Genomic DNA, 57,671 nt, shown 5'->3' on the forward strand with positions numbered 1-57,671 from the left:
CTCTCGAAAGAGCGGTAGCGGTCATACGACCCAATGTTGTCTGATATCCTAGCCTTAACTCAAAGTCGATCCTAAGATCAATCATTGAACGGTTTGTTGTTTTATTCTCATCTTCTCAAAGAACGTTTTGACTACCTGTGATTCGAAAGATTTAACTCATATACTCGATGGCTATTCTCTCTCATTTTATTGAATCACTCTGTCAATTGTTATAAAAATCTCGTTTGATCTTTACCAGTAAAAACCTGCCGCTTTTACTATTTAAAGCCGCTTTTGGCTCGCTTTCCGAACTCTCGTTCTAGAAGCGGATGCAAAAGTAAGAAGCTTTTTTCTTATCTGCAAACTAAAAATGAAAAAGTTTTTAACTCTTTTCAGGATCATTTTTCTAGCACTTTTAACTACTAGTTTCTCCCTTATCATTCGAAGTTTTCAGCACATTAATCCAGCAACCTTTTGTCGCTTTCTCTTCTTGTTTTGCCCCGTTGTTTTGTAACGGGATGCAAAAGTAAGAAAGTTATTTCTAATTCCAAGACTAAAGATGAAAAAGTTTTTAACTCTTTTCAAGATCATTTTTCTAGCACTTTTAACTACTAGTTTCTCCCTTATCACTCTACTCCTTTCACTAAACTAATCCAGCAACCTTTCGTCGCTTTCTCCCTAACGGGACGCAAAGATAAGAATAAACCCTCTCCAAATCCCAAAGAATATCGAAATTAATTTCTAAATAATTCCTAGCCCTTAGTAAGTAGCTAATTACCACCACCTAACACCAAAATTATATCGATACCTCACTAAAAAAATCCAGAAACCTTTCGCTCCCTTCCCCTTAACGGGACGCAAAGATAGAAAGATAGTAACCTAATTTCCTAGTACTTATTAAGAAGAAAAATCAGTAGCCCGCGCCAGATAATACAAACCACTAGTAAGCAATGAATTATACTCAAATTAATTTCTTGTTTCATATCCTAACCCTTCCCTATTCATGATATCAACAAGTCTAATGCTCATATATGGTATCAATATCATTTAGTATATTAGTGGAGCAGCACTAGGGATAGGATATGTTTCCTATTATAACCATATTAGATTTGCTGTATGAATAAGAAATGGATCATTCGAGAAAAGCCTTCAGAAGAACAGATCAACACCTTAAAAGAATCACTTGGTATAGATCATACTTTATGTTCCCTTTTGGTACAACGAGGTATTAATGATTTTGAGATAGCCAAAGCCTTTTTTCGTCCTTCTTTATCGACCAGTCATGATCCATTCGAAATGAAAAACATGTCGATAGCGATCGAACGTCTGACCAATGCCATATTCAATAATGAAAAAATCCTTATATATGGTGACTATGATGTGGACGGTAGTACGTCGGTTGCTTTGGTCTACAATTTCCTCAAATCCTTTAGTTCTAACTTATTCACCTATATACCCGATAGATATACCGAGGGCTATGGCGTATCTATGAAAGGGATTGAATGGGCTATAGATCATGGGGTGAACCTCATCATTACTTTGGACTGTGGTATACGTGCAGTTGATACTGTCCAGCGAGCAGCTGACAACCATATAGACACTATTATATGTGATCATCATCTACCGGGGACGATACTACCTCCTGCTATAGCAGTTTTAGATCCCAAACAGGCGGACTGTACTTATCCTTATAAGGAATTATCGGGATGTGGCATAGGTTACAAACTATTGGAGGCCTTTTCTATCCAGAATGGTGTGGATGAGAATCAACTACTACAATACCTTGATCTAGTAGCGGTGAGTATTGCCTGCGATATCGTCCCTATAACTGGAGAAAACAGAACGCTGGCTTACTTCGGATTGAGAAAATTGAATTCTGATGCTATACCTGGACTGAAAGCACTGATTAAGAAATCTGGGATGCAATTACCACTAAGTATCTCTAATGTAGTTTTTGGGTTAGGTCCCCGAATCAATGCGGCCGGCCGAATCAGTCACGCTGATGCAGCTTTGAATCTACTCACACAATCATCTGAAGAGGACGCCAAGGTATTCGCAGAAAAACTCAACCTTGAAAATGAAGAAAGAAAATCCTATGATGAGTCTATTACCAAAGAAGCACTAGCACTAATCCAAGAGGATAGTCTAAATAAAAACACTACCGTGCTATTCAAGAAAGACTGGCACAAAGGCATCATTGGGATCGTCGCGTCGAGGTGTATCGAACATCACTACAGGCCAACCATTATACTCACTGAGTCAAATCAAAAGGTTACGGGATCCGCGCGTTCGATAGAAGGATTCGATGTATATGCAGCAATCGAATCCTGTAGTTCGTATCTAGAACAATTCGGTGGGCACAAATATGCCGCTGGACTCACCATGCACAAATCAAATCTAGTAGCCTTTAAAGATCAGTTCGAAAAAGTGGTTAGTGCCGTCATCACCCCAGAGGACAAGGTTCTCAAAATAGTGATTGATGCAGAAATCAAACTAGATCAAATCACTACTAAGTTCTATAGCATACTCAACCAAATGGGTCCCTTTGGGCCAGGCAATATGCAACCTGTATTCATTAGTCGAAATATCCGCCTAAAGAGCGACGCCCGTCTGCTCAAAGAAAAACACCTTAAGCTGGCTGTTTATCAAGAAGATAGCCAAGTATTTGACGCTATTGGGTTTGGGATGAATGATCATCAGGATACTATCAGTCAATCCTTTGATATGGTTTATACGATAGAAGAAAATAATTTTAGAGGAAACACCTCTTTGCAACTGATGATCAAAGACCTTAGAGTTTATGATGAGAGCTCATTGATTTAAATTATTATGGTTAAAATTGCCAAAAAACGATCTAGCGTCAATTAGATACAAGCATGCAACTGAGAGCAGAAAATTTAATTAAGAAGTATAAAAGCCGAACGGTAGTCAAAGGGATTTCTGTCACCGTGAATCAAGGAGAGATCGTTGGTCTGCTGGGGCCCAATGGTGCTGGCAAAACCACGTCATTTTACATGATCACTGGTCTAGTCAAACCCAACGAAGGTCATATCTACCTAGATGACCGTGATATCACAGAGCTACCCATGTACAAACGCGCTAAGCTCGGGGTGGGTTATTTGGCTCAGGAAGCATCGGTGTTTCGGAAGCTGACCGTTGAAGAAAATATCATGTCCGTGTTAGAAATGCGGAACATCCCTAAAAAAGATCAGAAAGAAAAGGTAGAGTACTTACTAGAAGAATTCAGCTTAACCAAAGTGCGAAAGAACCTGGGGCAGTCACTATCAGGAGGAGAAAGACGCAGAACCGAAATCGCAAGAGCCTTGGCTATTGATCCTCATTTTGTATTACTCGATGAACCTTTTGCTGGAGTAGACCCAATTGCTGTTGAAGAGATACAAAGCATCGTGTCTCAATTGAAGAGCAAAGATATTGGGATTCTGATCACTGATCACAATGTGAATGAGACTTTATCTATCACAGATAGAGCCTACCTCATGTTCGAAGGAAACCTGCTAAAATCAGGAACCGCGGAAGACCTAGCTGCTGACGAACAAGTGCGTCGTGTATACCTTGGTAGGCATTTTGAACTCAAGAGAAAAATCTAAGACAGATTGGAAATACTAAATTCTATTATGACCTGGGTCATGAAGAAGCGCATTCATCAAATAGAGCTCTTCATGAAATACCCGCATGAAGTCCAAGAGGAGCGCTTAAGCAAGCTACTTCAAACCGCCAAAAAAACTGAATTTGGTAAAAAACATGGATTTGCAGACATACAAAATATAGAGCAGTACCGGGAACAAGTCTCAGTGCACACTTATGAAAAAATCTACCCCTACATCGAACGAAGAATGAAGGGAGAGGAAAAACTGCTTTGGCCCACAGATGTAAAGTGGTTTGCTAAATCGTCAGGTACTACAAACGCACGAAGCAAGTTCATCCCCGTGTCAGCCGAAGCGTTGGAAGACTGTCATTTCAAAGGAGGAAAAGACCTCATCTCTATCTATGTTAACAACTACCCAGATACCAAAATGTTTTCTGGGAAAGGACTGGCTCTAGGAGGCAGTCATCAACTCAACGAACTCGATCCCAAAGCCAACTCATATTATGGAGATGTCTCAGCGGTCATCATGAAGAATCTCCCCATGTGGGCACAGATCATCAGAACCCCGTCGCTCGAAATTGCCCTTATGGATAACTGGGAAGAAAAAATCGCAAAACTAGCAGAGACAACTATAGACGAAAATGTAACCAGTATATCTGGAGTGCCTACCTGGACTATTTTGCTACTCCAGCGATTAATGGAAATGAAAGGAGCCAAAGACATCACAGAGATCTGGCCCAACCTAGAAGTGTTCTTTCATGGAGCTGTCTCGTTCACTCCTTATAGAAACCTGTTCAAACAACTGATTCCTTCCAGTGGTATGCGCTATGTAGAAACTTACAATGCCTCTGAGGGTTTTTTTGGGATACAGGATCAAAAAGATTCGGAAGAACTCCTACTCATGCTAGACTATGGCATCTACTACGAATTCATCCCCTATCATGAGATACAAAAAGATGAGCCAAAAGCTATTAGTCTATCGGAGGTGAAATTAGGAGAAATCTACGCCATGCTCATCACGACCAACGCTGGACTATGGCGCTACAGCATCGGAGACACCATCAAATTCACATCTCTAGATCCCTACCGCATTAAAATCGCAGGGAGAACCAAACATTTCATCAACGCATTTGGTGAAGAACTAGTCGTAGAAAATGCTGAAACCGCTATCTCTGACGCATGTGAAAAAACTGGCGCTATGATAGACAACTTCACCGCTGCACCTATGTATTTCACAGACAAAAGTGAGGGTAGTCACGAATGGGTTATTGAGTTCAATAAAAAACCAGCAGATCTGGCGTACTTCACTGAAATCCTTGACCAGAAACTTCGAGAAGTCAACTCGGACTATGATGCCAAACGCTACAAAAACCTAGCACTTAAAATACCAGTTGTTCATATAGCTGAACCTGGCACATTCTATCAATGGATGAAAAAAAGAGGGAAACTGGGAGGACAAAACAAAGTGCCCAGACTAGCCAACAACCGAGAATACATCGACGACATCCTGGAGTTAATCAAAAGCAGCTAAAAATACCCCAGCTGTACTGATACCATTCCATAAAACCCTGATAAATCCTCATCTGTCAGGGTATCCAGTCTCGTACCGTTGACATATCTATAACCAACGCCTATCCCTAGCCTAAAAGCATGCGAGACATTGAGCTCCAACTGAGTCGCTCCATCTGCTACAAAAAAGTTCGATTGCTCAATCGAAAAATCAGTATCATCATCGTACCTAAAAAAATAGTTGGGATCTATGACCTGAACATTCCCTCCACCTAATAAAACGGGAAAGCTCACATGCACAATGGATTTTGGGAACAGCTTATATCCCAACAAAACCCCAGCATACCCACCATTCAACTCTAAATCATCCTGCCCCCCTCCTTCAAAGACACCACTAAAACTGGGTTTGACAGCCCATCCATAAGCTCCCGCTCCTAAAATAACATGCTTATCTATCAGCACTCCTCCATGTACTCCTATGAGCATGGCCATTTCATCTTTAGTCGTACCTGCCTTGAAATCCAAACTGCCAAACCCCGTCAAGTTACTATCACCCTTTCTAATCAGTGACTTGATTTCATCTTGACCGTTATCTATCCTTTGCTGACCATAGAGCTGCTGGCTAAGTAACCCAATACAAACTATTATAATTAATCTTTTCATCCTTCTTTAGAATATATACTTGATACCGAGGGATCCATCCCAAAAATCACCGTTCACCTTTGCAAATCCAACGTAAGTCAGATGCGGCATGATGTCCACGCTAATCGATAAGGGAATACTAAATATGCGCCACTCTATGCCTACCAAACCATCAATCCCTAACTCTACAAACTCATCTTCCTTGTAGTAATAGAATTCTGAATCTTGAGGGTCTCGCACTTTAGTGATATCACTATTCTTTTGATAACCAGCATGCCCACCTACACCAGCATAAAAATAGAAGTTTTCAAATGTGCCCAAAGACATTTGATGATGCTTGATATATAAACTCGTCAGTTGAACGCCATGATCTCGGCCACTCAACAAAAATTCAATCGCTTGCTCCTCTCCCAAAAATCTTTTGAAGGTCAAAGCAGATGTACTCCCTAGCCTGACTCCAGCAGAACGCTCATAATCTTGGCTTTGCGCCAGTGATGGAAAAACGAAAGACACCATTCCCAGCAGTAACCAACCAACTAATAGTCTACTCTTTAAACTCATACTATTCTATTTAACTCCCTTTTGATCTGATAGATAAACAAAAATATCCCCAGAATTGCTGGATAAATTGACAGAACTCTGCACGTCCTTTTTTAATCCAGCGGACCCAATCAAAGTAACTATTTTATCTTTTTCATCAATGACTGTTCTATCTAGTTGGAGCAAGTTCTTAGACAGGTATAGGTTATCTTGACTCCCAGTGATATTCATAGACACATACGCCCCAGGATCAAAAGTCACATTGATATCACCAGAATCAGACTGTATATCGAGATTAGAAAATGCAGACTGGACATTCGAAATAACTACCTCTCCATATTTGAGGTGGTAGTTAACAAAACCATCTAACCGTTCTATTTTCATGTCAGTAAAACTGGAAGTACCCCTCAGCATCTGAATATGATTGATGATCACCTTGTCATTTCGAGAGTCTAACTTCATGTTGTTTACCTCATTGATATTGACAACAGACGAACTACTAGTCAAGTCCAAATCACCAGTTGTTTGTAAAACCAAATCTGCACTACGCAGATTCAAAAATCCCTGATCAATTTGCTTAACATTAATCTTCCCAAAGCTCATATCCATCCTTGTCAAACCATCAAATACATGTGCCTTCAGATCTCCATGTGCCATGGATATGTTTGGACTAGACACACGACCACTGATGTAAACGTCTCCGAATTTATTCTCCAAGACCAGCGTAGAGCCTTCAGGAATGGTCACTTTATAATCTATCGAAATTTTGTTTTTGTTGGTGAGTGTCTTCGAATCATCCATCAGACTATTCCACCGCTCCTTGAGCAAACTAGAGTTCTTGTCCAAAATCGTTTTGACCGTCACAAAGCCTCCGAAATAGTGCACATCCACCATGACACGATCCATCAATTTACCGATGGCTTCATTACTCTTTTCGTATGCTGTAATAGTGACATTGACGACTACAGAATCTTCCTTCCATGTGGAAATCAATATTTGTCCATATTTATTAGACAAGTCTACTGTGGTATTTTTAGTCACAGCATAGGAGCTCGATACCGTTTTGGTCAATTGCTGTACTGGCTGAGCCCACGCCAGCAAACTAGGCGTCAGAATAATCGCCAACCATAAGGGCCAATATCGTAAATACCTAAGCATCGATTTTTTGTTTCTTCTCTTCCAACTCGTCGAGTATACGTTCCAAAATCTGAAGTTTGACCTGATAGGTAGAAATCATCGCGTTAATTACTTCCTCATTGTCCGCATTGTCTTTGAGGTCTTCCTTTAGCTCCATAAAAGATTGATCCAACAAATCAAGTCCTTCCAAAATTTGCTTGTCAGCTTCCAAGGCAGAGATCTTGGAAACCTTAATGTCAATTTTATTCTGATAGTAAGATTCTACTTCTGTCAGCTCTGTTCTTTCATAGTTGTTCGATGGCTCAGACAACCAGCCCAAGATTCCTGCCGAAGAAACCACTAATACCAATACTACGGCAACATACCTCCGTACACCACGCCATGACATAACACGGTGCTTTTGTTCTGCCTCTCCAAGTTTTCCTTCGATACCAGACCATAAATCCGTATCCAGCTCATGAACATCAAATGCTCCACGAGTCTCCTCTACAAAACGTTTCAAATCATCCCGTTCCATATTTCTGATCTTTAGCACTCATCAATATATTTCTAATTTTAGCCTTAGCCTTACAGTACTGAGACTTAGATGCCGACACTGAAATCTGTAGTATATCAGCAATCTCTTGATGATCATACCCATCAAAAAGATACAAATTGAATACTGTTCTAGCACCAGGTGCCAGGTTCTCTGCGGCATGTAAAATACTCTTGACATCATGCGCCATAACGTCCTGATCATATGTTTCCAAGACTTCCTCCGGCGGGTCGATACCTTCATCTAATGACATCACAAAAAGCCTTTTCTTTCTCAAAGCATTCAGACACTTATTAATAGTCACACGCTTGATCCAAGCACTAAAAAAATTGATATCGTTCAATTTTTTTATCTGACCAAACACCTCGATAAAAACCTCCTGTAATAGATCCTTCGCATCATCATCATCAGGAATCATCCTACGGCAGATATTATACATGGCATGTGAGTACAGGCGATACAATTCATATTGCGCTGCTCGATCCCCTTGTTGGCATTTGGCTATCACCTCCTTATGAATGTCTCTTTGCACTGACTTTTCTTACTTTTACACTCCATAGACACCTCTACATAGACAAGGTTTCCTTTTGGACAAAATAATGTAGGTTATTTGCTATAACAATGAAAACGGCTCAACCGTTATTTTCCTTGAAATAAGTCGCTGAAAAAATAAATCGTTGAAAAAAAAGCTTACTATTCTTCAGCACAAACCCATGATTAAGCAACTCTTGATGAATATCCTGTAACCTCCTACTTTGTAAATCAGCACATACTCTAAAGAAGATATGCATGCACCGTGTCATGATTTGATGGAAATAGTTACGTTTATAAATATGAAAATCTGTAACAAGTAACATTCCATCACTATAAAGCAAATCATAGATATTTCTAATCATGATTTTAAGATCTACCGGTGAAAACAAGTCCAGAAAATAACTAACAATTACCACATCGAACAATTGATCCGTCTTCGCATTAGGAAAAGTATCACAAACAAAATGAACTTTATTGCTCCCTAAATTTCGTTTTTGGGCGAGGTAAATCATCTTTGGTGACGATTCTATATAAGTGATTTTCAAATCAAGATGAAACAGACATAAGTCTTCAAGTACTTGACCCGAACCACCTCCTATGATCAACACATGGCTACCGACTGGAATAGTACCCAGCCATGTCCGAGCGGCGCGATTGATGTTCCCCCAAAAAACCAAACTAGCCAGTCTATCATATATGGGAGCGATCCGATCAAAATTATTCATAGCAGAAATATCAACACCGGAAAAAAGAAAACCGCATCACCAATCACCCGATAAGATTTATTTGCATGAAAGAAATCTCTTTTCCAGTAAAGCCAAGCTAAAAAAACTCCCATCGCACCAATAATTAGCTGAAAAGGAAGCCATCGCATATCATCACCCAACGTCAAGCCATAGCCCCAAACAATCGTCAAAGATAGCAATGCCAACTTCAAGATGGATCTGAGTTGGCTAGACCCAAAAATAGTCGCCCAAGAACTAAAGCCATCTTTGGCATCCTTCTCCTGCTCGTACATCGAAAACAACATCAAATTGATCAATGCCAACAGTGCCAGTTCAACAAAAACTATAGTTGGTCTCAGCTCCAACGACAACCCACTGGACAATGGGCCAATAAACACGCCAACAGCATACAGTACGGCAATCAGAAACTCCTTCGCAACAAACACCCTAAGCCACCAAGCCAACATAATATATACTCCCACCAGACCAGCAACCACTACCCCATACAACAAGGTCGTAGTAGGTAAGAAAAAAACGAGAAACAAGCTAAACACCGCGATGATAATCCAAGCCGAGAATATCCATGATGCATTCCTATAGTGAAATGCATGACGCTCCATACTTGGCTCTTTCTTGAGCTTTTTTGCGTCAAGCAAATGATCTAACGTATAAATCAACCATACACAAACGAACAAAGCAACAGATATAGAGCCATCCATATCTACTCCAAATAAGTAGGCAATGCTATTGGTCAACACTACTGCTCCTAATCCAATATCTATCGATAGCCATGTTAGCCATTTCAAAACCGCTATAAGTCTCCCCATCCCCTATCATTCATAAAAAGTATGGTACAAAAAAAGCCCTGATCTAACAATCAGGGCTTTGAATATATTCAATATTATTCGAATTAAGAATTGCTAGCGAGCGCTTCTGCCCCACCTACAATCTCTAAGATTTCCTTCGTAATAGCTGCTTGACGCGTTCTATTGTAGGTCAATTTCAGCTGTTTCAACAAATCACCAGCATTATCAGTAGCTTGTCCCATGGCTGTCATTCGCGCACCATGCTCTGAAGCATTCGACTCCAACACTGCCTTGTAAAACTGAATCTTGAGAGATTTAGGAATGAGTTCATTGACCACATACTGTGTCGATGGCTCGAATAAGTAATCAACATCCTTCTTTTTCGCTTCACCATCCTTAGGCACAACAGATTGTAACGGCAAAAACTCTTCCGTTCTCACGATTTGAGTGGCAACATTTTTGAACTCATTGAAGACCAGCTCCACTTTGTCATAATTCCCTTCTCTAAACTCCTCCATCGCAAACTCAGCAGCCTTCTTTACTTTGTCAAAAGTCAAATCTTGGAACATGTCATAGTAGTCGTCCACAACGCTATACTTACGCTTTGAGAAATATTCAAAGGCCTTCTTACCTATTGGTAAAATGTGTACACCATCATGCTTTTGCTCGTACGAATACTTATCATTGATCAAGTTGACCGCTGCTTTAAAGATGTTGTTGTTAAAAGCACCACACAACCCTCTGTCAGAAGAAACCACTACCAACAGTACGTTTTCTACCTCTCTGGTTTCACCAAAAGCATTTTCGATATCACCATCCAATGCCGAAGATACATTCTGTAGAATCCCTGTTAGCTTTTGAGAATAAGGTCTCATCTGCGTGATGCGATCTTGTGCACGTTTCAACTTAGCAGCTGCGACCATTTTCATGGCACTGGTGATCTGCTGCGTCGAGGTGACAGACTGAATCCTATTCTTTACTTCCTTCAAATTAGCCATTTCAGCTTATTTTTTTACTTCAAAATTTTTAGCTACTTCTGCTGCAACAGCACCTACTTTCTTAGTCAACTCGTCATCGAATTTACCAGCAGCCAGCTGAGCGATCAAATCACTGTGCTGACCTCTCATCAAGTTGATCAGTTCAGTTTGGTACTCTCTGGCTTTGTTTACAGGCACTTTGTCCATGAAACCTTTAGTAGAAGCATAGATAATCGCTACCTGCTCCCCTACTGGGATCGGAGAATACTGCGCTTGCTTCAAGATCTCTTGGTTCTTCTGACCTCTTTCGATCGTCAACTTAGTAGCAGCATCCAGATCAGACCCAAACTTGGCAAATGCCTCTAGTTCTCTAAACTGCGCTTGATCCAATTTCAAGGTACCCGCTACTTTCTTCATCGATTTGATCTGAGCAGATCCTCCTACACGAGATACAGAGATACCGACGTTAATCGCAGGTCTGATACCCGAGTTGAAAAGGTTTGTCTCCAAGAAGATCTGACCCTGGAGGTCTTCTTAGTAGAAGAGAAACCTCACGGTAAGCAACTGCTTGCTTAGACAAATCATCATATACTACCAAGGCTGGACGTCCCGTATCACGGAAGTACTCACCAATCGCTGCACCTGTAAATGGAGCAAAGAACTGCATCGGAGCTGGGTCAGCTGCAGAAGCAGAGACTACAACTGTGTAAGCCATTGCACCTGCTTTGTCCAGTGCACTCACGATACCCGCTACTGTAGATGCTTTCTGTCCGATCGCAACATATATACAGAATACAGGCTCGCCTTTTTCATAAAATTCTTTTTGGTTGATGATCGTATCGATCGCTACAGCTGTCTTACCTGTTTGACGGTCACCGATGATCAACTCTCTTTGTCCTCTACCGATCGGAATCATCGAGTCAATAGAAGTAATACCTGTCTGAAGTGGCTCATCTACTGGCTGTCTGTAGATTACTCCAGGAGCTTTTCGTTCGAGAGGCATTTCGAACAGTTCTCCTGATATAGGACCTTTACCATCGATAGGGTTACCCAGTGTATCCACTACTCTACCACATAGGCCATCTCCTGCTTTGATAGAGGCAATTTGCTTCGTTCTCTTCACAGTGTCACCTTCTCTTACACGAGAAGACTCACCAAGAAGTACAGCTCCTACATTGTCTTCTTCTAGGTTCAGAACCATGGCCTTGAGGCCATCTTCGAACTCTAAAAGCTCACCTGATTGTGCTTGGGTCAAGCCGTAGATACGAGCTACACCGTCACCGATCTGGAGTACAGTTCCAATTTCTTCGAGTTCAGCTTCTGTTCTGAAGTCTGAGAGTTGCTCTCTCAATATTGCTGATACTTCGTCTGGTCTTACATCTGCCATTGTATAATACGTTTACTTATTCTTCGATTATGGGCCTATATTAGGCTTGACTTACAAAATTTCTTTGGCTGAATTTCAATTTCAGCTCTCTTAATTTACTACTGACGCTATCGTCGATTTGTCTATCTGCAATTTTTAGCACAAAACCACCAATCAATGCTTCGTCAACATGCTCCACTAAGATGACTTCCTTTTTACTGGTGATCTTCTTCACGAGAGCCTTCACCTCTGTTCTGATATCTTCTGAAATAGCTGCTACCGTTGTAATACTAGATTCTACTATTCCTTTGTGTGCGTTATACTCTGCGGTAAACTCACGCGCGATTTCTGGGAGATGGTTTTCTCTTTTCTTTTTAGTCAATAACTTGAAAAAAGAGAGTGTCAAAACATTAACCTTTCCTTCAAAGATCTTATCTAAAATGGATAGTTTTTTGCCATGTGACACAATTGGATTTCTCATTAGCAAGAACAACTCTCTATTGGAGACACAGAGTTGTGCAAATTGTTCCATATCCTTTGCTACCTCTTCTAGCGTGCCCTTCTCTATCGAGAGATCGAGCAGAGACTTAGCATACCTTGAGGCTATCCTATGTTCTGACATATTAGCTTACTTTGATGTCTTTGATTAATTCTTTAACCAGCGACTCTTGCGCCTTTTTATCTTCTAGGCTTTTTCTCAGCACCTTTTCTGCGATATCTAAAGAGAGCGTAGCGACCAAATCCTTCACCTCAGTCAAGGCAGCGTTCTTTTCAGAAACAATCACTGCTTTAGCATCTGCGGTCATCTTAGCGGTGATCTTAGCGGTCTCTTCTTTAGCAGCCTCCTTGATTTGCTTAGCTGCTTCATTGGCCTGTGCCAAAATCTTATCTCTTTCGATGCGTGCTTCTTTGAGTAGGTATTCGTTATCCTCTTTTAGCTTGGCAATGTCCTTTTTGGCATTTTCCGCAGCATCTAGAGAGTCAGCGATGAACCCCTCACGTGCTCTCAAAGCATCTGTGATCGGTCTCCATACAAATGCTGCCAACAGACCCAACACGATTAAGAACGTAATCGTCTGCCAAAAAATCAACCCTATACCTGGAGTAACTAATTCCATTTCTTTATTATCTAATTTGATGAATATTAATTCACATGCTACACATGCGATAATTGCTGTTGACTCCCCTATACAGGGGCATCACATGAGAAAGATAAGTCTCTCCGACTAATTCAGAGAGACTTAAATTCGTTTTACTTGAACGATATTAGTAGACAAACTACCACACCGAAAAGTGCAACACCTTCGATAAGAGCCGCTGCAATAATCATTGCAGTTTGAATCTTACCACCAGCTTCTGGTTGCCTAGCGATTGATTCCATAGCAGAACCACCGATTTTACCGATACCTAATCCTGCGCCTATCGCAACAAGACCTGCACCGATACCAGCACCCATTATTGCAAAACTCATGTCCATTAACAAACTTGCTAACATAGTATTTATATTTATAAATTAAACATTCAAATTCTAGTGGTGAGCCTCTTCTACAGCCGATCCAAAATACATTGCACTCAGCAAGGTAAATACATAGGCCTGAAGTAAGGCAACAAATAGCTCTAGGAAGTTCATAAAGATAGCAAAAGCCACACTCACAGGTGCTACGGCCATGCTCTCAAAAATGAAAATCAAACTGAATAAACTCAAAATGATGATATGACCTGCTGTGATGTTAGCGAAAAGTCTGACCATCAAGGAGAAAGGCTTTGTCAAAATCCCAACCAATTCGATAGGAATCAAGATAATCATCACTGGCCATGGCACTCCAGGTGTAGCAAAGATGTGCTGCCAGTAATATTTTTTGGTACTAAACAAAGTAATGATTAGCACGATACATGCCAATACAAATGTCACTGAAATATTCCCTGTCAAGTTAGCTCCTCCAGGCATCAAGCCAAGTAGGTTATTAAACCAGATAAAAAAGAACAATGTCAATAGGAAAGGCAAAAACCTTTTATGTTGTTTCTCACCAATGTTTGGAATCGCAATTTCATCTCTGATGAAAATAATAATCGGCTCGAAAAAGGATTGGATACCCTTTGGAGCCTTCTTAGGGTTTTTATACCCTTTAGCTACCACAAAGAATACTACTAGAAGTAAAAACGCACTGATAAAAAGTGAAGCAACATTCTTGGTGATCGAAAAATCTAAAGGGTGGCTTCCATCTAATGCAGCAATATGACCGTGCTCCAATTTGTACCCATTGTACTCAACCTGATTGTGATGTTCGTCGTAGAAGTTAGATGAGGAGAAGATCTCAAGTCCCTGATCCGTGTATAGAATAACAGGAAGGTACAGCGTACCGTAGTGACCATCAAAAAAATGCCAGATATAATCGTCACCAATATGATGCGTAATCATGGCACCTGGATCGAAAGCCTCACCCTCAGTGGTATCTGAGGCAAAAACGCTTGCAGAGGTTGCCATTACCATGAGCATGGCTAATATACTGACCTTAAACTGCTTACAAACGGTTATAATTTTCTTCATTTACCCTTACTTCAAATTCGAGCGCAAGTTAGACAATACACTACTGATTTCAAACACTAAATAAAACAAATAGACCGCCGCAAAATTGATAATAAATAGACTCTTGTTCTCTACGCCAAAGAGTGCTACAGTCACCATCGCAATGATAGCAATGAGCAATCTACCTGTCACTCCAGCGAGTAAAATCAATGTCATATCCATATCTAAGGCATCATGCGCAACGTGCGACAGCACATGCATTCCTAAACTCACCACCCAAAAAAACACCAGTATCCACAAAAGATATGGGTGTAATAGATCCACAGACACGATCTGCGCTGCAACGTATTGTACAAAGACAAGAAATAAAGAAAACACTGTAATTCGAATGAGACCTTTTGTCATTTTATTCTTTCGGTAAGTTTTTGATCAAATTGACAAGTGAACCAATCACGCCAAATAGTGAAAGGACAATCGTGAAGACGGGATATTCCATTTCGAGCCATTCATCGAGTTTATATCCTCCCCACACCCCCAATAAAATAAAGGCTAGCATCTGAAATGCTAGCCCCGAATATCTTAGGTAGTTGTACCCCGGAGTTTTACTCCGCTTTTCTGATGGGCGAATGCCCTTCTGATTGGTCTCCAATTCTGATTTCCTTGATGGTGACGCCCATTTTACAGCCTCCGTTGAAAGTAGCACCTGATTCAACAATCAACTTATTGGTAATAATATCACCATTGATGACTGCTGATGGTTTGAGTATAAGTAACTCGGACACCTCTACTTTGCCAGTAACATGGCCTGCGATCTCGGCGTTCTGTGCTAAGATGTTTCCTTCTATATGAGACGAATGTCCACAGGCAGCCTTAGACTTTGTCTTCATGTTTCCGACAATCTTGCCTTCTATTCTGATGTTACCATAGGTCTCTATATCACCTGACAGGACAGTTCCTTTACCGATGATATTGCTCGAATTACTTAGTTCTTGTTCGTCTTTCACGTCTTGCTTTTTATTAAACATAACAGATGGGTTTAAAATCTAATGAACTCTTCTGGATCAATCGGGTTACCATCATACCACAGCTCAAAATGCAAATGAGGCCCTGATGTTAATTCGCCAGTGTTACCAATTATTGATATTACCTCTCCAGCAGTTACAAAATTACCAACCTTTTTGAATAATTCCGAATTGTGCTTGTACATGGAGATTAAATTACCTCTATGTTGTATCGATATGACATATCCCGAATCCTGTGTCCAAGATGAAAAAACGACCGTGCCGTCTGCGACTGCCTTTACAGGCTCGTCCTGTTTGGCCACTACGTCTATTCCCATATGGTCACGATGCGGATCAAATCCATCGGAGACTATTCCTTCGACAGGCTTGAATAGGTAAAACTCCTGTAGCTCCTGCGATAGTGTCGACTCAGATGACTGTAGATCTACCCCTCGATTTTCAAATTCTTTTCTAAACTGTGAGTCGATCGGGTTTATACTTTCCTCTGACTGCACGATTTCTTTGATTTCAGTTGATCCTATATTCTCAGTTCCTTCTACTTTTTCAAATGCATCATCCTCTCCTGATACGATCATCTTAAAATTATCAATAAACTGTTCCTTCATGATCACTTCGGTCTCTAGCGAATCCACCTTCTCGGTGAGACGAATTACATCACGAGTAGCTGTGAGCTGTGCAAAACGAGGATCAAACATTTCTTCTAGAAGCGTCGTAGTGAGATAGAAACTCAATACTGATAGCAATAGAAAAATAGAAACTATCGAAAGTATGATCTTTGCATAAGTAAAGGTATAGGTAGTCTTCTCTGCAAAATTCTCCTCATTTCGTACGATCAACAAATACTTGGTCGTGAGGCGGTTTGATAAGGTTTTTTTGTTTTCCAATTAGCTCTACTTATTATTTGCGGTAAAATTATATATTAATGGATACTTCGTAACGCAATATTATATTAATTGCGCCGTGTCCAAAGTCCACAAGAATACAAAGCATTGAACAAAGCGAGCATTTTATTGATTCTAATTGTTACTCAAGGGCTCTATTTTTGTGCTCCAGAGAAGACCAACGTATTTAGCAATTCCTACCACAACACCACCTCGCACTACAATGCTTACTTTATTGCCAACGAGGACATCAAAGAGATCGAAACCATCATAGAAGACAGCTACGAATGGAACTACAACCTCATCCTTCCTGTTTTCCCTCAGTTTGACACCATATTAGCGCAGTCCTACAACGAGCAGATAGAACATTGCATCACCAAAGCCTCACTCGCTATCCAGCTACACAAAGGCTCTAACTGGGAAGACAATTCCTACATATTAGTTGGGAAAGCACGATTCTATAGTGTAGACTATGTCAATGCTATCGAGACCTTCAAGTACGTAAATACAAAAGGCAAAGGGGACAATGAAAAGCATGAAGCGTTGGTCGCTCTGATGCGTACTTTTATCGAGAACGACGAACTCAACAATGCCATCGCAGTATCTGACTATCTCAAACGTGAAAATCTGAACAGAAAAAATCTCAAAGATCTCTACCTGACCCGTGGTTATTACTATCAGAAGAGAGATGACCTAGACAACATGGTCCAAAACCTCACCCAGGCGGTGACTCTCATGTCCAGCCGCAAAGAAAAAGCTCGTATTAACTTCATCATAGGTCAAGTCTACCAATCACTAGGTTTCGAGTCTGAGGCATACTCCTACTATAAATCCACACTGAAAGAAAATCCACCCTATGAGCTAGCCTTCTATACTAAACTAAACATGGCGCAAGTGAGCAACCTCGCTAAATCGAATGACCTCAAAAAGGTTCGGAAATATTTCAGAAAGTTGCTAAAGGACAGGAAGAATGTCGAGTACAAAGACAAAATCTACTACGAAATGGCGAAGTTCGAAGTGAAACATGGCAACTTAGCGTTGGGTATGGAACACTACAACGCTTCTATACGGTCTAGTATTAACAATAACCGACAAAAAGCCCACTCCTACTGGGAGCTAGGCAAAATCTACTACGACAGCCTTGCTCAGTATGAAATGGCTAAACTATACTACGACAGTACCATGAGCGTACTGCCTAATGATGAGCTAGAATATGAAGCCATAAAAACACGACAGTTGGTATTGGATAATTTCGTGACCCAACTCAATGTCATTGCTATCAATGACAGCCTACTGCACCTCGCCAGCATGTCAGATGAAGCACTAAGTCAGTTTTTGGACGACTATATAGTCAAAGAGGAAGAAGCAGAAAAACAACGACAAGCAGAAGAAGAAAAACGCCAAAAGAGACAAGAAGCCCTTATCGCTCAACAAAACAACAACCCCTTCGGAGCATCTGGCACACATACTTTTGGGAGTGACAACTATGACGGCAGCCTTTGGTACTTCTACAACCCAAGTGCCGTCTCACGTGGAAAAATGCAGTTCAAAAGCATCTGGGGAGACAGGGTACTAGAAGACAACTGGCGCAGGTCCATTAAGCCAGCCATCTTAGATGAAGAAAACCTAACTGAAGAAGGAAGTCCCACTGCTAAAAATGAACCTGACAGTAAAGGGAAAGACCAAAACGAAGACGGAGAGTCAGCATTCAAAATCGACAAAAATGCATTGATCGCTACTGTACCAAAGACAGAGGCTGAACAAGCCAAACTTCTCGCAGAGATCGAGGTAGCCATGTACAACCTTGGCAACATCTATAATTTTGACCTAGAAGAACACCAGAACTCTGTAGACACCTTCGAAGACCTCTTAAGACGATTTCCAGAATCAGAGTATACGCATGAAGTATGGTATCTACTTTACCTGATTTTACAAGAAATGGGGAATGAACCCAAGTCCAATTTCTACAAAAACGAACTGCTCAACAAAGCGCCAGAAAGTATCTATGCTAAACTTATCATTAACCCGAACTATAGAGCCGACTCGCAAATAGAAGGCGAGAAACTGCAAAAAATATACGCAGAAGCCTACGCCTACTACCAACAGGACAGTCTCACCTTAGCACTCGATTTGCTAAACGACGGTCTAAAAAAATATGACGACAATGACTTCATAGACAATGCCAACCTACTCAAAATCATCATTCATGGTAAAAGCGAGTCTGTCTATACATACGAGTACGAACTCAACAACTTCTTGAAAGAATACCCCGAAAGCGAGCTAGCCCCTTACGTAGATTCACTAGTTATGGCCTCCGAACAGTTTCATATCAATTTGGTAAACAGCTCAAAAGCAAAGTTTATACGGAAATTCGATGAACCCCACTTCTTTGTCTTCGTCTATGAGACGGATGAGGAGTTGTCCAATACCCTCCCAGATTATTTCAAGCAAATCACCCAAGACCATAACATCAACGTGAAAATCGGGAACCTCATACTGGATAGTAAACACTCCATGATACTACTCTCCGAATTTCCAGATAAAAAGTCGGCTGTAGATTTCAACCGCATCATTACTGACCAAAAGCCTAGCGAAAAAATAAATAAGAGCGGCAAATTCTATAATTTCGTGATCACAAAAGAGAATTTCAATATCTTCTATCAGACCAAGGAGTTAGACAGTTACCTCACATTTTATAGCAAAAATTACCCTGTACAATGAATATCTACAAAATTCTGATTTATGTGGTGTGGGCCATTGTTTTGTCGGCTTTTGTCGGTGGATGCACGGTCATTTCTTCGATCAAAAACGACTGGAACGGTTGGTTTGGCGGCTTACCTAGTTTACAAAGTCTCGAAAAACCCGAAGAAGACCTTTCCTCTATTCTGTATTATTCTGATGGAGAAGAGAAAATAGGGAGCTACTATAGGCACAATCGTACAGCAGTTAGCTACAACGAGCTATCACAAGAGTTGATTACCACCTTGCTCGTCACTGAGGACATTCGGTTTACCAAACACGCTGGGATAGATCTCAGAGGACTACTTCGTGCAGCATCTGGTCTGCTCACGCTCCAGTTCAAAGGCGGTGGTAGTACACTCACGATGCAACTAGCCGAAAACCTATACGGCACTTCTACAGACAACCAAGGCTCACTCTACTCCAACACCAAAGTCGGTCAAGTAATCACCAAAATCAAAGAATGGATCATTGCCATACAACTCGAATCCTCCTATACCAAAGAGGAAATTCTAGCGATGTACCTTAACACGATCACATATGGATCTAACGCCTTTGGGATTAAAGTAGCCTCCGAGACCTTTTTCAACAAGCTACCCTCAGAGATTACCTATAAGGAAGCCGCTATTTTGGTCAGTCTCATCAACGCTCCCACTCGGTACAATCCAATTAGGAATCCTGAGAATGCACGCGCCAAAAGAACCGAAGTTCTTTACAATCTGCATAAGTATGGAAAAATAGACAAGCTATCATATGACAGCCTAGTTGTCTCAGATTTTGGTCTACAGTTCAACGTCGCTGACCAAGATGAAGGCCCTGCTTACTTCAAATTTGTCATCCGAAACAAACTCATGGCATGGTGTGACGAAAATGGCTATGATCTATTCGCTGACGGATTACGGATCTATACGACCATAGATAAACACATGCAACAGTATGCCAAAGAAGCCATGGACGAACAAATGGATACGCTACAATATATATTCAACCATCACCTCCAAGGGCACGCCCCATGGATAGACAAAGATGGCAATGAAATACTAGACTTCATCGACAATACAATCAAGCGTACACCGAACTACAGAAGCTTAGCGAAGAAATACGGTACTGACTCTGACTCGTTAGACTACTATCTGAATCTACCGAAAAAAATGACCGTCTTCTCATACGACGGAGATATTGATACGACCTTTAGCCTCATCGATTCGCTAAAATATTACAAGCAATTCTTGCAGGCAGGCTTCATGGCAATGGAACCTCAGACTGGTCATATTAAAGCATGGGTTGGCGGGATCGATCACAAATATTTCAAGTATGACCATGTCAAACAAGGCAAGCGACAGCCAGGTTCTACTTTTAAGCCTTTCGTATACGCTGCGGCTATTGATTTGGGTTATCCTCCCTGCTATCCTGTAGTCGATGCACCTGTTACATGGGTACTCGATGACCCAGGAAACCCAACTTGGACACCTCAAAATGCCGATGGGAAATACTCAGGTGAAAAAATGACAATCCGAAAAGCCATGGCCAGCTCTGTAAACTCCATCACGGCAAACATTATGCAAAAAATCAGTCCTAGAGCAGCCGTAGATATGGCGCATGCCTGTGGTATCGAAAGTCCATTGGCAGCCGTCCCGTCACTTTGCCTAGGAGCAGGAGGAGATGTTTCTCTCTACGAGCTAGTAGGTGCTTATTCTACCTTTGTCAACCAAGGCACATGGACAGAGCCTTATTACATTACGCGCATCGAGGACAAAAATGGTGTAGTACTAGAAGATTTCATCCCCAAAAGAAGAGAAGCCATTAGTGAGAAAACAGCCTACCTTATGCTACACATGCTCAAAGGAGCAGTAGAAGAAGAAGGGGGCACAGGACGAGGACTAGCTTGGTCACTCAAGAATAATAACGATATTGGAGCCAAAACAGGGACGACCCAAAATGCTTCAGATGGCTGGTTTATGGGGGTCACGCACAACCTAGTGGGCGGTGCCTGGGTAGGTGGGGATGATCCAAATGTTCATTTCCGTAACTGGGCTATGGGACAGGGTGCTAGAACCGCAAGACCTATCTGGGAAAAATTCATGCTCAAAGTTTACGCAGACCCACTCACAGGTGTAGAAAAAGGCTACTTTAGAAAGCCTTCTCAGCCACTAAATGTAGAGCTAGATTGTGACCTTTACAACGGTGTGAATACAGAAACTGACTCCCTCGGTGTGAGTATTGACAGCATTGAAGACGATCTAGAAAACATGGAATTCTAAGCAGGAAGTATACCTTGAGTGAAACAGAACAACCCATAAAAGAGCATGTAAAGAACCTCCCAAATGAGCCCGGTGTTTACAAATATTTCAACAAGCACGATGAACTAATTTATGTAGGCAAAGCCAAAAACATCAAAAAAAGAGTCTCAAGCTACTTCAACAAGCAGGCAGGAGTTAGCATGAAAACTCAAAAGCTAGTACGTGAAATCAGAAGAATAGAGGTAGTAGTAGTAGACTCAGAATTTGATGCCCTATTATTAGAAAATAACCTAATCAAGGAGAATCAACCTCGATTCAATATCTTACTAAAAGATGACAAGAGCTTTCCTTTCGTTTGTATATCCAACGACCGATTTCCAAGGGTTTTTTCAACGCGAAGACATGATCAAGGCCAAGGAGAATACTATGGTCCTTATACCAACGTAAAAGCTCTCAACAATGTACTCGACCTCATACACAAACTCTATAAAATACGAACTTGTAACTATACCCTATCTGATGCCAATATCAAGGCAGGAAAATTCAAGGTTTGTCTAGAATACCACATCGGGAATTGTCTCGGTCCATGTGAAGGACACCAATCCGAATCTTCTTACATGGCAGAGATCAATGAAGTCAAACACATCCTCAAAGGCAATCTCAAAATCGTAAAAGATGTTTACTCATCCCAGATGAATGAAGCTGCACAATCTTTACAATTCGAAGAGGCTCAACTTTTCAAAAACAAAATAGACCTACTAGACAAATTTCAGAGCAAAACAATCATTGTCAACACGAGCATTCGCAATATCGATGTGGTCACTATCACCTCATTAGAAAACAAGGCTTTCGTCAACTATATGCGAGTAGATCAAGGCATGATTAACATATCCCACACAGTTGAAGTCAAAAGGAAACTTGACGAAACGGAAGAAGAGATCATTCAGCTCATCTGTACGCAGATGAGAAAGCAATTCACTAGTAATGCATCACTGGTGCTTAGTAATATCTCGTTTGAACCTTGGCAAGAAGCAATAGAAGTAGTTGTGCCTAAAATAGGAGACAAAAAGTCCCTAATCGAACTATCACTAAAAAATGCGCTATATAAGAAAAAAGACTCTATCAGTAAATCCGAAGACTCCAAAGACAAAGATCAACGACTAGTTAAGCAATTACAACTCGACCTAAAGCTAACACAATTACCTATTCATATTGAATGTTTCGATAACTCAAACATTCAGGGCACCAACCCCGTTGCTTCCATGGTCTGCTTCAAAAATGGCAAACCTTCAAAAAAAGATTATAGACATTTCAAGATTAAGACCATTATTGGCCCTGATGATTTTGGTTCTATGAATGAAATTATTTTCAGGCGATACAAACGACTCAAAGAAGAAGACCTACCCTACCCGCAACTCATTATAGTTGATGGGGGTAAAGGCCAACTTAGCGCGGCATGTGACGCTCTCAAAGACTTAAACCTTTACGGACAAATTCCAATCATTGGAATTGCCAAAAGATTAGAAGAGATCTACTATCCTGAAGACAGCATACCTATACATATTAGCAAAAAATCTATCTCTCTAAAGCTAATACAACAATTAAGGGATGAAGCACACAGGTTTGCAATCACCTTTCACAGAGACCTCCGGAGCAAAGGTCAAGTGATCTCTGAGCTCGATCAGATCAAAGGCATAGGAGAAAAAACCAGAACACTATTACTACAGGAATATAAGTCTTTTAAGAAAATAGCTGAGGCAAGTGAAGCAGATCTAAATACGCTTATAGGAACCGCCAAAGCCAAACTCATTTTAGAGCATACGAAACTAAAAAAATCACAATAGACAAAAACTTGTCAAGTTTACCTAACTCCTCATCGGACATAAAAAAAGCTTCTATTTGATAAATAGAAGCTTTAAATATTGTTTGAACTATGTGGGTATTAAAACTCCCACAATTCATTTTCAAAATCGACTAGATCGTATTCGATCTGTTGTGAAGCAAGAATTCCAGCTCTACGTGTTTTGCTATAGATGTCCACTATTCTATCATCTGCAGGGTTAGAGAACTTAGTCAAGTTCGAGCTAAACAATCTCAAATCAAATGCATCCGCCATATTCTTATGCTCAGCAGTATTCTGCACATTGTACCAAATTGCTTCGTCTGGCATGCTTCTAAACAGAGCCGTCAAATCTTTATACTTAAAAGACGCCAATGGCTTTTCAAACATGGCTGGATTCTTATCCGCAGGAAGGAAAATTGTAATAGACAAAATATCAAAATACATTCTAGAACGCATTCTATCAAAATACATCTCCTCTTTCAGCTCAGCAATTGAAAAGTCCCGTGGTGCAAACTCATTTGCATCAACAATCTCCTCTTCCTCTTCGCTCTGCTCTTCGAACCCTCCTCCAAAGAAATCATCATCACTATCAGCACCAAAACCCATAGCTATTTCTTCTTCCGTCAATCCTCCACCTTCTTCCTCAAGTTTCAAATTCTCTAGAAAAGTCTCCTTAGACATTCTAGTATTTACTGAATCATTGGTGTAAGGGAACAGAAGACCAGCCTTAACTGCCTCAATGATAATCGTCGACAACTCTCCATTTCTAGAGAAAAAAGGCGCATTCTGCTTCTCCTCTAAGTCCATTCGTCTCCAAACTGTTTTCTTATACATTTTGTAAGACTCATGTACTGGTCGGATTGCATCCGGATTGTATCCTGTACTTCCATTCTCTTGAGCACATACAAACTCAACATTAGAAGTCACTATGAAGACAACCAGGCTTAACACATAACAAATTTTCTTCATAACCTAATTGTTTAATTTATTCTCACCGTTAGAATTCTAGGGCCAAAATTAGGAAAATCCTCAACTTCACCCTTGAAATTTCTTCTTTGTACTTTCTTTACTTCTATTACTAATGCATCACCCGGTCTAGCCTGACTAGCCAGTGAAGATAAGTTTACATCTGGACCTTTTGGTCTCAAGCTCTGAACCGCTCTACCTGATCTTACCAAAGTAATCTCTGATTCAGCAACTCTAAACTTAGCATCTTTTGGAAGGAATTGCGCAAAACTTTCATCAGGAACAGCTTGAATCTTGATAGACCTTGGAGCTCCTTTCGTACCACGCTTCAAATCCACTTCTCTTCCACCACTATACACTGTAATCTCTGGCTTAGGAATTCTCTTTACTTTAAAAGATTCTGTACCAATAAGGTTGCCTCCACTAGATACACTCAAAGTAACATTCGCAGATTTTGGAACTATCGTTACATCACCGCGATTAGCCCCTTTGATACTTTGACCTCCTTTGGTTCCGAATGTTGGATTGTAAGCCGTACCTAATGCTGGGACATTTACAGTCAATTCATTACCACAGTTCAAATAAAGCGCTTGCACCGAAGCAGATTGAATTTGAATAACAGGCTTAGAAACAATATATTCTATCGTATCTGTGAATGTCGTGTCCCGACCACCTGGCAATTTGACCTTGATTGCCCCGATAAAGCTCTGCAAAGACATACCATTTTTATCATAGCTCGAAGCTCTAGCTGTAAACTTCACTTTACCCATACCATCTATAACCTCTACTTCATTCCCGTCATAAGTCATAGCAGGGTTAACAGCGGACGAAGATGCAGCGATAAACATATCTGCAACATATTCTGAACCTGCAGCTACAACTCTTGACTCTGGTCTAACCATAGGTACAATTTGATCAAATTTCAAATCTTCAGCGCCCACTTCACGAGCTAAAGTAGCTAGTGCCTTAGTCTCTTCAACGATAACATCCGACTGCAATTGACTCAATGAAGCCAAAGCACCAACCATTGGAGTACTGTGACCAAAGTTCAATTCAGCAAAACCCTTTTTATTTTGATTCGGATCATCTTTAAAAACACTGATTTCATTAGCGTCCTTTGCTATGTTTTTGATTGCATCATCTCCTGTCACTTCTCTAAGGAAAGAAGAATACTCATTCAAATTATCCTTCAGCTCATCACCTTTTTTCTCGTTAACAAACATTGCGGAAGGAGCATCAATATCCTTTTGACCCAAATAGTTTCCATTTTCATCGACACCACCAGTTCTTTGGATCAGCTCTTCTTTATAAACATCTAACTCCTCAATGATCGTTTTAGTCGCCTCTCTCACCTTTTTGGCCTTATCGAGTACCGCTAAGTCCTTCTCTCTATTCCCAGCATCACCTACTGCTTTTTGAATAGACTCTACCTTCTTTACGTTTTCGCTAACATTTTCTTTGTTAGTGGTTTCGAAAGCTTGATTTATAAAAATGAATTTCTCTAGTACACTATTACTAACCTGCAAAGCAAGCAAGGCAGTCAGTACTAGGTACATCATGCCGATCATCTTGTCTCTTGGGGATTGTTTTCCTCCAGCCATAATTTTTAAATATTAGGTTAAATGATCGATTTATTTTGCAGGATTCCCACCACCTCTCATGGCAGACAGCATGTTTCCATAGATGCCATTCAATGACGTGATATTTGTGTTCAACTTAGTCATTCCTGTTCTGAAGTTTTCAGTATCCTTCGCTGCCTCAGCCATACCTTCCATAGCTGAAGTTACATTCGAGTAGAACTTATTCATCGCCTTCACGTGACTGTTAGCATCTTTCAACTCCATCTCATACACAGCGTTAAGTGCTCCCAAGTTCTTAGTTACATTTTGTACTTGCGCATGGAATGCCGAGGCATCTTTTGAAGCATCTGCCATTGCAGTAACTGCCACAGCTGTAGCTGCATAAGACTTATTCATATCAACAAGAGACTTAGAAGCAGACTTTACATTGTTGGCATACTCATTGGTAGCCAATGCAGCATCTCCAAGATTTGACATTTTCTTAGCCGAATCAGCCATATTCTTCATGCCATCACCTAAACTCTTAATCAACTCTGGACCTACATTAGCATCCGCTAACATCTTATCCATCTGAGCAGAAGTTCCTGTTGCTACTGGAGCAACAGCTCTAGGCTTTGCTCTAGGACCATCATAATCATCTGCTAATTCAGGATAGACTTTAGACCAATCTACTTCATGGTGTTTTGGCTCAAATGCACTTAAGAAAAATATAATTGCCTCAGTAGTCAATCCAATTCCAAGCATCTCACCAGCACCTGGCAAGTGAAGAATCTTAAACATCGCACCTACAATTACAACTGCAGCACCGATACCATATACTTTTGGCATTATTGTGGTAAATAATAGCTCTTTTAGTCCACCTTTTTTTGCGCTCATTTCTTTAAAGATTTTAGGTTATTAAATTCTTGTTTGATTAAGATTAAAATTCTGACCCACTAGATCTTCCTAGGTGTGTCATTGCACATCTAAACCCAATTGAAGCTCTTGTTGAATCTTTGTATTCGTAAGTTCTAGTTCCTGTTTCCAAGTAGTAGGCAATATCCTTCCATGATCCTCCACGAATAACCTTTTTTGGTTCATCGTCATCGAAGAATGTAGGATTCAAATCCCATACCAATGGCATAGAAGCAGGATTAAATGCATCCTCACACCATTCAGCAACGTTACCTGACATTTCGTATAGTCCGTAATCATTCGCAAAGAATGTTGCTACTGGAGAAGTGTACGCAAAACCATCATCAAAATAGTTACCTCTACCCGGCTTGAAATTCGCCAATAGACACCCTTTTTGATTTCTGATATATGGACCACCCCAAGGGTACTTGTTCATATCTCTACCGCCTCTGGCTGCATACTCCCATTCAGCCTCTGAAGGCAATCTAAAGTTTGGCATTGGGAACAACCCTCTATCCGATCTGTAGGTATTCAGATGCTCCGTTCTCCATTCACAGAAATACTTCGCAGCTTCCCAATCTACCCCTACTACAGGATAGTTGTCGAATGCTGGGTGAGACCAGTAGTACACCATCAATGGATCTCCCATGTGGTGTGTAAAATCTCTAACCCATACAGCAGAATCAGGAACCAAATCGGCAACAACAAATCCTTCTGGCAGCTCAGCTTCAGATCCTTCTACGATATCCTCCACGAATTGTCGGTACTCATTGTTTGTGATCTCTGTGTCATCCATATAAAATGGACCAATTGTCACTTGCTTGTTGAAATTGATTTGGGTTGCAGCTACATCTTGATCTGCTTGCCCCATGTGGAAAGTCCCAGGAGGAACTGCCACCATACCAAACGGCCTTACCATTTCAAAGCCATCTCGACCCATGGAACCTATCAGTTCTCCACGATCATCATAACTATCACCTCCGCCTCCGAACACGTTGAGCAAGCTACACCCTTGACCTGCAATCAACACACTCAGCATAAACAGATATGATACAATCTTTCTTACACCTATTTTATTCATAACACGAAATATTATATACACACTTTAACTTAACAAGTATACACAAAATATATTGCATAGTTCAAACCATAAATATAATGTTTCAAAAATTAGAAACACCACTTATTAGCTCTTAAATTGCATTTTCACAAAGGAGACAAAAACACCTCCTACATACTTGATCACAATGTTACGTTGAAAAAAAATCAATTAAAACCTAAACCTTGGTGTTCTAACGATTTTTTTCTCACGAGAATTCAGTGCGGGTAGATTGTATCGCAAATACAACTCATGGGAAGTAACTTGTTTGGACTCACTGTCATTCACCACATAATCAAAGGCATAGCCTACACTAAGTGAGTTGTCCTTCAAAAAAGAATACCCAAGCAAAATCGTTAAAGCTTCAGAATCCCTATAAGAAACCCCTCCCCACATTTTTTCCATATATATGGCACGAATATTCACGTCATATGTGACTCCTGACAGATTTGTTTTAACCATGACAGTGGGCTCCAATCTAAGTTTCTGCGAAAAGTAATACTGATATCTAACCAACAGGCTATACACCCTAACCTGTTCGTTCCCGCTGATGCCGTCTGGATCAAAACTGTAATTAAAGTCCGATGGAATCAAATGATCAACTCCCAACGCAAACATCAAATCATTGGAAGAATACGCCATTCCTGCGGATAAATCTGGTGCCATTTGTGATTCCTGCCCCAAACCCATGAATTCACTAGGATCTACTGCAATTAATTGAGCAAAATCTAACACGCGGTTGGTCACTGAAGGTCTAACACCCAAACTCAACCGGCCTCTTGACATCTCTAGATGGTAAGCCAATGACAGCTGTACGTATGTGTCCTTTCTAGGTCCAAACTCATCATAGATAAACGTCCCTCCTAAAGCTAAGGGAGCCTTGCCAAGTTGTAGCAATGTAGAAAAATTAACAAATTGTGTCGCAGGTGCGCCTCCTTCATATTCGAATGTAGGCTCGTACCCAGTCCATTGATTTCGACTCAACAGCGTTACACTGGCTTGACCATCATAGGTTGTCAAACTAGGGTTGACATAGGAGGCGTTTAGCATAAAGTGGCTGAACACAGGGTCTTGCTGAGCAAAAGCAATGCTTGTGCTCAACCAAAAACATCCTAATAGCCAGATCAGTTTTCGCATTGGAGAGGTTTAAAAAAACAATGGAGTAATTATAAGGAAAAACCCATACAATTACTCCATTGTAAACATATTCTAAATAGAATGTCTTAAGCCTTATTCACAGCTTTGATGTACAACTCTAGCGCACCAGTCATAGACGGGGCATTAGGTAGTGGCGCTTGAATATCCAACACCATTCCTGCATCAGTCACAGCCTTAGAAGTCGTGGGGCCAAACGCTGCGATCCTCGTCTCGTTCTGCTCAAAATTCGGAAAGTTCACCAACAGTGAATTAATACCAGATGGGCTAAAAAAGGCAATAATATCATACTTCACATCATCCAAATCAGAAAGATCACTTGCAACTGTCTTGTAGATGATTGCTTCAGAGTATTCGTAATTGTTATCTTTCAGGAAGTCTGGAATATCCTCTTTTCTGATATTAGAACAAGGAAAGATATATTTCTCTTTACTATGCTTCTTTAGAATTTCAATAAGATCCTCAGCGGTTCTCAGGCCTGTAAATATTTTTCGCTTTCTAATCACGATGTATTTCTGCAGATAATTAGCTGTTTGCTCTGAGATACAGAAATACTTCATATCAGAAGGGATTTCAACTTTACTCTCAGTCGCTAATCTGAAAAAATGATCTACTGCATTTCGACTCGTAAAAATAACTGCTGTATGCGCAAGGATATCTATTTTTTGTTTTCTAAACTCCTTGACATCTACAGGATCTATTTGAATAAAAGGCCTAAAGTCAATTTTCAACTTATATTTTTCCGCAAGTTGAGCATATGGCGATTTGTCATCGCTCGGTTTAGGCTGTGAAACTAAAATGCTAGACACTTTCTTTAGCCTTGCCTTGTTTTCTGTCAGTAATTCTTCACTCATTCCAATTGACCTTTTATGAACAAATTTTTATCTTAAAAGAGTTTTAACGATAATAATCAGGGGTATAATTTCTGAGCTGCAAAGGTAAGAAATTAAATGCAGTTTTTTGACCCCCAAATTATTATTTAGAATTAAATACATCAAAACCAGCCGTATAAGTAAGAAGATGAGTACGACTAGCTTGACCACAAACCACAGGTCTGCAACAAAATCCAATGAAGACACAAACACTACTATACTCGCACTAAAAGCAAAGAAGGAAATAAGAAGCGATAGTCGGAAATAGGCAAAAAAATGAACTTCAATCGCCTTTTGAAATCCAAATACCCTCGCCATCAATCCTATCAACGGCACCTTGAGTATCATTAGTCCAAAGGCGATAGCAAAAACAAGTAAAGCCTGAACTTCTGAAGAAGGTAAAAAACCAAAATAAGCCACCCAATGAGACGTCTCACCTAATTTCAATCCAAGGTTTAAGACTGCTCCTGCGAGAAAAGCCGCATACAAAAAAATAAAGCCTATCGTAATCAGTGATAATGGCGACTGTGCCGCGATTAGCTCAAAGTTTTGTCTAACACGAATAGATTTAGATACTAAAAAATACTCATGAAATAATCGATAAAGATAGGTTCTAAAAATGACCATCAATGATAGGATAGTCAGAGAAGCTAAGATCATTCGATCGTTCTCCCCTTTGGACCGGTATATTTCGCTCAATTCGCTGCCCGTCTCTACCAAAACATTATCCCCCGTCTGCACCACCCAAGAACTCACCCCCTGTGAATCCCAACTCTTGCTATAAAGTATGAGGTTGATTGAAGGTTGATCATAATATGACCGTAGACTATCCACCGACCAAAGTAAGGTATCACGCCGCTCCGTCACAGTCATCAAGGCTGTCTCAATATAAATGGAGTGATTAGCCGGTACGATTAGCATCAATTCGGCTCCCATATACTGGTTTAGGTTCAGGTCAAAAGTCACTGCGGGAACACTAGAAGTGCTGAGATAGGGCACTAGTATCTTTAGATTCGGTTCATGGTTTTTCCACGAGTAGCGAAGGTCTTTGATAACGCTGAACCCCTCGCTCGCCGAGAGTCGGTTAGGCATCAAGCCCAGACCTAAGATGATACTCAGTAAAAACAATTTACGCATGTTGCGCTCTCTTTTTCTTGGTGAGCAACTCAAGTCCTACGCTAAAAACAACTGCAAAGACTCCCAAGCACAGAAGTAAAATCGTATTACCAAGTTCAGCATAGAGCCTAATCAGTGCAATCACACCAATATTGATCAATGCAAGCGTTATCACGGTCTGCGAATGAGACAATCCCATGTAGCCAAAATAATGATGTATGTGGTTGCGATCTGGCATAAAAGGCGACACCCCATTGTACACACGAATGATAAAGACACGGATCGTATCAAAGATCGGAATGAACAAAACACCTATCGTAAGAGCAGGAGCCGCAGGCACTAGGCGCATTTCTATGAAATGAATTGCCATGATAGAAATAATAAAACCGCTGACCAATGCACCCGTGTCTCCCATAAAGACTTTAGCATTCCCAAAATTATACCTCAAAAAACCTAGTATGCCTCCAGCTAAGGCAAAAGCCACAAAAGCATAGCTCATCTGGTTGTAAAAATAAAATGCTATTCCAAAGGCGAAGCATATTATCAAAACGATCGTGCCTGCCAAGCCATTGATCCCATCGATCAAGTTGACGGCATTAGTCACACAGAGTATCACGAGGAATGTAAAAGCGTAGCTAAGCCCTATATCCAGGTCATACACCCCAAATAGCCCTTGAAAACTAGAAATTCTAATATCTGCATAAAACAACACAATACCCGCAGCAAGCACCTGCACAAAGAACTTTTTAAACACGGACACCCCGTTAATATCATCTTTGACGCCTACGAAAAAAATAATAAGGCTCCCAGCCAGAAGTTGTTGCACACCCATGGTCATTTGACCAAAAATAGCTACCCCTGTCATAAATCCTGCGAAAATACCTAACCCACCCAAACGTGGAGTATCTACCCCATGATGCTTGCGAAAATCAGGCTGATCCAAAATCCGCTTGCTGTGTGCCACGCTGATAATCGTGGGGATGGAAAACATAGAAATGAGCATCGCCCAAAAGAAGATAAGAAGTGATTCAATCATAAGTCAGAATTGGCTGTCAAAGTAAGCGAATTAAAGCATCCTTTTCAAAATAAAGCACTGTATCCAAAATGGATTTTTGAGGAATCGAACGAAAAGCCTTGGTTTTCTCTCCTACCTAAGCCATAAAGCATGAGAAATGAACCGCCTGCTGCATCGAACTGCATCCCCAGTCCTACTCCAGATGGCCTGTCAGAGAAACTGCCGCGAACAATATCATACGACATCCATCCTTGATCATAGAACGCCAAAAGATATGACTTATTCTCTATGTAAAACCTCCATTCGAGATTAGTATAAACATAGCTGCCTGCATAAAATTCGTTCTCATTAAACCCGCGGATCGACCGCAAGCCCCCGAGTCGAAACAAGTCATTGAGGTACAGCACATCACTCTCCATCCATCCCCCAGATACTGCGACATGGAGTACAGATCTACGCCGAACGGGCTGGTAGTAACGCACCTTGGCACTCAGGCGATACTGTGTCGTCTCCACATCGGCGACTGTATCTAGCCTAATATCCTTGTACCCTACTTGCGTGTCAAAAGCTAATGCGATTCCTTGCCTCGGAGTAACCCTGTCATCTAACCGCCAATACTCCCCCGACAGACCATAATAATCAATTTTGAAACTTCCGCTCTCACCACTATCATCATTCAGTTCATTGCCAAGTTCGTTTTCATAGCTTGTGCGCAGCTTCATACGACCAGATGGATAATAGTCAAACGCGGCTTTTAATGACCGATTGGAGAACAAAGTGTCTTGCTTGAGTTGATCATAGCCGAGAAACAAATCCAAGGGCATGCCCAAAAAAGCCGGGTGCAAATAGTGGATTTCCAACCGCTGAGAATTGGTAGTATATCTTTCCCAGTGCAGTTCAAACTGCTTGGCAGACTGGAACAGGTTTTTGAGGCTCAAATTCAACTCCCCTGTAATATCCACCCGACTAGACCCATTAGCTGAGGGCACGAGCCCCAGTATCCCATCAAAATAGTTGACCTTCTGTCGCTCTAATTCTAATTTGATCTGAGATCGCTGTAGCGAAAAAGTACTTTCCATTGCCTTGAGTTTAACCGCAGGTATATTTTCGAGCTTATTTCCAATATCCAGCACACGCGACTCGCTGTAGTAGTGGCCATAGTTGAGACCGAGGTAGCGGCTAACAAAACGTTCTTTTAGTACGCCCGCTGGCACGACCTCCAGCGAATCAAAACGAATCAGCATACCCGGATCAATCTCCAGCCAGAGATACAACGCCTGGTCATGAACGACGGATGAGTCTATCACTACCGAGGCAAAGGGATAGCCATTGTCTTCATAGTGTGACAAAATCCCCTCGATGCGTTTGTTGACCTGAGCCACACTGTTCTTGTCCCTAGACAATCGCCTCTCCTGCTCGATGACCTGATCCGAACGAAGCTCGAACAGGACACGCTCGTAACGACTACCCAGGTAGTAGTAAGCTTCTACCTGCCCCTCACGCCATGTGATGCTATCCATACTCGATAGCCAATAGCCTTCTCTCTGCAGTCTGTGGGTGACCTGTCGAGTATACTGTATCACCGCACTAGAATCTACGGTCGAGGATGCATCTGCCAAGCGATCTGGGATGCCATGTAACACTACTTCATACTTTTGTGCAGTCGCCCACTGAGACAAGGCCGCAAATAGCATCACCAAAGCGATTAGATTATAGATTTGTCTATACTTTAGCATCCTACTTTAAACCCATTGATCTCGTGAGTGGAATTTATATCCATATTCCCTATTGCAAACAAGCCTGCTACTACTGTGATTTTCACTTCTCTACCAGTCTGCAAAATAAACAGCAAATGGTAGAAGCATTGAAAAAAGAGCTGAAACTACGCACAACCTACTTATCCGACCCAGTAATCCATACACTGTACTTCGGGGGTGGCACGCCCTCACTGCTCGACAGCCACGAGCTCGCAGACCTGATCGATATGGTTCGGGAGACCTATCAGCTTGCTCCCGATGCGGAACTCACCTTAGAGGCCAACCCTGATGATCTGACAACCGAAAAATTGACACAAATCAAAGCACTAGGTGTCAACAGGCTCAGTATTGGTGTGCAATCTTTTGATGACGAGATATTGCAGTATTTCAACCGCTCGCATGACAGCTCAGCGGCCATAACATCGATACGTGAGGCACAAGGTCTCGGGATAGAAAACATCAGTATCGACCTTATTTTTGGTGTCCCAGACCAAACACGTGCCATGCTCCAAAAAGACCTGGACATGGCCCTATCACTAGACACTCCTCATATATCCATCTATGGCCTCACGATAGAGGAAGACACGGTGTTTGGCAAGTGGCATCAACAAAACAAACTAACCCCCATGGATGACGATCTCGCGGGGCAGCATCTCATGCTGATCATGGAGACACTATCTGCTGCAGGATACGAGCAGTACGAGATCTCCAATTTCAGTAAACCTGGCTGGCGATCTCACCACAATTCCTCCTACTGGTCTGGCACGCACTATCTCGGAATAGGGCCTGCAGCGCACTCCTACGATGGAGACAGTCGACAGTACAACGTGTCGCACAACACGAAATACATCAAAGCACTAAAAAACGGCGAACTGGACTGTGAAATAGAGACCCTGAGTCAAAAGGATAAAATCACAGAGTTTGTCCTGACACAAATACGAAAATCAGAAGGCATCAATCTGGAACAACTGCATCGACAGCTTGATTATGACCTGCAACGAACCAAAGCACCAGAACTCTCACAACTACTCGCCGAACAACTCGTCTACATAGAAGACAACTCGCTTACGCTCACCCAAAAGGGAAAACTACTCGGGGATTGGGTCACCGAGCAATTGATTCCTTGATTAGATAAGGCTAGTACGAGAGTTTTTTTATAATTTAACGCATTCATAAAATGTTGGCGCACCACCTGACTTAGCTCACATGAACCAAGAAGAGAAAAAAGCTTTTATGCTACTGAAGTCCCTCATCTTCCACTACCATGGATTGGATGAGGATGAAGAGAAAATTCTAAACGAGTCTGCCGATGAGCTATCAGCACACAAAGAACTCGAATGGGCCAATGCATTCATCGCAGAGGATTTCTTATCCGCCTTTGAGCGATCACGCGAACTCCTCAACAAAATCATCGGCACGCTGCCCATGGATCAAAAGCTCCAGTACTTATTCTCCGTCTGGGAAGACAACAACAAAAAAGGCTACCTCACCGAAATGGAAGCCACCGCCATGCTCAACCTCGCCAAAGACTGGGGCATCCGTCAGGAGCTCATGGACAAGGTGCGAGAGGCTTAAAATCCTTCCTTTCGGATCTCGTAAGTATCATGCTGATCTAACCAAGCTCTGACCTCTTGTAGCGATTGTTCATAATCCGCTACCATCAGCTCACCAAACTCGTCTACGGGCAGAGGAAAATCTATGATCACAGGAGCGATATACTCCATCACCCGATAGCCACAGAGGATCTTTTTGTTGGAATCTGGATCTGCCGACATGCAGTTGGCTTTATCACTTTGTATGATCCCTTCCAAATATTTAAAAATCTCAGGATTGCGGGTATATACCAGACCTGGCACAAAATCATAGACAAAATCATCATCCATAGGTGCACGACTGAGTTTGGTTAACAGGTACGCTGTGGACTGCTGATCTCCCATCCTGCATAGTGCGAGCCTGGCCGCCCATTTGTCGGTAAATGAGGCGTCGGATTGGATGATTTGGCCAATGGCACTTTTGTATGCGCTGAGCTGAAGCCAACCGGCCAGCTTGAGTGCTGTGTCCAGATGAATGGCCGTCGAGTCAATGTACTGCCCAATCGTCTCTTTGTCCTGTGCTGCAAAATCCTGCACTACAAATCCAGACAAGCCCTCCATCACTGCATCGATGATTCCGCTGTCCTTGTCTTGCAATCCTTTGGTCAAGACACTTACAGCCTGTGACCGGATGGATGCCTGATTGCTCTGCTGTCCAACAGACTTGGCTATCGCATAGGCTTTGGCTCTGATCTTAGGTACGGTGTCCTGCTGGTATCGGTTCAGCTCTGTCAGCAAGGTGGCAACTTCTTTGGTCTTCAATATTTTGCTGGGGATGGGATCGTAGGAGCCACCTCTGACTTGAGTCATGTATTGATCCAGGGACTTGGTGATCGACTGTGCCTGCGTCTGAAACACAATTGTCATGAGGGCGAGCTGGTAGATGATTTTTCGCATGCTTAATATTACGCAGTTCTGAGCAAATACTAAAAGGTAGGAGAAAGTAAGACTGAGTGATGGTGATTTATTGAGGGTTATAGTGGTTGGTTGTGGCTTTAGACATTGTCTAGCGTGCACTCTCATCTGGCAGGAGCTCAAGGTCATTGAGGGAAATGAAACAAAACCTCACAGGTTTCGGTCATGGTGACAGCTCTTTAAACGCGCTAAACAGGCCATCGTTTCCTTTGGTTTCAACCAGAGTGATAGCACAGACAATCTGGCAGTACTACATCCAATACGCGAGCAAGAAGCACAGCTCTATACCCATCAATTGGTCACTATTGAGTCCCACAAAGTAGGGTATGAAAGGACTACAAGTGATCGACAAATCAAACACGTGTGTTTGGCCGTCTAAACACGTGTGTTTGGAGCTCGGAACACAGGTGTTTGATCGAGCAAACACACGTGTTTAAAAACGGACGACAAAAACCCTCTCCAGGCTTTGTAAACGGCACTTTCCATAGAGAGTCGGCATGATATAGAGCAAGCCATCATGTCCTCATATCTAATTCGTGATCCATCTACCATGGGAGCTAAAAAAAGGAGACATTTTGTCTGGGTACCGCTGTTTTAAGTGTCCCGAAGGGCCACTTGGAACTAAACAATAAAATCAAGTCTTCAGACTTGTTGATCATAAAAATCCGCTCGGTCGCATTTCCGAATGCGACCACATCTTTATGGCAACCCCTCTGGTCGTAGCGTCCGCTCGATTACACATAGCTGATAGCTAGTTCGCCGATTTCACCTGCATAATCCCAGGCACTGCTATAAACATAATGCTCTGGCTCGTAAATATAGCCTTCCTCTACTGGGTTGTAATGTATATAATCCAATCGCTGATCTATCATCTCATTGGTGGACATCTCTATGGAATGATTATGTTGTTGCCACAACTGAAAAACTCCATTCCTTTTATGAATCACTTCTTTGTAAACATCACGTATAAATACCTGTCTGCCGACAGGCAGGTATCTACCCAGTTGACTATCGTAAAAGTCACACGATGAGCGGACAGCTGATCTCGTATCCCTGCCCGTCGGCAGACAGGATATATTTTCTACCATGAATACAAGATAAGCACATCCTGCAAAACATCAACAACGGGCGGACGCCCTTCTACATTTTAGGTCTTAGCGGACGCTAAGACCAGGGGGGCAATTAGCATCCTAAAAAATATTGATTAAATGTGATTGAACCTAAGCAAGATGCTTTGACTAAATGGAGTTACTATTGCTGTTTAAGGTAGTTTTTATATTTAATTTTCCAATTCGCTATAAAATCTCTATGCTCTTGAACAGTACCAATATAACCCCTATCGCTTGGATGAAAAATATTTAAGATTGGCTTATCAGAAGTGAAGTCTTCAGTAAATTGATAGGTTGAGATACCATTTGTACTATCTCTTAAAAGACCTGAAGCTTGCACATCTATTCGTGAACCATTAAGACAAAGTAAGTACCCTTTTTCTTCGAGTAATTCCTGAACCTTACGATAACAATCTAACAAATCAGCTCCATCAACTTCTATTTGATTTATTGTTTCTGATTTTATTGACACCTCTAGTTTACTTTCATCATACTTCAACGAGACTTTCTCAAAATTCTGACGAGTTACTATATCTATTAAATATGTTTCTACCTCTTTAATCATGGAACATAAGTTGGGTTTACAATCAAGTCTCCTATGATATTTCCATTTATATCAATTTCAAAAGCTCCTTTGATTTGAGATGAAGGTATAGCATTTTCAATCACTACTTCTAGCTCATCAGCGTAAATATTTACATCCCCCATTGCTGAATAAAAATTATTCACATCAGTCATTGTCCCTTTTTTATCTATTATGTAGACATAACCTTTTTTATCTTTTAAAAATTTCGAAGTTGCTACTGATGGCTGTTTTGTTGTACCTACATAAATACTTTCTGCATTTGTCTCTACATAATCAAGCAAATCTGTATTCGTTCCTCTTGAAGTAAAACCATTCTGAAATATATCATCAACACCTCTAGTATCACCTCTGTATAGTTTAGAAGTAATATCTTCAATATGGGCTAATACAGCTTCATCAATATTTTTAAACAGAATACTCCTAGTAGCTTTAGCCAACGTTTTCAACTCATCTAAATTCTTAGCTGCGGACAGCTTTTCAAGCTTACTAATCTTACTAGTATACTTAGGTAGTGTTTTTAACTTGGTAATAATTTTACCCTTCAGTGGGGTAATCAAAGTAAGTATAAACCCTGTTGCCTGACCTTGATAATATGGTTCATCCCAATTATCCTCTACAAACTCCTTTACCTGATCACCTAGTGCTAAAGCATCTATTCCAGTAATACACTTAAACAAGATGGTTTCCATTGTCTCATCTGGTCTACTGACCATAGATATTTCTTCTACAACACAAGTAATAATTTCGTCCTTATCTATGTCTAAAGATGCGCTTTCGATCAGTTCCAAGATGGCAATCATATCTAGCTCTTGTAATAGTGCATTGGCTAGACCGCATGAAAAAGCTTCAACACCACTACCCGTTCCGCAATTCTCTATTGAGGTTTCACAAATATGATAAGCCAACATACCTGCTGCTATTCCTAAATCAAGTTTCTCAAACTTCTCATAGACTTCATAACCTCTATCTAATGCTGTTTGATAACAATTTTCGGTTGTATGTTCTTCTCCTACTTCTTCGACGAATTCGATTTCAAAAAAGGACATAGCCATCATCGCCCCTTCCTCATCCTCCTGAAACCAACCGACCATGCTCTCTGGGTCGTGGACGAAGTCCCACTGGTGTTTGTAGAGTTGGGTGCCGTTGTTGTAGTCCATCAGGTTGTCGGTGCTGCCCTGTGCTGCGACGAAATTCTCAGTGCTGAAGGTGTGTCTGAGACGGAAGGCGCCATGTCCTAGCTCGTGGGCGATGGTCGTGGATTGGTTGCTGGCCTTGTCGGTCCAGATGTAGCCAAACTGCCGCTTGAAGGGCATAAAACCCGCCCTATCGGCGGACAGGCCCGCTCTGTCGCTGTCCGATCCCGGGATCAGGAAGAGGTAGTAGGCGTCCTTGTCATAGTTGTCCAGGCTGCGCTTGTAGTCTCGATTGAAACCCTGCATGTTGCTCGGGAAGCTGGACAGTATCCCACTCTCGCCCTCATCGAGCTGCGTGAGTATCTCTGCCTCCACTTGGTAGCTGCTGCTGACCTCCACCTCCCAGTGCGCCACGGCTTGGCCATAGATACGGTTGAGTGCCTCGCCTACGGTATAGGCATCAGGTACGGTGGCATCATTGACAGGGACGATGATGACCCGCTCTCTTACTTGGTCATAGCTGATGACCTGTAGCACTCCGAGTGTTTTTTCGGTTTCATTGCCCTCCTCATCCTCTTGCTTTACATAGGCGGTCACGGTCTCTGTGTGCTGGTTGCTCTTGCCTAGCACGGTGATGGCTTTGCTTTGCTCCTGTTCGCTAGGCTGACTGGCTAGTTCTCCGGTCGTGGTTTTGAAGCCTACATAGGCGGGTAGTGCCTCTCCTGCATCGTGGATCGCTGTGACCCAGTCGGTCTGTCCTGTAGCGACAGATTTCCAAGCGACCCAGTAGTTTTCTTCCTGAACTTGTTTTTGGGTATAGCCCACAGACAGGCCAGTAGTGGTCTTGTCAAAGGGCTGTTTTGGATCATCAAACCCAAACTTCTGGTCTGTATATGCCTCAAATGTGATGGAAAAGTCTACGTCTTCGTCCGCGCTGATCGCTGCGGGTGCAGTACCCGCTGCCTGCGATGCGGCAGTGGGCTCTGCCTTTTGTACATTCCCTTCACTGTCTACGAGCCATTGGTCTCCACTGGCGTCTTCTAGCGTAAGGGTATTGCCTTCTGCTGGCAGGGCTGTACTCTCTAGTGACACGGGTGTACCTGTCTCGTCCAGTACGGTCACCACGCCATCGGCTACTGTGACACTGGCGATCTCTACAGGTATGGTGACCACCACTGTAGGGAGATCTTCTATACCATTAGGTACATCCTCACCCTCTGGTTCTCGCTCGTCATGACTGCCAAATATGAAACTGCCTTCTTCGTCGTAGGTCGTAACGACCTTCCCTGCGATGGCTTTGTAGTCTTCGTTGATGATGACATTTTCGATGGACACTTTGAGTCCTGCGCCTTTGAAGATCGGCAAGGGAGAATAGCCCGTACCGGTATAGCTGCCATCAGAGCCTTTGGTGGCTTCCAGTATGATAACATCTATACCGCCTATCTCGAACTGATCTAGGGTACGCAGTGTCTTTTCTAGTGGCGTTGGGTTGAGGTCGGAAGCTTCACCTTCTTCTCCACAGGCATAAGTCCCTTCGTCCTCGGGTCCACTGGTACGCTCTTCGGTCTTCACGGTCTGTATCGTGCTGTAGTCTCCGATATAGTTGAGACACTTGCCTGCCACTTGATATTCGTACTCCGTATTTGCCTGTAAGTCGGGGATGACTTGTGCACCAAACAACGCCTGCTCCGTATGCCATGACGACTTGCCCTTTTCGCGGTATTGTAGCGTAAACCCCGTATGTGACATCTCGGACTCCCAGGTGACCTTGATACGGCTATCATCGAGCGCTTCTCCTGCTAGGAACTTGACGGGCATGCATTCGTCCCCGTACTGAAACCAATAGGTCTCACTGTAGCCTTGGTTTTTGAAAAGATCACGACCGCTCACATCATAGGCCTGTACCCGAAAGGCATACTTCTTACCCGGCTCAAGCAGAGGCTCTGCTGGCCCATAAAGTAGCGAACTCTGTGTGGTCGTGGTACGGTAGATGGTGTTGGACGATCGTACCGCCGCATCGGGACTGGTCTGTCCCGGGAGCATCTCGTAGAGCGAAAACTCATACTCGGTACTAAAGGCGGCATTGGGAGAGGCCAAATGCCGACCGAGCCAAGAGAAGTTGACAAACTGCGGCTCAGACAGCGTGATTTTGTCGGCATTGATAGGGAAGTTGATCAGCGGGGGATCGTTGAGCACAATCCATGCAGTAGCCATCGAGGCATTAGAGACCCTAACGCCACGCGTATAATCTAGCACTTCGATCGTGAAGGTATAAAAGCCCTCAGGCAAACGACCGTTGCGCATAAAGTCTGCTTTGGTCATCCCTTCAAATGCCAAATGGTCTGGATTGAGATAATGCCGAAGGTCAAAACCTGAGAGCATCAACGGCACACCTCCCTGCAGTACCAATGGATTTGGCACATAGGATGGCAAAGTGGTCAGACGAACGCCTGCTCCTTCTATGGTGAGCCGCAGTTTGGCACGATAGTCTACTCTGTCCAGCTCCAGTACATGGACAAATACCTGCATATTGTTAACATCCGCTGACGAATAGTAACTAAGCTCGGGGCTATAGGGAGGGAGCAGTGTCGTAGTGACCTGTACAGGATAGGTCTGCCCCTGTCCATGGTATCCTGCCGTGAGAAGCACCACGAAGAAACACCACTGCCATAACTGACGGATGAACTGAAAAGCACGGGGGTGGATATGGAATCTAGACTGGTTGCTCATCGGCTCGAAAAGTTAAAGTTGTACCCTAGTTCTGCGACAAACTCTCTAAACTGCTGCTGTGTCGTAGAATGTGGCGTATGTCGGTTGATCGCCGTGACATTGAGGTTGAATTGGTGTTTTTCTCTTAAAACATAGCCCGCGCCTATCCGCAGATTCAGTACGCTACTGTTCAATTTGTTATTGGCCTCTGACACGTTGTAGGATAAAGCGCCCGTCAGAGAAGCCTTTTTATCTCCTAGGGATTTGCGTGCAGACAGGGATGGACCATATATCAGGTTTTGCGTATCGACGGCCTGTGATACGTTGACATTGCCCGAAAGACTCACGACTAGTGCACTCGGCACAAAACTGATACTATAGGAGGAATTAAAATTGTAATACTTGCTACCTGTATTTTGCGCTTCACCACCTTGCTCCTCTGCCGACTGCTGATAGGCAAAATTACAGTTCAGGTTTTGAGCTCTCTCCGTACTATTCCCCAATAGGAAATTAGCGCCTAAGGCTGCGTTCTGAGAGATTTGCTGATAATTGAGCGTGTCCAAGTTATCATAGGGAGTAGCTTGGTTGTATAGCTGCTCTGGTGTGCGAAAATTGACCACCGTGCTAAAGTTGGAGTAATTGATATTGGTCGTAATCTTTGGAGACACTTGGTAGTTGATGCTGAGAGATCCAGACCATCGGCTCATGGTATTGAGCTCAGTTTTGTTGAGGTTGTTGCGCTGTAGCCCTCCTCTGGCACTGATGCTCAACCGCTGATTGAGCCAGCGAGAAGTATGTGTCAGCGCGATGTTTTCTAGGTCATTGTTAAAGTAGTAGGCGCCCAACGTACGGTAGCCAGGCTCGACCCGCTCATAAGCCACCCCAAAAGCATACTTCTTGAACTGATACTGTATAGCAGCATTCATGGCACTGTAGTAAGACGATGAGGCTCTGGGTTGAAACGCAAAGGAAAACTTGTTGTAGATATGGTCTGCATTGACCTCTTCAGATTGCGAATTGGTACTGATGGCACTATAGGCAATCTCGCCCTTGAAAGTCAGGTTGTTGATGATTTTGGTACTGACACCTAGCCCGAGTACCAAGTTGTCTTCGGCAAACAAGCCAATGTCTGCGACATTGCTCTTCACCGAATTCGGATCATCCGATGCTTTGAAGAACGAAAAATCGACCGAGTGATCTGCCCCCCCCAGTGTAACCTTCGCGCCACCTCCCATTCGCTTAAACGCTGGCAAATTGCCCACTTCGGCAGTATCTAGTTCCACGGCCTTCTGTAACTGCCCGTACATCGCCATGACCTTGACCTTGTCAGAGGGTGTCAGCTCCACCCCTACACCCAAAAACAAATGCCCGTTTAGCGTGTACTTAGAAAATGTCATACTCCGATAGCCCAGATGTGCAGTGACCCACTTGTAGGTAGGACTCATCCCATATTGGTTGAATGGCTGCTGAAATGAAGCGTTTTGATTGGAATAGGAAAACGACACAGGCACACTCCATCCATACAAGCTCAGATTCAAGTTACCTGACAAAAAGTAATTATAGGGATCTCTACGATCCTCTATGCCATTGGCGGCATAAAACACCTGACTGACGTTGACCCCACCAGAGATAGTGAGCGCATCGCCTTTGCCTATGCTTTCTAGGTTTTGCGCACAGACAGAGGTCGTGATGAACCATAAGCTCACCAGTAGCATGCTCCCAAAACGAAAGCACGGCGACTGCATCGATATGTAGACTAGTCTACTACTCATTGATCGCATGAATGAGGAACTGCACCCTCCTGTTTTCGGCCTTGCCCTCTTCGGTATCGTTGCTGGCGATTGGTTCTGTATCTCCTCTACCCAATATCGTCACCTGTTCACCTGCCATTCCATGACTGAGCAAATACTCCTCGACCGCCCTGGCCCGAAGAAGTGATAGCTCGTAGTTGTCTTTCTTGCTACCGACGTTATCCGTATGGCCGATAACCTGTAGCGTCCACGCTGGGTTTTCTTTCATCAGTTTGACCATATCATCGAGGAATGGATAACCATCTGCCGTCAATTGTGCCTCTGCTCGTGCAAAATGAAAATCCTTAGAGAGTTCAAACTGTAGTGTTTTGACTTTGTCTAGCTGCTCCAATTCTGATTTCATCTGCTCTACTTCTGATTTTTGCTCTCTGACTACTGCCGTCTGCTCAAAATCAAACTGTCTCCTGCTACTCACCGTCTCTATCGTGATGGTTTTGGTTCTTGGTCTCCATAGCGTCTTACTGACTGTTACTCCGAGTTGTATTCCGTTTTGCAAGTATTGGTTTTGAGTCCCCAACGGAAAATTATAGGAGAATCCAAACGAAAAGTGGGGTTGGTTGAATACAACCGCCAGTGATGCGTCTTGGTTGAAACCATATCGTGCAATCACATCCAAGTTGCCCGACTGAATGATATCATAAGGATTGTCATTGCGAAAAAACAACTTAGATGAAACCATCGTGGTGTAGGTATTGACGCTCCCCTCTCGCTGATAATAAAAAGAAGGAGTCAGCTTGAATTTTGCTCGCTCATACAGCACACTCTCACCATGAAAGCAGAAAGTCATCGGCGTACGAACCTCTTCATCAAAAAACGATGCTTCTGGTTTATTCAACTCCCAGACACTCACACCGAGCGTCGCAAATGGTCGATTTTCTTTTTGGATATCCCAAATCAGCCCTCCACTGAGCGAGACATAACTCAACTGCTGCACCTCAAAACTCTCGCCCAATCCAGACGAAGGATCGTACCTAAACTCGGATGCAATCCACTGAGACCCCGTACTCAACTGATCCATAGAGGTACGGATATTGACATAGGTGGCATTGAGACCAAAGTGTAAAAACTGTCCCTCGGTCAGCTCGATAGGTACCGCTACTGAGAGTCCTGCTCGATAAGTCTTCAGTAGATCAGATGTCCCCGTATCTTTACTGAGGCCATTGAATCCCAGTCCAAGCAGTCGTCTTCCACTTTCCTTCTCGACAAAGACATAATCAGCATTGAGGCTATTCGTATTAAAAAACTCACCCTGCCCGATGGTCAGTTCTTCTCTAAAAAAAGACAGGTCTGCATCGTAATTCATCGTAGCATACGCAGGGTTGATCAGTAGCGGTGTAAACTGATTGATCGTGTACACCGACTGCTGAGCCCATAGAGGCCCTACGATCACGACCAGTACCGATATCAAAATAAAATGCTTTCTCATCTCAACAGTCTAATTGCTCCCTTCGTATTTCCTTCGAATTTGAGTGACCTCCCATCATGAAATGATCCTCTGATTGTCCAGATATACATTCCATTGGGCAGAGGTTCTCCTCTATAACTACCATTCCACCCGACAGTCGTCGCTTCCTCTATATCCGAAGTGTGATACACCTCATTTCCGTTTAGGTCAAAAACCTGAAACTCCAATGCCGCAATCCCCGACCCATAGACCATGAACTGATCATTGTTTTGGTCACCATTTGGTGTAAAAAGGTTAGGAATAAAAATGACATTTTGCACTAGTACCGTGACCTCTCCAGTGCTTTCACATCCGTTGACATCAGTCACTACTACCGAGTAAGTGACCGTCTCTAAAGGAGATGCTTCGGGTGCAGCGAGAGTGGGATCATCCAAAGAGACTTCCGGATACCATAGGTACTCGACTCCTCCTGTTGCCTCGATCGTTACCGATTCGTCTGCCCCTACACTTTGCTGCGGACTGACTGTGATCTCTGGTGCATAATTGACCACTATGGTGATGGTATCTTTCTCCTCAGGGCAGTACCCTGAGCTTACATTTAAATAGTAAGTACTGGTGGTATCTGGGCTAACCTTGGGGTTACTATCCGTCAAAGACGCATTCAAATTGGCACTCGTCCATTCGTAGCTATAGTCAAACTGACTCCCGCTAGCGGTGGTTGATGTCCCCAAGGACACCATCTCTCCAAGACAAATAGCCTCATCAACTCCAGCATCTACTACGATCTCTGGATTGACGTGGATCATAACCGTATCTCTGGCATTACAGCCTTCGCCATTGACTATCTCTAGCGTATACTCCGTATCTTCTTCGGGAAAAGCCAAAGGCTGTGCTGCACTCGGGTCACTAAGCGTCAAGGAAGGACGCCAAGTATACGCCCAATCTGGCTCGGTCTGTACCGTTCCCAAAGAAATCTGTGTTCCAAAACACATCAGTGAATCAGGCCCTGCAGCTGCCACAGGTCTATCATGCACCACGATGAGGAGCGAGTCTGTATTGAGGCATTGATTGACATCCGTCAGATCAGCATAGAGCCATGTGTCTACCGAAGCAGAAAAACGAAGTTGTGCATCATCGTCTCCCACACGCATCGTCTCATCGTACCAAGAGATAGAATCCATGAGTGCATAGTTCACTTCTACATCCGTAGAGTCTCCATAGCAGATTTCACTTTCTCCCTCAATGGTAAAATCAGGTAGCGCATGCACAGTCAGTGTCAACGTATCCGAATAATGACACGCATTCGCGTCCTCTACATAGAGAGATATTTCACCCGAACTTTCCGCAAGGGCTTGCCACTTCGCGCTAGACGATAACAACGTACCGTCTTGGCCTCTCCATTCAAAAACTTCACCTACGGCGACTTCCAAATTGATACTCTCACTATAGCAATAGATCGCTTCTCCTGACAAATCAAATTCAGGTAAGTCAAGTGAGGTCACTTCTATGGTATCTCTTTGAAGACAGCTTTTGTCTGAATAGACTTCCGTCCAAATTTCTAAAGTTTCCTCTACTTTATATTTATACTCTGTTGAATGATCATGGAGCAATTGATTGCCAACTGTATACCAACTCACATCAGTCCAACTACCTGTGATAGAAAGTGAAGCCGAATCACCATAACATATAGCCAAATCCTCCCCTATCGTATAATCTGGCAAAGGATCCATGTCTACCTGTAGCGTATCGTAATTCAAACAACGATTGACATCATACACCTCTGCCACCAAGACATCTGATACATCCACCGTATAATTATAAAACCAACTGTCCTCCTCTAATACCGTTCCGTCCTCGCTGTACCAATTGACCTCATCAAAGCCAAACCCCGTCTTTAGTAGTATCGAAGATCCATAACAAATGGAGGTATCCGAACCAATATTAAACACAAGCAAATCATACATCGATACTATCAAACTATCGTAGTGCACACAGCCGTTCATATTGAAAACCTCCGCGATCAAAGTGTCTTTCTCCAAGACCTCAAAGGATAGCGTTTCGCTGTTGAGCAACAGCGCCCCCTGATTCGTAGAATACCAATTCGTACTATCCAAGCCTTCAATGCCCAAGTCAGACACAGACAAAGCAAAGTACTCACCATAGCAGATCGTTGTATCTGATCCTAGATTGAATGCTGGCAAATCATACATCGATACTATCAAACTATCGTAGTGCACACAGCCGTTCATATTGAAAACCTCTGCGATCAAAGTGTCTTTCTCCAAGACCTCAAAGGATAGCGTTTCGCTATTAAGCAACAGCACCCCCTGATTCGTAGAATACCAGTTCGTACTATCCAAGCCTGCAATGCCCAAGTCAGACACAGACAAGTCAAAGTACTCGCCATAGCAAATCGTCGTATCTGATCCTAGATTAAATGCCGGTAAATCATACATCGATACTATCAAACTATCGTAGTGCACACAGCCGTTCATATTGAAAACCTCTGCGATCAAAGTGTCTTTCTCCAAGACCTCAAAGGATAGCGTTTCGCTGTTGAGTAACAGCGCCCCCTGATTCGTAGAATACCAGTTCGTACTATCCAAGCCTGCAATGCCCAAGTCAGACACAGACAAAGCAAAGTACTCGCCATAGCAGATCGTCGTATCTGATCCTAGATTGAATGCCGGTAAATCATACATCGATACTATCAAACTATCGTAGTGCACACAGCCGTTCATATTGAAAACCTCTGCGATCAAAGTGTCTTTCTCCAGCACCTCGAAGGATAACGTTTCGCTATTAAGCAACAGCGCCCCCTGATTCGTAGAATACCAGTTCGTACTATCCAAGCCTGCAATGCCCAAATCAGACACAGACAAAGCAAAGTACTCGCCATAGCAGATCGTCGTATCTGATCCTAGATTGAATGCTGGCAAATCATACATCGATACTATCAAACTATCATAGTTCACACAGCCGTTGGCATTGAAAACCTCTGCGATCAAAGTATCTTTCTCCAGCACCTCGAAGGATAAAGTTTCGCTGTTGAGTAACAACTCCCCCTGAGTCGTAGAATACCAGTTCGTACTATCCAAGCCTGCAATACCCAAGTCAGACACAGACAATGCAAAGTATTCGCCATAGCAGATCGTTGTATCTGCTCCTAGATTGAATGCTGGCAAATCATACATCGATACTATCAAACTATCGTAGTTCACACAGCCGTTCATATTGAAAACCTCCGCGATCAAAGTATCTTTCTCCAGCACCTCAAAGGATAGCGTTTCGCTGTTGAGCAACAGCGCCCCCTGATTCGTAGAATACCAGTTCGTACTATCCAAGCCTGCAATACCCAAGTCAGCGACAGACAAGTCAAAATACTCGCCATAGCAAATCGTCGTATCTGATCCTAGATTAAATGCCGGTAAATCATACATCGATACTATCAAACTATCATAGTGCACACGATCGTCGTATCTGCTCCTAGATTGAATGCTGGCAAATCATACATCGATACTACCAAACTATCGTAGTGCACACAGCCGTTCATATTGAAAACCTCTGCGATCAAAGTGTCTTTCTCCAGCACCTCAAAGGATAGCGTTTCGCTGTTGAGCAACAGCGCCCCCTGATTCGTAGAATACCAGTTCGTACTGTCCAAGCCTGCAATGCCCAAGTCAGACACATACAAAGCAAAGTACTCACCATAGCAGATCGTCGTATCTGATCCAATATCAAATACAGGTAAGTCATAGACACTTACAATTAAAGTGTCATAGCGAACACAGCCGTAAGATTTAGTTACTTCGGCTATTAAGGTGTCTTTTTTGTCAACTGTGTGTGTGTAACTAAATGCATCTGCCTGTAGCAGACCATCTGTCTTTGAATACCAGTTCACTTCAGTAGCAGCCGCATCACTAATCAATAAAGGCAATGCTTCATATCTACAAATGGTGGTGTCATTCCCAATACTGACATCATAGCAAATAGAAAATGACTCTTGCGCAGCAAAAACAGAGCCTTTCAGGCTTCCATCCACCGCCTGAGCACTCCAGTAATACACGCCCTCATCCAATGAGCGAAGAGTGTATGACGTAGAAATCCCTGCGTTCCCAATACTATTTTGAAACCTATACCCAGTGGACTCATTTGATAGTGGAGGTACGATCCAGTCGCTTCCCCCCGCACTGCTTCTGATATATAAGTTATAGGATATACTATTTTGATTGGTCAGATCATCCACTACACCGTTCCACTCCAAGATGACAGAGTCTGCCTGAGTAAATAAATCTGTCTCCAGTATCGGTATCTCAGGTACTTCATCAACTACCAGATCCGATGCATCTGACAAATACAAAGTAGCCAAATAACCAAACCCAGTATTCCCGACTTGGAAAACGTCTAGGTCACCATCTCCCTCATAATCAACAGTCGCAATCTGTCCATTGTACATCTCCTCCATGGTGTGCGCTGTAGAAGTAAATGAAAAGGTAGGAGAACCATTGTTTTGATAATTAATAGCATAGGAATCAGACCCGTTGATCCCAGTTAACAACAAATCCATTTGACCATCATTATTCAAGTCCGAAAAATTGGCTGAAGCTCCCGTCAAGGCTTGTAGAAATGGAGATACTTGTGTGAAAGAAACTCCATTATTGATATATAAATCTCCCGACTCTGAGTCAGAGTCTGAGGGACCCGCAAAAGCTATATCTAAAAAACCATCCTCATTAAAATCAGAAATTGCGGTAGCATTCCGTGTGTACCCTTTTGACAACTCCGTATATAAGGTTGTCGACCCGTCAACATTAACGGTGTAAACTCTACTATGTGCCTCTCCTCTAGCATCGAATCCTGTAAGGAGAAGCTCATGATATCCATCATTGTTGGCATCAAAGACTTTTAATGTCCCTAAAGTAAGAGGAATAATACTATGAGCTAATGACTCATACATTCCATCCTTCCATTCATAAAGTTCAAAAACTTCTTCAACCGCACTGTTCAACCCTCCTGCTGCTATATCAAGGTCTCCATCATGATCAAAATCTAGCCATTGAACCCCCCCCCTGGACATAGGTGTCAAGGACAATGACTGTTCGGAAAATGATGCCCCACTGTTGTTTTTAAAAACCGTCAGATGTTTGTCTCCGCTACCATCTTCTCCAGACATGAGTATATCCAAATAACCATCACGATTGTAATCTCCAAAAGCATAATCCACCTTCTTCCAATTAGCGATCAATGTAGAATTAAAGGTATCATCACCATTGTTGAGATAAACCATGGCTTTTGAGCTCCCCCCAGAATTAGTCCCTGCTACAAACAAATCTGGCGCGCCATCCGCATCGAAATCAGCCCATTCTGCTTTTGCATCAGTCATAGGTTCGAAAGCTGTAATTTCCAACTCCGTGAAAGTCTGAGCAGCTGATGACGTATAGATAGTCATGCACAACCCAATAAATACCAATCGCTTCACTCCCGTCATCATTGCAATACCAGTATTCGTTTAGATTGAACACGTCCTCCTTGTTTGTAAATAAGGAAATAAACACCTGTTGGCGTGTCAGATAGGTTCCAGTTAACTAGGTAATCTTTGCTTCCTTCCAATGACTGAGACCGAACTAACTTTTGATCAGAACCAATTAACTGTACCTCCAAAATATTTTCATCAGGCGCATGAAACACCAATTGGATTTGATCCGCGGTAGGATTTGGAGAGATCTCCACCTGTATGGATGGCTTTTGTCTCGCCTGGCTATTCTGCTCAGTTGATTCTGCAATCTCCACCAGTAAGGTCTTGTAAGACTCTGCCTTACAATTACTCAAACTAACTTCTACTCCAACTTCATACTGACCGGGTTCGGTAAAAATCAATTCCAAATAAACATCGTCTGATTCACTGATCAGAATGGATTCGTCCTCAGGCAAAATCCATCTCACATCATCAGGGACTGGGATAGTCAAATCCACAAAAACGACTGGTTCGTAGGTAACTGCTTCACTAATGCGAATAAAATCCGCATCCAATGGATTGTCCGAAATCTCTACGTATGTACCCGCATAGCCTACACATTCATCTTGATCCATGACGGTCAAATCATATTCTCCCTCGGCAGTAACGAGTAATGTGCTCTCCTCACTGCTAACATCCTCTGGTCCCTCCCAGAGATAACTCGCGTAGCTCGCATCAGTAGACAGCTGTAGCTCTCCACCTGTACAAAGTATGTAATAATCTTCCATGCCGCTGACATCTAATTCGTCAGGATTGACAAGGGTAAAAGTCTGGCTAATGGTGCAATTCTGATCATCCAATGCCTCTACGACATAAGTCCCCGATGCAATGCCACTTAGGGCATTTTCAGCATCAAACTCCTCCCATTGGAATTGATAGGGAGTAGTACCACCGATGACGTCAAAATAGATACGACCATCTTCACCATTGTAACATGTGGGGTCATCAAAGGATACATTACTAAACTGCATCCCTGGCGGATCAGATAACCTAACGGTTCGCTCAATCGTACACCCCTGATCATCAGTAATCACAGCGGTATGCGAGCCAGAGCCAATGTCTTCTATCGTATTTCCCGCTAAATTATCATTCCACAGTACCGTATATGGTGCGGTTCCCCCAAAAGGGACTATCTCAATACTCCCATCCTCATAACCATAACATGAAGGGTTAATTTTATCGGTGCGCAAAACACCGAGTGGAGTAGGTTGAGTGATATTAAATGAACTGAATGCTCTACATCCATTCTCATCGTGAACCTCAAGTACATAGTCTCCCGCCGACAGCCCAGACAACGTATTACTCGTGCTGCCATTGGACCAGCTATAAGTATAGGCTCCAGTGCCTCCTGTCACCTCAACGGAAACCTGTCCATCTCCTGCCGCATTACAAGACAAATCAGACAACTCCGTAGTAAGAATCTCTAAAGGGTCAGGTTCTAAAATATCCACTACTCCAGTGACTTGGCAGTTGTTCGCATCATTGACCGTATAGGTATATTGATCTGCACAAAGTGATTTTGGGTTAGTAGATTGACTCCCATGACTCCATCGTATTCGATAAGGACTAACACCACCGCTGATTGCCAATGTGATCTCTCCAGCACATTGGCCACTGCATGTAATATTTGTTTGTGTAGTAGTTGCGGATAACGCTGGTCTCTCTACGATAGAGATTTCACCTGAAGAAACACAACCCAGAAAAGTTTCGATTTGATACGTGTACTTCCCTTCTGCCAATCCCGTCGCTAGCGTTCCTACCTGACCATCCGACCACTCTACCAAAGCGGAAACGCCTTCATCCAAAACCAAACGAGCCGAACCAGTCGCCGTGCCATAGCATCGCGGTGCTTCAATGATAGTGGACAAAGGAATCACCTCTTCTGTATGGTCAATAATATAACTAGCCTCTACCTGACACCCCAAACGCCTATCGGTCACAGTGACGGAATAGGTACCCGCTGATGCGCGCAAGGTTGCAGATGTAGCACCTGTAGACCACAGGTAGCTATAAGCATCTGAGCCTCCACTCGCTAGAATTTTCAACTCTCCATCCACACCGTCTTTACAGGTTGGTGCGCTACTACTCACCAAAGAGACTGTGAGTGCAGGCTCTTCCTCGATTGTTACTGATCCTGTCACGACACAGCTGGCGTCTGACTGATCATAGACCTCATAAGAATACGTGTCAGTACACAAGTTTTCTCTCGAAACACCTGCGCTTCCATCCATCCATGATACAGTATACCTCCCCGATCCGCCAGTTAGCGTTAGATAAATGGTGCCATTGCAGCCCTCCGCACAAGACACTAAAGTAGAGCTAACCTCCACATCAATAGCTGGCAATGCCGTGATCTCAAATTCTACCAATGCAGTAGAACCGATAGCATCCTCCACGGTAGCTGAGTAGCTCCCTACGCCGAGATTCTGAATCTCAGCAGCTACTTCCTCTCCAGACACAAAATAAGAATAAGGGCTTATCCCTCCACCTGCGATAATACTAGCTCCTCCATTCTGTGATACAGCGCAAGTTGCAGCGCTTGAGCTCAGATGTCGCAGTGCCAGCTCAGGTGTCGCAATGATTTCTATGCTGATTACATTAGCCACACAACCATGTGCATCCATACCTGTGACCTGATAAGTATCTGGCGCCAGACCACTAAACACTGGGCTACTCTGAGGGGTGTTATTTCCTATTTGATACAAATAGGGTGCCCCAGCTCCTCCAGACATTTGAACTGTTATCTGACCGTTATTCGCTCCAGCAGGAGAAGTCGTTTTCTCTATTAGCGTGAGTAGTGGTAGAGCTTTGTCTTCCAGTGTCAGTGAAAGCTCCTGCTGACAATTGTCTTCACTGGTGACCTGTACAGTATAGTTACCTGCCTCTAATCCACTGGCGCTAGCACGCTGTATATTTAAATTAGTCCCGTTTTGATCATACCATTCATAGGTGAAGATTCCTTCCTGCTCGGGCAGGACTTCTAACGTCCCATTGCTTTGACCGCAGCTACTCGTCTCTACTACTTCCCAATCATAATCAGGAAGCAGTGATGGATCTTCATCGAGACTAATACCATTTACGGTGTACATACAGCCATTGTCGTCCCTCACCAAAAAAGAATAAATATCCGCTGACAATTCATCGACTACCAAATCTTCCCCAGTTGATAAAGTAGCCAACCATGTCTCCTCTGTCCCTTTTAGCTGGTATATATCATAAGGGGCAACTCCTCCCTCAATATCGTATATAGTCAGTGCTCCATTGCTCAACCCACAATATGGACTAGCACTTGTCCTCGATGCTACGGGCTGAATACCCGTTTCACTCGATACTACTCCTTCTTTCTCTACAGAACAGCCGTAACTGTCTGTGACTCGAACCGTATACCTCCCGACACCTAGTCCTCCGATAGAGTCTAGCGTACTGACTATGTTCAACCATTCTATAGTATAGGGAGCAGTTCCTTCTGATATCTCTAAGGTCAGTGCTCCATTTAATTCACTACAGGTAGTGGGGTAACTCGTGATAGAAAACTCAGTAAACGACTGAACTTGTTCTATACCAATAGGGACTGACATAGTACAGCCTCTGCTATCTACTACGTTAACTGATGTATCTCCTGCGTAGAGAGACGTCAGCCTAATGGTTGCCTCCGAAAAAGTAATATCTCCGATCTCGTAGGGTGCGACACCACCCGTCACCGTAAAACTAGCAGTACCATTAGGATAGCTACAGTCCGCTGCTGTTGTCACCAGATTCTCATACTCAAGTGCTGTACTTGGCCCAACAGAAAACTTTACGGTTGTTTCACATCCTAATGCATCTTTGACAAACAGCCTGTAATCCCCAGTACCCAACGCTGTAGAATCCGCAACAAGTTCATCGGTTGATTCGAAACGTATCGTATAACCAGACGTCCCCCCCTCTATACTACTCCTCGCTGAGAAAATGTCACATGAGACTTCTGTCGTCTCGACAGAGGCAGTTAGTGGGTCTGGCTGAGTCAAGGTTACTCTGACAGTATCTGATTGACAAGATGCTTCCCCCACTTCTGCCACTACGAATTTGTGTTCCCCGTCCCCGAGGGACTGGAAGAATCCGTTTGATGAAGTCTCCAGTGTAGAACCAGCAACACGAGTGAATACAAACCCTTCTGCCGCTCTCGTCTCAAAATAAGCACTTAAACGAACCTCGCCGTTATCCGCTCCCGAACAAGTAGGATTCTTCGGCTCTTCAATACTGACCAAAAGAACCTCTCGATCAATAGTGAAGGGAATAATGCTTTGACAAGAGCCATCATTTTTGGACACGTACAAGATACCGCTCCCTTCTGCTAAGCCTTCTATGGTCTTATTTCGACTGCTACCATACGCGCGCCATGCTTCTTCATTTATTTTATACTGCAGGTCATTGGGATCAAAACTATCAGAAACTTCTATACGCATCGTCCCATTAGACGCTAGACCACAGGGTGCAGCATAGGTCGTCATCGACACTACCAACGAGTTAGGCTCTGCAATTTCTAATTCCTTGTATGCCTCTCTAGTCTTGTTTTGTCGATAATTGTAACCTGGCAATTTACCCTCATCTACATAGGTATAGTCAAAGCTATAGTTAGCCTTCAGAGTATAACTACCTGAGGCTAGATCGGGTATCACCCCTACACTACCCCCAGAAACATCGATGGCTGTTAGGCTTCCTGACTTTTGTTCTTCCCACTTCAAACTGAGATTGGTATAGTCAATTTCTTCACTAGGGTAGCGATTGTTTACCTCTACTACAGGGGTAATGCTCCCATCACTACTACCTACACAAGTGACATCCGTGGCAGTGCTAGACTCAAGAGATAGAACTCTACCCCTATCTACTACTATAGGTTCCGAAACCTGGCATACACCATGCTGCGTCTCTACATAATTGGCATCTCTGAGATAAACCGTATAATTACCCGAACTAACGTCCTCCTGAATAAATTTAGCAGAGTAGAATGTAGGGGCACTAAAATCTGTGCCATCTGTAGAAAATGAATAACCACCAACACCTCCTCCAGCACCTACTGCATACATTCCGTCAGATTGAGAAGCAAATGAGGGTTTTAGGTTGGCGATAGGTGATAAAGTTAATTTTTCTGGAGCTTCAAGAGCAATACCATCTATAGAATTATAGTTCCCATCATCGGTACATCCTTTACCATCTATAACAAATACTTTGTAAGGCGACACGCCATCCATATCAGTATCTACTAAATCTTCAAATGTAAAAGACCTTGTATTTGCTTGACGAGTAAGCGTAACATCACTATCTCCACCCGAAAGCTCAAAGGTGTATAGCCCTTCACTATTTGGAATAGAGTTTTCCGAAATTGTTATTTCGATACTTCCGTTACCTCCTTCATGACAAGAAGGAGGAATAGGAATTTGAGTAATTGTCAATGGTGTTTGATCAGGCAGCATTGTTACCGATTGGGCAAGGGCAGAACAACCATATATATCAGTCACACTAAGGGTATAATTCCTTGAGTTGATGCCCTTAGCTAGTGCAGAAAAAGCAGTGGTTCCATCTGTTGACGACAACTCTTGGTTTTCAAGCATTCCTAAATCATCCGTTAGGGTAAAAGTGTAAGGATAGGCTATACTTGGCCCTGTCCCCCCACTCGCGCTGGCTGTAATTGTGCCTAAATCATTATTACCATCTGAGTCTGCTATGCATGCTGGGCTGGTGGTCATGATAGTATTATCGGTGAAGGTTAGGTGAGAAGTAGGTTCTGATAGATTAAAAGAGGAAGTAGAAGTATAACAGGACAGTTTATCTGTTACAGTTATTACATGATCACCTACTCCTAATAGCACATGATACTTAATGCTGTCATTAGTGGTAGGTGACAGGGAGGATGCTCCATCTGAGATGACTAATCCCGCACCTTCTTCACTCGAAATCGAAAACGAAACATCCACAGTACCATCTTTGCATGTTATGTTCTGCCCATTACTAAGGGTCTGGTATGACGGGGCACCTATCGTGAGTGGAGCAGGTCTGTGTAGTATGATGGTATTAGTCACTGGACACCCCAGCGAATCTGTAATAGATACAGAGTGTGATTTTGAATTTTCTCCATCTGGGAATGCTAAACTAGCGTAGGTCTTACTTCCAGCAAGTGTATCATTTGTGAACCCTGTTTTAGAATAAGCATAGGAAGAAATACCACCACTTGCAGTTGCAAGAATTTGACCTTGTGAATTATTACATGCCACATTTTTGCCATGATAATAGTCGGTTTCATCATTATCGGTAAGAGATAACTCTAATCTAGGGGGGTTATTAATGGTAAACGGTGTAGTACGAACACAGCCATTATCATCGGTAACGGTAAAAGTCTGGTCGAACTGCGTTTCATCACTATCCCATGTATAGGAATATCCATCAGTTTGGGGAAATTCCGTCCCGTCCATTTTGAAGGTATAGAATCCGACACCCCCCTGTGCAATGGAATTTGCAGGTTTAAATGTAAACGCTGTATCATGACACATTACATAGAAGTTGCTATCTCGAAGTTTTACATCAGTGCCATCAAAGTCATCCAGGCCAATAGAGCTCAATGTTAGATTTTCTGCTGGTGCGGTAATTTCGAAGGTATTGTTGCTTAATGTTTTTGTACAGCCATTATCATCTGTGATCTGGGGGTAGTATGTACCGACTGTCAAGTTCTTGAATGTGTAAAAAGTAGTATCACCATCCGTACTCGACTCAAATTCCTCCTCGCTCAGGTCATTGGAGGTATTATAAATCAAGGTCGGATCTTCTCCATCATTCTCTTTGTACAAAAAAACATCATA

The 57,671-nt window shown here is 42.7% G+C and carries 42 protein-coding genes and 1 pseudogene (1 of these 43 running past the window's edge); 8 read left to right on the forward strand and 35 right to left on the reverse strand.

Features of this window, described 5'->3' with window-relative positions:
• The first annotated feature begins 1,095 nt into the window (after window positions 1-1,095).
• Genes recJ through BGP76_RS17025 form a run of 3 tightly spaced genes read left to right on the forward strand, consistent with a single transcriptional unit; the run spans window position 1,096 to window position 5,117 of the window.
• On the forward strand, window positions 1,096-2,802 hold the full coding sequence (gene recJ / locus BGP76_RS17015) for a single-stranded-DNA-specific exonuclease RecJ (RefSeq protein ID WP_119845587.1): 1,707 nt from the start codon (window positions 1,096-1,098) through the stop codon (window positions 2,800-2,802).
• A gap of 53 nt (window positions 2,803-2,855) precedes the next feature.
• The gene (gene lptB / locus BGP76_RS17020) at window positions 2,856-3,587 is read left to right on the forward strand and encodes an LPS export ABC transporter ATP-binding protein (RefSeq protein ID WP_073125685.1); all 732 of its coding nucleotides are present in this window, start codon (window positions 2,856-2,858) and stop codon (window positions 3,585-3,587) included.
• A gap of 27 nt (window positions 3,588-3,614) precedes the next feature.
• On the forward strand, window positions 3,615-5,117 hold the full coding sequence (locus BGP76_RS17025) for a GH3 auxin-responsive promoter family protein (RefSeq protein ID WP_170863860.1): 1,503 nt from the start codon (window positions 3,615-3,617) through the stop codon (window positions 5,115-5,117).
• Here BGP76_RS17025 and BGP76_RS17030 read toward each other — a convergent pair.
• From BGP76_RS17030 to BGP76_RS17110, 17 genes and pseudogenes are all read right to left on the reverse strand, one after another.
• Entirely contained in the window at window positions 5,114-5,758 is a 645-nt protein-coding gene (locus BGP76_RS17030; RefSeq protein WP_073125679.1) for a hypothetical protein, read from the reverse strand. The two genes, BGP76_RS17025 and BGP76_RS17030, sit on opposite strands and share 4 nt — an antisense overlap.
• 6 nt (window positions 5,759-5,764) lie before the next feature.
• A complete protein-coding gene (locus tag BGP76_RS17035) occupies window positions 5,765-6,298 on the reverse strand; it encodes a hypothetical protein (protein WP_147407501.1) in 534 nt (177 codons plus the stop codon).
• Between the two features lie 6 nt (window positions 6,299-6,304).
• On the reverse strand, window positions 6,305-7,435 hold the full coding sequence (locus BGP76_RS17040) for a DUF4097 domain-containing protein (RefSeq protein WP_147407502.1): 1,131 nt from the start codon (window positions 7,433-7,435) through the stop codon (window positions 6,305-6,307).
• Window positions 7,428-7,931, reverse strand: a complete 504-nt coding sequence (locus BGP76_RS17045) for a hypothetical protein (RefSeq protein WP_073125671.1) — start codon at window positions 7,929-7,931, stop codon at window positions 7,428-7,430. The genes BGP76_RS17040 and BGP76_RS17045 overlap by 8 nt, the downstream gene beginning before the upstream one ends.
• Entirely contained in the window at window positions 7,918-8,481 is a 564-nt protein-coding gene (locus BGP76_RS17050) for an RNA polymerase sigma factor (protein ID WP_073125668.1), read from the reverse strand. Before BGP76_RS17050 ends, BGP76_RS17045 begins: the two co-directional genes overlap by 14 nt.
• Before the next feature lie 100 nt (window positions 8,482-8,581).
• Complete coding sequence (locus BGP76_RS17055; protein WP_119845590.1) at window positions 8,582-9,208, reverse strand: class I SAM-dependent methyltransferase; 627 nt, start codon at window positions 9,206-9,208, stop codon at window positions 8,582-8,584.
• On the reverse strand, window positions 9,205-10,035 hold the full coding sequence (locus tag BGP76_RS17060; RefSeq protein WP_119845591.1) for a UbiA family prenyltransferase: 831 nt from the start codon (window positions 10,033-10,035) through the stop codon (window positions 9,205-9,207). Before BGP76_RS17060 ends, BGP76_RS17055 begins: the two co-directional genes overlap by 4 nt.
• Window positions 10,036-10,118: 83 nt before the next feature.
• Entirely contained in the window at window positions 10,119-11,012 is an 894-nt protein-coding gene (atpG, locus tag BGP76_RS17065) for an ATP synthase F1 subunit gamma (protein ID WP_119845592.1), read from the reverse strand.
• A gap of 6 nt (window positions 11,013-11,018) precedes the next feature.
• Window positions 11,019-12,378 (reverse strand): annotated as a pseudogene (locus BGP76_RS17070) (F0F1 ATP synthase subunit alpha).
• Between the two features lie 40 nt (window positions 12,379-12,418).
• Window positions 12,419-12,979, reverse strand: a complete 561-nt coding sequence (atpH, locus tag BGP76_RS17075) for an ATP synthase F1 subunit delta (protein ID WP_073125655.1) — start codon at window positions 12,977-12,979, stop codon at window positions 12,419-12,421.
• A gap of 1 nt (window position 12,980) precedes the next feature.
• Window positions 12,981-13,475, reverse strand: a complete 495-nt coding sequence (gene atpF, locus BGP76_RS17080; RefSeq protein WP_073125653.1) for a F0F1 ATP synthase subunit B — start codon at window positions 13,473-13,475, stop codon at window positions 12,981-12,983.
• A 134-nt stretch (window positions 13,476-13,609) separates the two neighbouring features.
• A complete protein-coding gene (gene atpE / locus BGP76_RS17085; RefSeq protein ID WP_073125651.1) occupies window positions 13,610-13,852 on the reverse strand; it encodes an ATP synthase F0 subunit C in 243 nt (80 codons plus the stop codon).
• Window positions 13,853-13,885: 33 nt separating this feature from the next.
• Window positions 13,886-14,905, reverse strand: a complete 1,020-nt coding sequence (atpB, locus tag BGP76_RS17090; RefSeq protein WP_185146857.1) for a F0F1 ATP synthase subunit A — start codon at window positions 14,903-14,905, stop codon at window positions 13,886-13,888.
• A 6-nt stretch (window positions 14,906-14,911) separates the two neighbouring features.
• Window positions 14,912-15,289, reverse strand: coding sequence for a hypothetical protein (locus tag BGP76_RS17095; RefSeq protein ID WP_073125647.1), 378 nt, complete (start codon window positions 15,287-15,289; stop codon window positions 14,912-14,914).
• A 1-nt stretch (window position 15,290) separates the two neighbouring features.
• Complete coding sequence (locus BGP76_RS20575; RefSeq protein ID WP_255416154.1) at window positions 15,291-15,587, reverse strand: AtpZ/AtpI family protein; 297 nt, start codon at window positions 15,585-15,587, stop codon at window positions 15,291-15,293.
• Entirely contained in the window at window positions 15,487-15,909 is a 423-nt protein-coding gene (locus tag BGP76_RS17105) for a polymer-forming cytoskeletal protein (RefSeq protein WP_073125642.1), read from the reverse strand. Before BGP76_RS17105 ends, BGP76_RS20575 begins: the two co-directional genes overlap by 101 nt.
• A gap of 11 nt (window positions 15,910-15,920) precedes the next feature.
• Window positions 15,921-16,790: a M23 family metallopeptidase gene (locus BGP76_RS17110; RefSeq protein WP_073125639.1), complete on the reverse strand. Its 870-nt coding sequence runs from the start codon at window positions 16,788-16,790 to the stop codon at window positions 15,921-15,923.
• A 126-nt stretch (window positions 16,791-16,916) separates the two neighbouring features.
• Here BGP76_RS17110 and BGP76_RS17115 point away from each other — a divergent pair, with 126 nt between their 5' ends.
• From BGP76_RS17115 to uvrC, 3 genes are read left to right on the forward strand one after another with little or no spacing between them, the layout of a single operon-like run.
• A complete protein-coding gene (locus BGP76_RS17115) occupies window positions 16,917-19,508 on the forward strand; it encodes a methyltransferase (protein WP_147407504.1) in 2,592 nt (863 codons plus the stop codon).
• Window positions 19,505-21,787 carry a transglycosylase domain-containing protein gene (locus tag BGP76_RS17120; protein WP_119845596.1) on the forward strand — a complete coding sequence of 761 codons (2,283 nt, stop codon included), beginning with the start codon at window positions 19,505-19,507 and terminating at the stop codon, window positions 21,785-21,787. The genes BGP76_RS17115 and BGP76_RS17120 overlap by 4 nt, the downstream gene beginning before the upstream one ends.
• Window positions 21,788-21,801: 14 nt before the next feature.
• Window positions 21,802-23,610, forward strand: coding sequence for an excinuclease ABC subunit UvrC (gene uvrC, locus BGP76_RS17125; RefSeq protein WP_119845597.1), 1,809 nt, complete (start codon window positions 21,802-21,804; stop codon window positions 23,608-23,610).
• A 98-nt stretch (window positions 23,611-23,708) separates the two neighbouring features.
• Here the strand turns inward: uvrC and gldN are convergent, their stop codons facing one another.
• The 9 genes from gldN to BGP76_RS17170 form a co-directional block, all read right to left on the reverse strand.
• Window positions 23,709-24,578: a gliding motility protein GldN gene (gene gldN, locus BGP76_RS17130; RefSeq protein WP_073125630.1), complete on the reverse strand. Its 870-nt coding sequence runs from the start codon at window positions 24,576-24,578 to the stop codon at window positions 23,709-23,711.
• An 11-nt stretch (window positions 24,579-24,589) separates the two neighbouring features.
• Window positions 24,590-26,176: a gliding motility protein GldM gene (gene gldM / locus BGP76_RS17135; RefSeq protein WP_073125627.1), complete on the reverse strand. Its 1,587-nt coding sequence runs from the start codon at window positions 26,174-26,176 to the stop codon at window positions 24,590-24,592.
• A gap of 30 nt (window positions 26,177-26,206) precedes the next feature.
• Window positions 26,207-27,031, reverse strand: a complete 825-nt coding sequence (gldL, locus tag BGP76_RS17140; protein ID WP_073125625.1) for a gliding motility protein GldL — start codon at window positions 27,029-27,031, stop codon at window positions 26,207-26,209.
• 43 nt (window positions 27,032-27,074) lie between these two features.
• Complete coding sequence (locus BGP76_RS17145) at window positions 27,075-28,130, reverse strand: SUMF1/EgtB/PvdO family nonheme iron enzyme (protein WP_073125623.1); 1,056 nt, start codon at window positions 28,128-28,130, stop codon at window positions 27,075-27,077.
• A 189-nt stretch (window positions 28,131-28,319) separates the two neighbouring features.
• Window positions 28,320-29,285: a PorP/SprF family type IX secretion system membrane protein gene (locus BGP76_RS17150; RefSeq protein WP_119845598.1), complete on the reverse strand. Its 966-nt coding sequence runs from the start codon at window positions 29,283-29,285 to the stop codon at window positions 28,320-28,322.
• An 86-nt stretch (window positions 29,286-29,371) separates the two neighbouring features.
• A complete protein-coding gene (locus BGP76_RS17155) occupies window positions 29,372-30,157 on the reverse strand; it encodes a uroporphyrinogen-III synthase (RefSeq protein WP_073125618.1) in 786 nt (261 codons plus the stop codon).
• Between the two features lie 27 nt (window positions 30,158-30,184).
• Window positions 30,185-31,312 carry a DUF4271 domain-containing protein gene (locus tag BGP76_RS17160; protein WP_119845599.1) on the reverse strand — a complete coding sequence of 376 codons (1,128 nt, stop codon included), beginning with the start codon at window positions 31,310-31,312 and terminating at the stop codon, window positions 30,185-30,187.
• On the reverse strand, window positions 31,305-32,327 hold the full coding sequence (locus BGP76_RS17165; protein ID WP_073125613.1) for a glycosyltransferase family 4 protein: 1,023 nt from the start codon (window positions 32,325-32,327) through the stop codon (window positions 31,305-31,307). Before BGP76_RS17165 ends, BGP76_RS17160 begins: the two co-directional genes overlap by 8 nt.
• Before the next feature lie 44 nt (window positions 32,328-32,371).
• Window positions 32,372-34,042, reverse strand: a complete 1,671-nt coding sequence (locus tag BGP76_RS17170) for a BamA/TamA family outer membrane protein (protein ID WP_119845600.1) — start codon at window positions 34,040-34,042, stop codon at window positions 32,372-32,374.
• A gap of 23 nt (window positions 34,043-34,065) precedes the next feature.
• Between BGP76_RS17170 and hemW the strand changes: the two genes are divergently transcribed.
• Together hemW and BGP76_RS17180 are read left to right on the forward strand one after the other, a co-directional pair.
• Window positions 34,066-35,190 carry a radical SAM family heme chaperone HemW gene (hemW, locus tag BGP76_RS17175; RefSeq protein ID WP_255416155.1) on the forward strand — a complete coding sequence of 375 codons (1,125 nt, stop codon included), beginning with the start codon at window positions 34,066-34,068 and terminating at the stop codon, window positions 35,188-35,190.
• Between the two features lie 79 nt (window positions 35,191-35,269).
• Complete coding sequence (locus BGP76_RS17180) at window positions 35,270-35,638, forward strand: hypothetical protein (protein WP_073125606.1); 369 nt, start codon at window positions 35,270-35,272, stop codon at window positions 35,636-35,638.
• Here the strand turns inward: BGP76_RS17180 and BGP76_RS17185 are convergent.
• From BGP76_RS17185 to BGP76_RS17225, 9 genes are all read right to left on the reverse strand, one after another.
• Window positions 35,635-36,552, reverse strand: coding sequence for a hypothetical protein (locus BGP76_RS17185; RefSeq protein WP_119845601.1), 918 nt, complete (start codon window positions 36,550-36,552; stop codon window positions 35,635-35,637). The two genes, BGP76_RS17180 and BGP76_RS17185, sit on opposite strands and share 4 nt — an antisense overlap.
• Before the next feature lie 752 nt (window positions 36,553-37,304).
• Complete coding sequence (locus tag BGP76_RS17190; RefSeq protein WP_119845602.1) at window positions 37,305-37,658, reverse strand: hypothetical protein; 354 nt, start codon at window positions 37,656-37,658, stop codon at window positions 37,305-37,307.
• A gap of 163 nt (window positions 37,659-37,821) precedes the next feature.
• A complete protein-coding gene (locus BGP76_RS17195) occupies window positions 37,822-38,244 on the reverse strand; it encodes a hypothetical protein (protein WP_119845603.1) in 423 nt (140 codons plus the stop codon).
• On the reverse strand, window positions 38,241-42,128 hold the full coding sequence (locus BGP76_RS17200; protein ID WP_119845604.1) for a hypothetical protein: 3,888 nt from the start codon (window positions 42,126-42,128) through the stop codon (window positions 38,241-38,243). Before BGP76_RS17200 ends, BGP76_RS17195 begins: the two co-directional genes overlap by 4 nt.
• Window positions 42,125-43,879, reverse strand: coding sequence for a hypothetical protein (locus tag BGP76_RS17205; protein WP_147407505.1), 1,755 nt, complete (start codon window positions 43,877-43,879; stop codon window positions 42,125-42,127). Before BGP76_RS17205 ends, BGP76_RS17200 begins: the two co-directional genes overlap by 4 nt.
• Window positions 43,872-45,344, reverse strand: coding sequence for a PorP/SprF family type IX secretion system membrane protein (locus BGP76_RS17210; protein WP_119845606.1), 1,473 nt, complete (start codon window positions 45,342-45,344; stop codon window positions 43,872-43,874). Before BGP76_RS17210 ends, BGP76_RS17205 begins: the two co-directional genes overlap by 8 nt.
• A complete protein-coding gene (locus tag BGP76_RS17215; RefSeq protein WP_147407506.1) occupies window positions 45,341-48,763 on the reverse strand; it encodes a gliding motility-associated C-terminal domain-containing protein in 3,423 nt (1,140 codons plus the stop codon). Before BGP76_RS17215 ends, BGP76_RS17210 begins: the two co-directional genes overlap by 4 nt.
• Before the next feature lie 8 nt (window positions 48,764-48,771).
• On the reverse strand, window positions 48,772-50,772 hold the full coding sequence (locus BGP76_RS17220; protein ID WP_158584317.1) for a VCBS repeat-containing protein: 2,001 nt from the start codon (window positions 50,770-50,772) through the stop codon (window positions 48,772-48,774).
• A gap of 38 nt (window positions 50,773-50,810) precedes the next feature.
• Window positions 50,811-57,671, reverse strand: the 3' portion of a protein-coding gene (locus tag BGP76_RS17225; protein WP_158584318.1) for a T9SS type A sorting domain-containing protein. It continues 1,644 nt past the right edge of the window; the window shows 6,861 of its 8,505 coding nt (coding positions 1,645-8,505); the start codon falls outside the window, past its right edge — the gene reads right to left on this strand; the stop codon is at window positions 50,811-50,813.

The sequence above is a fragment of the Reichenbachiella sp. MSK19-1 genome (genome assembly GCF_003590315.1).
GTDB lineage: Bacteria > Bacteroidota > Bacteroidia > Cytophagales > Cyclobacteriaceae > Reichenbachiella > Reichenbachiella agariperforans.

What these genes read in the sequence shown, in the direction of transcription:
- recJ (WP_119845587.1), top strand. Translation starts at nt 1,096, where the DNA reads ATGAATAAGAAATGGATCATTCGAGAAAAGCCTTCAGAAGAACAGATC.
- lptB (WP_073125685.1), top strand. Translation starts at nt 2,856, where the DNA reads ATGCAACTGAGAGCAGAAAATTTAATTAAGAAGTATAAAAGCCGAACG.
- BGP76_RS17025 (WP_170863860.1), top strand. Translation starts at nt 3,615, where the DNA reads ATGACCTGGGTCATGAAGAAGCGCATTCATCAAATAGAGCTCTTCATG.
- BGP76_RS17030 (WP_073125679.1), bottom strand. Translation starts at nt 5,758, where the DNA reads ATGAAAAGATTAATTATAATAGTTTGTATTGGGTTACTTAGCCAGCAG.
- BGP76_RS17035 (WP_147407501.1), bottom strand. Translation starts at nt 6,298, where the DNA reads ATGAGTTTAAAGAGTAGACTATTAGTTGGTTGGTTACTGCTGGGAATG.
- BGP76_RS17040 (WP_147407502.1), bottom strand. Translation starts at nt 7,435, where the DNA reads ATGCTTAGGTATTTACGATATTGGCCCTTATGGTTGGCGATTATTCTG.
- BGP76_RS17045 (WP_073125671.1), bottom strand. Translation starts at nt 7,931, where the DNA reads ATGGAACGGGATGATTTGAAACGTTTTGTAGAGGAGACTCGTGGAGCA.
- BGP76_RS17055 (WP_119845590.1), bottom strand. Translation starts at nt 9,208, where the DNA reads ATGAATAATTTTGATCGGATCGCTCCCATATATGATAGACTGGCTAGT.
- BGP76_RS17060 (WP_119845591.1), bottom strand. Translation starts at nt 10,035, where the DNA reads ATGGGGAGACTTATAGCGGTTTTGAAATGGCTAACATGGCTATCGATA.
- atpG (WP_119845592.1), bottom strand. Translation starts at nt 11,012, where the DNA reads ATGGCTAATTTGAAGGAAGTAAAGAATAGGATTCAGTCTGTCACCTCG.
- atpH (WP_073125655.1), bottom strand. Translation starts at nt 12,979, where the DNA reads ATGTCAGAACATAGGATAGCCTCAAGGTATGCTAAGTCTCTGCTCGAT.
- atpF (WP_073125653.1), bottom strand. Translation starts at nt 13,475, where the DNA reads ATGGAATTAGTTACTCCAGGTATAGGGTTGATTTTTTGGCAGACGATT.
- atpE (WP_073125651.1), bottom strand. Translation starts at nt 13,852, where the DNA reads ATGTTAGCAAGTTTGTTAATGGACATGAGTTTTGCAATAATGGGTGCT.
- atpB (WP_185146857.1), bottom strand. Translation starts at nt 14,905, where the DNA reads ATGAAGAAAATTATAACCGTTTGTAAGCAGTTTAAGGTCAGTATATTA.
- BGP76_RS17095 (WP_073125647.1), bottom strand. Translation starts at nt 15,289, where the DNA reads ATGACAAAAGGTCTCATTCGAATTACAGTGTTTTCTTTATTTCTTGTC.
- BGP76_RS17105 (WP_073125642.1), bottom strand. Translation starts at nt 15,909, where the DNA reads ATGTTTAATAAAAAGCAAGACGTGAAAGACGAACAAGAACTAAGTAAT.
- BGP76_RS17120 (WP_119845596.1), top strand. Translation starts at nt 19,505, where the DNA reads ATGAATATCTACAAAATTCTGATTTATGTGGTGTGGGCCATTGTTTTG.
- gldN (WP_073125630.1), bottom strand. Translation starts at nt 24,578, where the DNA reads ATGAAGAAAATTTGTTATGTGTTAAGCCTGGTTGTCTTCATAGTGACT.
- gldM (WP_073125627.1), bottom strand. Translation starts at nt 26,176, where the DNA reads ATGGCTGGAGGAAAACAATCCCCAAGAGACAAGATGATCGGCATGATG.
- gldL (WP_073125625.1), bottom strand. Translation starts at nt 27,031, where the DNA reads ATGAGCGCAAAAAAAGGTGGACTAAAAGAGCTATTATTTACCACAATA.
- BGP76_RS17145 (WP_073125623.1), bottom strand. Translation starts at nt 28,130, where the DNA reads ATGAATAAAATAGGTGTAAGAAAGATTGTATCATATCTGTTTATGCTG.
- BGP76_RS17150 (WP_119845598.1), bottom strand. Translation starts at nt 29,285, where the DNA reads ATGCGAAAACTGATCTGGCTATTAGGATGTTTTTGGTTGAGCACAAGC.
- BGP76_RS17155 (WP_073125618.1), bottom strand. Translation starts at nt 30,157, where the DNA reads ATGAGTGAAGAATTACTGACAGAAAACAAGGCAAGGCTAAAGAAAGTG.
- BGP76_RS17160 (WP_119845599.1), bottom strand. Translation starts at nt 31,312, where the DNA reads ATGCGTAAATTGTTTTTACTGAGTATCATCTTAGGTCTGGGCTTGATG.
- BGP76_RS17165 (WP_073125613.1), bottom strand. Translation starts at nt 32,327, where the DNA reads ATGATTGAATCACTTCTTATCTTCTTTTGGGCGATGCTCATTTCTATG.
- BGP76_RS17170 (WP_119845600.1), bottom strand. Translation starts at nt 34,042, where the DNA reads ATGCTAAAGTATAGACAAATCTATAATCTAATCGCTTTGGTGATGCTA.
- BGP76_RS17180 (WP_073125606.1), top strand. Translation starts at nt 35,270, where the DNA reads ATGAACCAAGAAGAGAAAAAAGCTTTTATGCTACTGAAGTCCCTCATC.
- BGP76_RS17185 (WP_119845601.1), bottom strand. Translation starts at nt 36,552, where the DNA reads ATGCGAAAAATCATCTACCAGCTCGCCCTCATGACAATTGTGTTTCAG.
- BGP76_RS17190 (WP_119845602.1), bottom strand. Translation starts at nt 37,658, where the DNA reads ATGGTAGAAAATATATCCTGTCTGCCGACGGGCAGGGATACGAGATCA.
- BGP76_RS17195 (WP_119845603.1), bottom strand. Translation starts at nt 38,244, where the DNA reads ATGATTAAAGAGGTAGAAACATATTTAATAGATATAGTAACTCGTCAG.
- BGP76_RS17200 (WP_119845604.1), bottom strand. Translation starts at nt 42,128, where the DNA reads ATGAGCAACCAGTCTAGATTCCATATCCACCCCCGTGCTTTTCAGTTC.
- BGP76_RS17205 (WP_147407505.1), bottom strand. Translation starts at nt 43,879, where the DNA reads ATGAGTAGTAGACTAGTCTACATATCGATGCAGTCGCCGTGCTTTCGT.
- BGP76_RS17210 (WP_119845606.1), bottom strand. Translation starts at nt 45,344, where the DNA reads ATGAGAAAGCATTTTATTTTGATATCGGTACTGGTCGTGATCGTAGGG.
- BGP76_RS17215 (WP_147407506.1), bottom strand. Translation starts at nt 48,763, where the DNA reads ATGTATGATTTACCGGCATTTAATCTAGGATCAGATACGACGATTTGC.
- BGP76_RS17220 (WP_158584317.1), bottom strand. Translation starts at nt 50,772, where the DNA reads ATGACTATCTATACGTCATCAGCTGCTCAGACTTTCACGGAGTTGGAA.